Origin of the sequence: Ereboglobus sp. PH5-10 (assembly GCF_029504735.1) — a bacterium.
Classification (GTDB): domain Bacteria; phylum Verrucomicrobiota; class Verrucomicrobiia; order Opitutales; family Opitutaceae; genus Ereboglobus.
Window position 1 is genome coordinate 1 of record NZ_JAQFIP010000008.1, and the last position, 57,671, is coordinate 57,671.

Genomic DNA, 57,671 nt, shown 5'->3' on the forward strand with positions numbered 1-57,671 from the left:
CCGAAGAACGCTCCCGCCACGAGCATCGCTTTTTCGCGGCGCATGATCATGTCTCCGCCCGCGGTCAGTCCGTAGCTGTCCTGCTCAAAGCTGCTTCCCGCGAGGTCCGGCGCGGCGTTGAGCCGGTAGTTGTTCACTCGCGCCCACACGTTGCCGCTCGATGTCGGCAGGTTCACACGGATTTCCCCGAGGCGTTTGTGCACGTTGTCCAGCCCGTAGTGCCAGTCCGCACCCATCACTCCGGCGGTCAGCAGGATCGCGTCGGCCGCGCGGCTCAGCGCGTCTCCGCCGCTCAGGTAATACGAGTCGCCGTTGGGCATGACCAGCCCGCCGTCGCCTTTGTAGAGTTTGTAGGTGTGCATGCCCGATTCCACTCCGTCGGAGTCAAACTCCGCTGTGCTTCCGGCTCCGAGCTTGACGACTTCGAGCGCGTATTTGCGTTGCGGGTCGCTGAGCAGCGAGGGGTCGGTCGTCGGGTCGAAGTGGACGTAGTGCGTGCCGCTCGCAAGGCCGGCCACCGTGAGCGTGTCGCTCTTTTTGCCAACGAGGTCCACGTTCATGTAATGCGTTGTCGTGCCGTTGAGCTCGCCCGCCACCGTGAGGTTGGTGTAGGCCGTCGCCGTGCCGCTGTTCGTGCTGTAGCGGATCACGCCGTTGGCGGCGTGGAGGTTCTGGATGCGCTGGTTGTTGTTGTTCAGGTCGAGCGTGCCGCCGAAGAGAACCACCCCCTCGCTGCGTTCGATCGCGTTGGTGGTGTCCAGGCGCAGCGTGCTGCCTATTACGTAGGTTTCGCCTTCGTAGGTTTGCGCGTTTTTGATCGCGAGCGTGCCGCTGCCGATGGTCGCCACGGCGCCCGAGCCGCTGATCACGCCGTCGTAGGTGACTTCGTCCGAGCGGTTGAAGATGATCCCGGCGTTTTCGTCCACGCGGACGTTCGCCGCGATGGTCGAGGAATACCAGCCGGTTTCGTCGTCCTGGCCGATCATCAGCGCGCCGTTTTCAACGACGAGGCCGCCGTCGATTTTGTTCGCGCCGGTGAGGATGGTCGTGCCGGCGCCGCGCTGGATGAACACGCCCGCGCCGGTCACGGTGCCGCCGTAGACGAGGTCGTCGCGGCGGTTGATCGTGAGGGTGCCGGTGTTGGCCACCGCGCTGGCGTCGGCGATCATGCCCGTGGCGCCGCCGTTGCCGAGTTGCAGTTGCGCGCCGGAGCCGATCGTGGTCACGCCGGTGTAGGTGTTGGCGCCGAGGAGCGTCCACTCGCTGTCGTCGGCGAGGGTGACGTTGCCGGTGCCGTCGATCACGCCGGAGAGTTCAAGGCCGGTTTCGGTGTTCGCAACGGTGAGCGTTTTGTCGCCGAGGCGGATGTTGCCGAGGCCGTTGAGGTTTTGCAGGCGCTGGTCGTTGCCGCCGAGGTCGAAGCCGGTGTCAACGGTCGCGAGCGTGACTTTGGTGCTGCTGGCGATCACGTCCACGACGCCGCCGATGATCCAGGCCGACTCGTTGATGAGCGTCGTGCCGGTGTAGTCGTTGCCGCTGTGCGCGAGGGTGATCGCCTCGGAGCCGCGGAATTCGAAGCCCGCGCCGGAGCCGGTCAGCTTGGCGCTGAGGGTCTTGTCGAGCGAGCCGGTCGGGTCGAGGATGATCAGCTCGGTGGCGTGCACGGATTCAATCGAGATGAGGCCGTAGTTGAGCACGATGTCGCCGCCGCCGCTGCCATTGGTTTTGTGGATGGCGTTGTAACCGTAGCTGTTCACGCCGACCGGATAGAGGCCGTTTTGGCCGAAGCTGATCGTGCTGGTGCCCGAGGGCAGTATGTTGCCGTCGCTGTCGACCATGTCGAAGGTCGCGCCGTCGATGATGGTGCTGTTCGCGCCGTGCACGATGGTGCCGCTGAGCAGCGTGTCGGGCGGAATCACGTCCATATCGAACACGTTTTGGTTGAGGCCGTCGCCGGGGGGCAGCGGCGGGTTGATGCCGGAGAGTGTTTCGGTATCGACGCCGATCTTGCTTCCGCCCGCGGTGCTCATGAGGTTGTCCACGTCGAGCCGGTAGGGCGGCAGGCCCGCGGTGGTCGTGTCGGTCTTGACCAGGAATGTGCCGCCGGCCAGGTCGAGGCCGCCGATTTCGCGGTTGGCGTCGAGCGTGGTTTCGCTGTTGGCGTTGAGTTTGAGGGTCGCGTTTTCGAGCGCGGTCTCCGAGGTGGCGAGGTCGAAGACGGTCTTGTGCCCGTAGGCGCTGCCCACGCCGACCGTGCCGCTGAAGGCGGAGCCCATGCTGGAGGAGAGCGCGAAGGTGACGTTGGGCGCGTTGACCGTCGCCGTGCCGACGAGGTCGAGCAGGCCGTCGCCGGTGAGCGGGTTGACGAGCGTGGTCGTGGTGGCCGTGTTGGCGGTGCGCACTTCGAGGATCGCGCCGGCGGCGATGTTCACCGCGGCGTTATTGAGCGTGTGTTTCTCCCAGTCAACGATGAGCTTGCCGGCGTCCACCCTTGTGAGTTTCTGCCTCATTTGCGCGAGGGGGTTTGTGTTGAGGTTTTTGTCGATTGTCCAGGTGCCCGCGCCCTGCTTGATGAGTATGCCGGTGAAGTCCGTGTCGCCGGTCACCGCGTCCGAGTAGAGTTGCTCCGTGCCCGCGTCGCCGTTGAGGGTGAGCTGCGCGGAGACGCCCTCGATGCGCAGGCTGCCCGCGAGCGTGCTGCTGTTCCACAGGTTCACTATGCTCGACGCGTTGTCAGGCAGGTTGAGCGCATAGATGGTGCCGGTGATCACGCCGCCGATGGTGTTGGTGGCGACGACGGTATATTTTCCAAACACACCGCTGCCCGCCGTTCCCACGCCGGCGATTGTGCCGGAATTGACGAGGGTTCCGCCGGCACGAATCGTGATCCCGCTGTAACCCTGGACAAGGCCGGTGTTGATGATTTCAGCACCGCGGGTTTCCACCAATATTCCGGCATGCGGAGATGGGTTGGAAAGAGAACCCGCATTGATATTTGTCACGGAAATCGTGCCGGTGTTTTTCACCGTGCCGCCGCCGGCAAGGTGCACGCCGACCGTGCCGCCGGAGATCAGTCCGGTGGCGTTGTTGATGATCGTGGCGAGGCTGCCGGAGTAAATGCCCACGAGGTCCGTGCCTCGAATCGTGCCGGCGTTCGCAACAGTGCCTCCGCCGGCAAGATGCACGCCGATCGTGCCGCCGGAGATCAGTCCGGTGGCTTCATTGGTGACGAGTGTCGCGTTGGAACTAGAATAAATGCCCACGAGGTCCGTGCCGATGATCGTGCCGGCGTTCGTAACCGCGCCGCCGGCGGCAAGTTGCACGCCGTATTTGCCGCCCTCGACACGACCGCCGGTGTTGGCGAGCTCTGCGATATCCTTTGAATAGATGCCGGCACTGCCCGTGCCGATGATCGTGCCGCTGTTGGTGATCGTGCTCGATCCCGCTATGTGCACGCCAGTGGTCCCTCCCTTAATGTAACCGTCGATGTTTTCGACTTCCGCATTGGTGCCGGAATAAATGCCGTAGCTGGCGGTGCCGGTGATTGCGCCGGTGTTGCGCACCCTGCCGCCTTCGCCCAGCCACACGCCGTTCAGTCCGCCCTGGATTTGGCCGCCGGTGTTTTCCACCACGGTGACGCCGGTGTCGGCGTAGATGCCGGTGTCGGTATCGCCGAGGATCGTGCCGGAGTTCGTAACCGTGCCGCCGACGTTCAGACGCACGCCGGTCTCGCCGCCTTGGATGAGGCCGGTGACAGCGGTGTTTTCGATCTTGACCGCGGCGTCGGCCTGAATGCCGAAGCTGGTGTTGCCAAGGATCGTGCCGCTGTTTGTGACCGTGCCGGCAGCGTCGGTCTGAACACCGATGTTGGCGCCTTCGATCAATCCGCTGTTTGTGACCGTGCCGCCCGCTGCGAGATTCACGGCAACGTCACCGGTGATCACTCCGCCGGTGTTTTCGACCACGGCCGCGCCGCCGGCATCAATGCCGTAGCCGCCTTCGATTGTGCCGCTGTTGATGATGGTGCCGCCTTGCATGAGTCTCACGCCGGTGTTGAAACCGTGGATCCAGCCGCCGGGTTTGTTTTCCACGTAGGCTTCGAGCGTTTCGATGCGCACGCCGTCGTTGCCGTGGATTTCGCCGGCGTTGATGACCGTGCCACCCTGCACGAGGTTCACGCCGGTGTCGCCGCCGTTGATGTAACCGCCGAGTTTGTTTTCCACGAGGGCTTCTGGGCCGTTGATGATCACGCCGAAGATGCCGTGGATTTCCCCGGCGTTGTCCACAGTGCCGCTTTGCAGCGAGACGCCGGCGTTGTTGTAGCCTTGGATCCAGCCGCCGGCGGCGTTGGTCACGAGTGTCGAGATGTTGAAGCCCTCCGCCCGGATGCCGTATTCGCCTTCGATGAGGCCGCTGTTGGTGATTTCAGCCGTGTCTTGTGTAACATAGACGGCCTCGCCATTATCCACTCGGATGGTGCCGGAGTTGACAAGTTTGCTATCCCGCGCGTTGGTGCTTCCGTCGAGGTTCACGCCCTTGTCCATGCCTTGGATGAAGCCTTCGTTGTCGATGTCCGCCCGGCCTTGGGAATAAACGCCGTCGTTGTTCGTGCCGGTGATGACTCCATGGTTGACAAGGTTGAGATCGCTCGCGGCGTTGACGCCGTATTCCTGGCCGCTGATGAAGCCGCCAGGGTTGTTGGTAATCTTGATTTCGGGACCAGCGCCGGTGCGGATGCCGTCTCCAGCCAGGCCGTAAATCGTGCCGGAGTTGGTGATCGTCGCGCCGCCGTCGAGCTCCATGCCGTGGATGCCGCCCTCGATCAGGCCGACGTTGGTCACCATGCCTCCACCGGCAAGATATGCGCCGGCCGCCTCGCCCCGAATGAGGCCGCGGGTGTCGTTGGTGATGTCCACCGCGCCCCCGTCGGTGCGCACGCCGTAGCTGCCGGCGCCCGTGCCGATGATCGTGCCGGTGTTCGCCACCGTGCCGCCGCCGGTGAGCCACACGCCGGCGGAACCGCCGGTGATGATGCTTGCGTAGTAGTCGTTGGTGACGGTGGTTTCCCCGTTGGGGCCGCCGTAAACGCCGACGCCGCTGGCCGGGTCGCGGCCCTCGATGCGGCCGGTGTTGGTGATCGTGCCGCCGGCGTCCAGCGTCACGCCTGTCGTCCCGCCGGAGATCGTCGCGTATTGGTCGTTGCGGATTTCGACGGGGACGTTGGAGGCCATGATGCCGTGGCTGCCAGCCGCGGTGCCCCTGATGATGGCGTTGTTCGTGTTGTGCACCGAGCCGCCGGCCTCGAGTGTGATCCCCGCGACACCGCCCTCAATCAGGGCGTTGTTGGTGATGTCGGCGACGGCGCCGGCGACATTGATGCCGTGGCCGAACGTGCCGATGATCGTGCCGGAGTTGGTGACGGTGCCGCCCTGGGCGAGCTTGATGCCGGTGCCGGCGGTGATGTCGCCGCCAGCGTTGTTCGTGACGAGCGTGGCGTTGTTGTTGGAATAGACTCCATAATTGGTGCCGCCGGCGCCGCCGCGGATCGTGCCGGAGTTCTCAATCGTGCCGCCGGCATTCAGACTGACGCCGGTGTTGCCGAAGATGGAGCCGCCCGCGTTGTTCGTGACGAGTGTGGCGTTGTTGCCGGAAGAGACACCATAACTGCTGCCAACAATCGAGCCGGAGTTCTCAATCGTGCCGCCGGCACTCAGACCGACGCCGGTGGCGCCGGTGATGTAGCCGCCGGTGGTGTTCGTGACGAGCGTGGCGTTGCTGCCGGAAGAGACACCATAACTGATGCCAACAATCGAGCCGGAGTTCTCAACCGTGCCGCCCGCGTTCAGGCTGACACCGGCATTGACACCCTGAATCAGGCCGCCGGCGTTGTTGGTTACCTGCGTGGCGTTGCTGGAGGAGGACACACCAAGTTTACTACCACCAGTGATCGTGCCGAAATTCGTGATCGTGCCGCCCGCGTTCAGGCTGACACCGGCATTGACACCCTGAATCAGGCCGCCGGCGTTGTTGGTTACCTGCGTGGCGTTGCTGTTGGAATAGACCCCAAAATTGTTAGTGCTACGGATCGTGCCCGCGTTCGCGACCGTGCCGCCGGCATCCAGCCAGACGGCGGTGTTGCCGGAGATGGAGCCGCCGGTGGTGTTGCTCACGAGCGTGGCGTTGTCCTTGGATTGAACTCCAGACGAAGTGGAGCCGCGGATCGCGCCCGCGTTCGCGACCGTGCCGCCGGCATCCAGCCTGATGCCGGTGCGTGCTGTAATGACGCCGCCGGTGGTGTTGCTCACGAGCGTGGCGTTGTCCTTGGAATAGACGCCGAAATTGTTGATAGCGGTGATGGCGACAATCGAGCCGGAGTTAAAGACCGTGCCGCCGTGAACGAGGTTGATGCCGTAGGAGCCGCCGGTGATGACGCCGCTGGCGGCGTTGTTGACGGTGATCGCGGCGCCAAGCGCCTCGACGCCGGCATCGGCAACGCCGCGGATGGAGGTGGTGTTGCCGAGCGAGCCGGTGCTCGCAAAGGAGACTCCGACGTGGGTGGCGTCGATGGGGGTTGTGACCGTGTAATCGGCGTGGCTCAGGAAGGCCAAGCCCGTGCCGGTGACGGCGGTGATGGTGCCGGCGTTGATGAGCGTGGAGGACACGCCGATGACGATGCCCTGGGTGCCGGTGACGATGCCCCGGTTGTCAACGGAGCTGGTGCCGCCGGCGTAGATGCCGGCGTTGATGACACCGCCGGTGTTGTTGGTGATCGCGGCCTCGCCGCCGTTGACATAAACGCCGTAGCCGGCGTCGCCGCCGGTGATGGTGCCGGAGTTGGAGACGGTGCCGCCGGCGGTCAGATAGACGCCGTGGGTGCCGCCTTGGATGAGGCCGTTGGCGGCGTTGTTGACAAGAATGGCGCCGGTTCCGCCGACCACGCCGATGCCGTTTGTGCCGATGATCGTGCCGGTGTTGCCGAGCGAGCCGGTGGTTTCAAAATGCACGCCCTCGTCGCCGCCCCGGATGAGGGAGCCGTTGGTGTAATCCGCGTGGCCCTTAAAGATGAGAGCCGTGCCGGTGACATCGATGGTGCCGGTGTTGACGAGCGTGGAGCTCGCGCCGATCTGAACGCCGAGGGCGCCGGTGACGAGGCCGCGGTTGTCAACGGTGGTGGTGCCGCCCGCGTAGATGCCGTTGTCGATGACGCCGGTGGTGGCGTTGTTGACAACGGCGAGGCCGCCGTCCACGCGCACGGCGTGCTTGTTGGCGCTGGAGAGGGTGCCGGAGTTGTCAACCCGTCCGCCAGCCTGAAGCGTAACCGCATTTTGTTCCGTCGCGCGGATGAGCGCGCCCGCGTCATTTTCAACAACCGCGGCCGTGTTTTGGGCATAGACGCCATGCGCCCCTTGAATCGTGCCGGTGTTTTGCGCGGTGCCGCCTTGTAAAAAATTCACCGCGTCATTGCCCGTGCCTTCCACAAGGCCGCTGTTGACGACCAGGCCGGACGCGTTTTCAAACATTATCCCATCGACAGCGCCGCGGATGGCGCCGGAATTGAGCACCGTGCCGCCTTGTTCGAGATACACGCCCGTGTCGCCCGTGATCAGGCCGGTGTTGGTGTTGCTCACGAGGGTGTTGGCGCTGCCGGACCGGACGCCGACGCCGAGCGCGCCGATGCCGGAGATGGTGCCGGTGTTGGTGACCGTGCCGCCGCTCATAAGATACACGCCTGTGCCGCCCGGGCCGCCCGTGATCAGGCCGGTGCCGGAATTGCTCACGAGCGCGCTGGCGCTTGCGGACCAGACGCCGACGCCGAGCGCGCCGGTGCCGGAGATGGTGCCGGTGTTGGTGACCACGCCGCCTTTGACGAGGCGCACGCCGGAATCGGCGGCCTCGATGAGGCCGGTCGAGAGATTGTCGATCAATGTGTCGGCAACCGTGGACTCAACGCCGAAGCTGCCGGTGCTGATGATTTTGCCGGCATTCTTGACGGTGCCGCCGCCGGTGGCGAGATACACGGCCCTGTAGCCGCTTTGAATCACGCCGTTCTGCAAGTTGTCGACGAAGATGCCGGCATCTCCGTTGATGGCACTGTTGGTGGCGCCGCCGGTGTTGTTGCCAGTGATCGTGCCGGCGTTGCGCACCGTGCCGCCGTTGCGCAGCGAAACGCCGCCCGCGCCCGAAATCATGCCGTCGGCGATGTTGTCCACAAACGAGGAATTAGTGCTGGTGAAAACACCGTAGCCCGTGGAGCCTTCGATCGTGCCGGCATTGGTGACTGTGCCGCCGTTCATGAGATTCACGCCGTAGATGCCGCCGGTGATCTGCGCCGAGGTGGAATTGGTAATTGTGACCACGGCGGAAACGGCCTCCACGCCGGTAGAGTTCTCGCCCTCGATCTTGCCGGAGTTGACGATCTCGCCGCCTCGATTGAGGCGCACGCCAATGGTCGTGCCCGAGATGTGCCCGGTCGCGGCATTGTTGATCACGGTGTCGACGGTGTTGGACTCGAGGCCGACGCTGCCGGTGCTGGTGATCGAGCCGGAATTGAGCACCGTGCCGCCATACGAGAGATACACGGCCCTGTTGTTGCTTCGAATCACGCCGCCCTCCTTGTTGTCGATGAGCATGCTGACTCCGCCATAGACGCCGTTGTCATTGTTGAAGCCATCGTCATAGCCAATGATCGTGCCGGAATTGACCACCGTGCCGCCGGCACGCAACGAAACACCGCCGCTGCCCTCAATCACGCCCCCGGTGGTGTTGGATATGAACGCGGCGTTGGTGCCGGAGAGAACACCGTAGTTTGCGGAGAGATTGCCGCCGGAAATCGTGCCGGCGTTGTAAAGCGTGCCGCCGTTCATGAGGCGCACGCCAACGTGCGAGCCCGAGATGTGCCCGGTCGCGGCATTGTCGATCACGGTGTTGACGGCGTTGGACAGGATGCCGAAGGTGCCGGTGCTGGTGATCGCGCCGGCATTGAGCACCGTGCCGCCGGCATAGAGCCACACGCCCCTGTTGGCGCTTCGAATCACGCCGTCCGCCTTGTTGTCGATGAGTATGCTGTTGAAGCCATAGACGCCGCTGTCGCCATCGGCGCCATTGTCAAGGCCAATGATCGTGCCGGAATTGAGCACCGTGCCGCCGTTGCTCAACCAAACACCGCCTGCGCCCTGAATCACGCCACCAGTGGTGTTGGATATGAGCGCGACGCCGATAGCACGAATACCGTAGCTTGCAGCGTTGTCGCTGGAAATCGTGCCGGCGTTGTAAAGCGTGCTGCCAACCCCATACCCATTAAAAAACACACCGTGCGTGCCGCTGCTGTGCACAAGGGCGTTGGCTCCGATTTGAAGCTCCACGCCGGGAACACTGGTCAGTATGGCAGGCCCCGTGATGTCGGTGACCGTGCCGCTGGCAGCGAGGATATGCGTGCCGGTGGCGGAGGCCTGATAACCAGTCACACCTTGGGTAATATTATATGTCTGCGCGGACAGCGACCCGGCGAGGGTCGCGAGCGCGGCGGACAGGAAAAGCGCGAGAGAGCCGCGCGCGGAGGGAGGGCGAACAGGTGTGTTCATGTGATCGTTATGGTTTGTGTTTTGCATGAGATTGACGGGGCAAGCCGGCGAATGGCCGGCTCGGGTTGACGGGTGAGCGGATGGTTGAGCGATGATTGGCGGATGGTTAAACTTGGCAACTGAAGCCCGGGGCATCAGTTGTAAAGTGATTATAAAATCAGGGAAATTTTGTAATGGATGTGCGCAAAGATATTTTGTTCCCAATTGCGCGTCCATGTCTTGTGATGCGATTGCTTCGGTTTGTTAAGAATAATTTTGTTAAATCCCCCCAAAAAGCTATTGCAAACAAGGTGCACAAGAAAGAGGCAAAGCAAGAAGGGACTGGATGTTACAAAATCAGTGCAAGAATGATTTTAGCGCCCAAAAAGCACAAGAAAACTAGAGTCTCTCTGGCTAAAAAAACGGCCTGAGCGCGCCGTGCTTCCACTGGCTACTGGCCATGGATATCCCGGCACAATCGTGCCCAGACAATCGACGCAAGAGACACAGGGTTGGCGCCAAATTTCATATTTTTTTCAAACAAAAGCATTTCGGACGCCGGAACCGCCGGAAATACGCAAGGTCGGAAGCCGGCAATCTGTCCATGCCCGACACTCTCACATTAATTTCCCGCTTTGCACAGGCCGCGCCGGGAACCCGCGCGAACGGCCCCAAAACAGCGGCTTTCGCCGCGCCATGCCACCGGGGCGTAAACCGGCATACACGCGCGCTGCTTGATTCCGTGACACGTCCATCCCGAAAACAAATCACTCGAGGCAATAGGGGCGTCCGCCCGAGCCTCACCCGAGCCTGATCGACGGCCTGTTTCGCGAAAACAATGCCTGTGCGGGAAAATCGCATGGAGCCATGCGCCTGCGAGCGAGTTTGGAACGGCTGGGCTCATTCGATTTATTTGGCCGCACCTCATGGCGGGGCGAACCCTCCGGGTGAGCCGAAACACCCCTGGCACACCGGGACTGCTCGCCTGGCAAAAGGGCTTTCCCTTGCAACAATTCATACCGGAAAAACGCCAACGGGTGGGCGGCTCGCAAGGACACCAAGAATTACGGAAGGCGGCACATACAGCGCGCCGGCGAAACCGTCGCGCCGCGTCAATCGAAAGGACGCCCGGAGTTTTTGAAGCAAAGGGGAAACGTCATCAACGCAGCAACTCCGTCGCGCGCGAGCTGGTTTGCGGCCAGTGCGCGTCCGGGACCAGCGGGCCCATGTGGCGCACGGTTTCGGCGCCGAGCAGCGAGGCGATCTCGCCGCACACGGGGAGCGGTTTTTCGCGCAGCCAGCCGGACAAAAAGCCCGCGCCCCACGCGTCGCCCGCGCCGTTGCTGTCGACCGCGTCGGTCACGCGCACGGGGGCGATTCGGTGCGACTCGACGCCGCCTCCCTTGCCGCGCACGATCCACGCGCCGTCCTTGCCGAGCTTTACCGCGGCGACGCCGCCGAACTCCGCCAGGCGCGCGCCCAGCGCGCGATAATCCTCCACGGTGTTCGCGTCCGCCGCGTCGGGAAACAGCGCGCGGATTTCGTCCTCGTTGGAAAACACCACGTCGATCCCCTTGCGCAATTGTCCGAGCAGCCACTCGCGCGATTCGCGCACGACTTCGAACGACGCCAGGTCGAGGCTGAGCGTGCAGCCCGACGCGCGCGCGCCGTCGAGAATCGCGTCGGCGAGTTTTGAGTTGAACACGACGTAGCCCTCGATGTGCACATGCCGCGCGCCCTCGAAATCCGACGGCGAAACATCCTCCGGCGAAAACGTGCCGTGCGCGCCGAGGCAGGTGCGCATGGTGCGTTGCGCGTCGGGCGTGGTGAGCGCGAGGCAGCGGCCGTTTGGCATGGCGGCGTGCTTGAAGCGCGACGTGTCCACGCCGGCGGATGCGAAGCGCGCCTTGTAGGCGTCCGCCGCGTCGTCGTTGCCGAGCTTGCCGATGAACGCCGCGCGCAAGCCGAGCCGCGCGGTGTTGAAGGTCGTGTTGGCCGCGGAGCCGCCGGTGCTCATTGCGGGCTTGGTCGGGAGGAGCGCGAGCAGGCGCGCCATCTCGTCCGCGTCAACCATGACCATGCCGCCTTTTTCGCCGCCCGCGTGCGCGAGAAAATCGTCGGGCACGCTCACGACAATATCCATGATCGGCGCGCCGACGCCGATGAGATCGAGTGGTTTTGAAGGAGTCATAAAAATTCGTGGAAATTAAATTCGTAGGGGCGCACCTTGCGTGCGCCCTGACGTTTGCCCGCGTTGTGGATGATTTGCATACAGTTTTCCGCATACTAGGGCGCACGCCAGGTGCGCCCCTACGGACATCAATTAATTCGAAACGGTGATGCTCGTCGCGAGCAACGGCTCGTCGTCAACCTCGATCACGATCGAGTAGTCGCCCGCCTCGTCGAAGTTGAGGTTGTTGATTTCGTTGATGAGGTTGATGCGCTGGAGCGGGCCGGCGGATTCGAATTCGCGCTCGATGAGCGGGCGCATGTTCATCGGGTCGAGCCCGAGCGTGATGCGGATCATGTGCTTGCCCGCGGGCACGTCGCTGATTGTGAGAAACCAGATCATGCGCGGATGCGTGACGGGAAACTCGCGCGCGCGGATGTTGGAAAAAACGCCGAGTATGGTGTGCTTGCCCGAGCCGGGATCGATGTGCACGCCGTCGCACGTGAGCCATGCCAGGACCTGTGGCTTTGATTGCATAGATGACATGGCCGCATGGTGGCTGCGAACTTGCACAGGGCGCAAGCTTCGCGTAACGTCCCCCGCAATTTTACACACAACGATGACAGCCACGCCCAACCACGAGCCTTACATTGTCCGCCCGCGCAACGAGCCCGCGCCGCTTTCCCCGATTCAGGAGGAAATCCTCGCGCTCAAACGCGAGCGCAACGCCGTCATCCTCGCGCACAACTACCAGATCGAGTCGATCCAGCGCATCGCCGATTACGTGGGCGACTCGCTCGGGCTCGCCTACCAGGCGCAACAGGCCCAGGCCGACGTCATCCTTTTCTGCGGCGTGCACTTCATGGCCGAGACCGCGAAAATCGTGAACCCGGCGCGCACCGTGCTCCTGCCCGACCTCGACGCCGGTTGCTCGCTCTCCGACTCGTGCCCCGCCGAACAACTCGCCGCTTACAAGGCAGCGCATCCCGGCACCTACGTCGTCGCCTACATCAACTGCTCCGCCGCCGTGAAGGCGCTCAGCGACGTGATCTGCACGAGCGGCAACGCCGCCAAAATCGTCGCGCGCGTGCCCGCGAACAAAAAAATCCTCTTCGTGCCCGACCAGAATCTCGGCCAGTGGGTGCGCCAGAAAACGGGCCGCGACATGCGGCTCTGGCCCGGCAGTTGTTACGCGCACGTGCAGTTCACCGTCGCGGCGATTGAAAAAATCCGCGCGCAATTTCCCGGCGCGCCGGTCGTCGCGCATCCCGAGTGCGTGCAAGCCGTGCGCGACATCGCCGACGAGGTGTGCTCGACCGAGCTCATGATCGGCTTCGCCAAAAAAACGCCCGCGCGCGAAATCATTGTCGTGACGGAAAGCGGCATGCTCCACCGGCTCCAGCGCGAGGTGCCGGACAAAACCTTCATCGCCGGCCCGACCGACACCTGCGCGTGCAACGACTGCCGCTTCATGAAAATGAACACCATCGAGAAAGTGCGCGACGCGTTGAAAAACATGTCGCCCGCGATCGAGATGCCCGAGGACGTTCGCGCCGCCGCGTTCGCCCCGATCCAGCGCATGCTCGACTGGAGCAAGTGAGGGCGCGCCGGAGGGCGGCAGTATTCGTTTAGCGTCGAGAGGCATGCGGCCTTTGCACGCCAAAGGCGTGCCACCCCTTGGCCCGGGGTGGAGCTTGCGACACCCCGGGTGTTTGTTTTTTTGAAATTCGGCGCCCTGAAGGGGCGCAACAAATCAACGCACACCTGCATATTGTCGCGCCCCTTCAGGGCGCCGATCTTGTGTCACTGATAACCCCGGGTTGCGCGCGCTGCGCGCCCACCCCGGGCCAAGCTGTATGACGCCTTTGGCGTCGTGCTTGCCACCATTCTTCCGACATTAAACGGATACGGGCGGCACCGATCCTCAAATTTTCACTGCGCAGCCGGAGGCATCGGCGGTGGAGGTGTCGAAGTGGGCACAACCGGAGGCGGCGGCACGGACCTCGCCGGATTGCGTTTCACGATTGCCGCGACGACCAGCGAGAAAACCACGCCGAAAAACATCTGGCTCAGGAAGCCTATCGCGGCCAGCGCGCCCGGATGGAAAAACATGCGCGTGATTTTTTCCGCGGCCTCCATTTGCCGGTCGTTCATTCCGGCCTCGGCCCATTTCTGCTCGACGAGCGCCATCATGTGATCCGCGTAATCGGGATTGATAAATGTGAAATGGACAAACGTGTAAACCGCGCTGATGAGCGCCGCGACGAGCACGATCACCACGCCCGCGCCAAATCCTTGTCCGAACGTCAGGCACTGGTCGTTGTTTTCATCGCGCACGGCGCGCACGCCGAGCCAGATCACAAAAAAGCCCGCGATCGTGCCGATCCATTGAAACATCGAGGCCAGCGTCGAGCCGGCCTTTTCCGTTTGAAGTCCGAGCAGGTAGCCGAGCAGCGCCAGCGCGATGCCGACGGCGGCGAGAATAAGTCCGTAGGTAGTTTTGGTGCTCATAAGCAAAGTGAACAGCACGCTACGGAGATTTCCCCCGCGCGCAAGACACACCTCGCGCCCGGCGCGCGTCCGCCGTGGCCGGCCCGCGTGACAGTCAGCCTCATTTTTCGCTCGTAGTGCGCCGCGCCGCCGCATAAACACGACCGCTTTCCCAGTCACACCGCCAACAATAACAAACACGATGAAGCACTTCCTCAAAGAAACCGATTTCACACAGAACGAAGCGGCCGAAGTCCTCGCGCTGGCCCGCGACCTCAAGCAGGAACGCGGACGCAACACCCCCGCCGTGCTCAAGCACCAGACCTGGGCGATGATCTTTTCCAAGTCCTCCACCCGCACGCGCGTCTCGTTCGAGGTCGGCATCCACGAGCTCGGCGGCAATCCGCTTTTTCTCAACAAAAACGACATCCAGCTCGGACGCGGCGAAAGCATCGGCGACACCGCGCGCGTGCTCTCGCGCATGGTGCACGGCCTGATTGTGCGCACCTACGACCACGCCGAGGTCGAGCAACTCGCCGAGCTCGGCAACGTGCCCGTCATCAACGCGCTCACCGACTTCCTGCACCCGTGCCAGATCTACGCCGACGCCTTCACGCTCGCCGAGCGCTGGGCCCCGCCCGGCGGCGACTTGCTCGCCTCGCTCAAGGGCCGCAAAATCGCGTTCCTCGGCGACACCGCCTGCAACATGGCCAACTCGTGGATTCTCGGCGCGAACCTCTTCGGCATGGAAATCTCGCTCGCCGGCCCGAAAGGCTTCGAGCCCTCCGCCGAGTTCGACGCGCTCCTCGCCGCCGAAAGCAAACGCCTCGGACTTCCCGGCAAATACCAGTTCACGACCGATCCCTACGAAGCCGTGAAAAACGCCGACGTTGTTTACACCGACGTATGGGTGAGCATGGGCAAGGAGGACGAGGCCGCCGAGCGCATCAAAACCATGTCGCCCTACAGCGTGAACGCGCAACTCTTCGCCGCCGCCAAACCCGACGCCTGGTTCATGCACTGCCTCCCCGCGTATGTGGGCAAGGAAGTGACGCAGGACGTGCTCGACCACCCCCGCTCGATCATCTTCGACGAGGCCGAAAACCGCCTCCACGCCCAAAAAGCCATCATGGCCGTGCTCGCGCAACAACCGCGCGGCTAGGTTTGATCGCGGAAACGCGGAAGGGCGGAAACACGAAAAAACGCCCCTCAACCATGCGTTCCGCAATCAAAGGCCGCTGTTGTTCCAATCTTTCCGCGCTTCCGTTTTTTCGCGTTTTCGCGATTAAAATTGAAGTGCAAGAAAACGAAGTGCAGTATTTTAACTTTATTCTCCCATGAAAATCGTCCTCGCATATTCCGGCGGACTCGACACGTCCGTCATCGTCAAATGGCTCAAGGAAACCTATGACGCCGACATCATCACCTTCGCGGCCGACATCGGCCAGGAGGAAGAACTCAAGGGCTTGGACAAAAAAGCCAAAAAGACCGGCGCCTCGAAACACTACACGCTCGACCTCGTCGAGGAATTCGCGCGCGACTACATCTACCCGATGATCCGCGCCAACGCCGTTTACGAAAACCAGTATTATCTCGGCACCTCCATCGCGCGCCCCCTCATCGCCAAGGCGCAGGTCGCCATCGCCCGCAAGGAAAAAGCCGACACCGTCGCGCACGGCGCCACCGGCAAGGGCAACGACCAGTGCCGCTTCGAGCTCACCTACATGGCGCTCGCGCCCGACCTGCAAATCATCGCCCCGTGGAAAATGGACGAATACCGCGATCTCTTCCCCGGCCGCGCCGAGATGATCGCCTACTGCAAAAAGCACAACATCCCCGTCGAAGCCTCGCTCAAAAAACCGTATTCGATGGACCGCAACCTGCTCCACATTTCCTACGAGGCCGGCATCCTCGAAGACCCTTGGTTCGACCCCACGACCAAGGCCAACAAGGACATGTTCAAACTCTCCGTCTCGCCCGAGGACGCGCCCGACAAACCCGAATACGTCGAACTCGAATTCGTGAAAGGCGATTGCGTCGCCATCAACGGCAAAAAACTCACGCCCGGCAAAGTGCTCAAGGCACTCAACAAACTCGGCGGCAAGCACGGCATCGGACGCGTTGACCTCGTTGAAAACCGTTTCGTCGGCATGAAGAGCCGCGGCGTTTACGAAACCCCCGGCGGCACGATTCTCATGCACGCGCACAAGCAAATCGAAAGCCTCACCCTCGACCGCGAAGTCGAGCACCTGCGCGACAGCCTCATCCCGAAATACGCCGAGCTCGTTTACAACGGCTTCTGGTTCGCGCCCGAGCGCGAGGCGCTCCAGGCGCTCGTCGACCAAAGCCAGAAATTCGTGACCGGCACCGTGCGCCTGAAACTCTACAAAGGCAACATCATCACCTGCGGCCGCAAGTCGAAGTATTCGCTCTACGACGAAAACATCGCGTCGATGGAAGGCGTGCAAAGCTGGTATAACCAAAACGACGCCACCGGTTTCATCCGCCTGAACGGCCTGCGCCTCCGCGCCCGCAACCTCGCGCAAGGCGGCCCGAAAGTCTGAAACGTCATTTGACGAAGCATCCAAAAAGAAATGCGCGGCGCACAAAGCCGCGCATTTTTTTGGTGGGGCGAACCGTCCCGGTGAGCCGGATGGCAATTGCGGCGCGGCTCACCGTGACGGTTCGCCCTACCCTGCCTGACGCTCACGTCCGCTCCACGCGCCGTAAAAGTATCAATCCCGTGCCGATGAAAACCGCGTTCGGCAGCCAGATCAAAATCTCCGGATGCAAGTCGGGCCGCTTGTCGAGCCAGCCGACCGCGACCGACATCACGTAATACACCACAACGAGCAGCATCGCGATGCCGATGTTTGCCGACGACTCCTTGCGCTGCGTGCGGATGCCGAGCGGAATCGCAATGAGCGCGAACGAAAACACTCCGAGCGAAAACGTGAGCTTGTTGTGGATCGTGAGCGTGACTTTCAGCCGGTCTATGTCGGTGGCCTTCGGGTCGTGCGCGAGCTCGGTCCTCCGTTCCAGAAGTTCCGGCAGCGTGAGCCAGTTGAGCTTTTGCCTGAAACCGCGCTTGCCGAGAAAATCGCCGAGCGGAATCTCAACCGCCTGCTCCGTGCCGCCCATTTGCAGGATGTTGTTGTGGTCGGCGCGCTTCTCCGGATCGGCCGCCGCGCGCGCCTCGATGTTGCCCTCGAAAGGCAGCACGCGCAGGATTTCCCTGTCCAAATCGAACTCAATGACGGCGGACGCCGCGTGATAAATGTAGGTCGCGCGCTGCTGGTTGTCCAACAGCCACACCCAGAGATTCTGGTAAGTTTGGCCGTCCTTCTTGTCGAAAAAAATGACCGCTCCCGGAATCTCGCGCATGAAGGTGCGCGGCACAAAAAAGTTCGCCGCCGAATGCCGGAGCGCCTTCTCAAGCTCGACGTGGTAGGACACGCGCGACTTTGGCATGAGATAAAAATTGATGCCGAGCTCAGCGACGACGCCGAACAACGCAATCACAAGAATCGGGCGCGCGATTTGCAAAATGCTGCGCCCCGAAGTGCGCATGGCGGTGATCTCGTTGTCCGCCGACATGCGCCCGAGCACGAGCAGCACGCCGATGAGCATGCCGATGGGCACGGCGTAGGTGCCCACGTATTGGGCCATGTCCCAGCACAATTTCAGGAAGAGCCCGAAGGGAATGCGCCCGTCGAGCAGATACACGAGCACATCCTTGAGCAAATTGACCGCGCCAAAAATAAATCCTATGAAAACAATCGCCGCCGCCGCCGAGGAAAGGACGGAGCTGGCGATATAACGATGTAGGATTTTGAACATGTGCGTGATTCGAAAAATGCGCGACGCCGCGCGGACTGCCAAGTCTGCTTTCCGCCAATCGTGCGTTTTTCAAACCGGCAGGCGTGGCGGCCCGCGCCACTAAAACAACTCCCCTTGCGCGCCGGGTTTTTCGGCGGCGATTCGCTTGGCCTCGTCGCCCAGGAACGCGCCGTAGCGTTCGAGCCAGTCGTCGAGCTTGTCGTTGTAATAGACGGGATCATACGGCGCGAGCCCGGCGTCGTGGGCGCCGAGCGGGCGGGCGCGCTGCCAGTCCGCCGTTTTGCCCTTTTCCCTTGCGGTGATGTAGTAGCTGACGCGCTCGCCCATGCGCGGCCGGGGCGTCATCTGCAACGCCACCTCGGCGGTCGCGCGACGCGGCTTGCCGCCCTCGGCGATGAAGCGCTCGTAGGTCTCGGGGTTCTGCGAGAGGATTTCCGACTTCGCGAGCTCGGCCACCGGCATTTCGCTTTTGCCGATGCGGCTGCGGTAATCCTCGAGGAGCGCGAGCGGCGACTCGTCCGTCGCGCCGAGCAGGTAGCGGATGAGTGTGTCGCTGAGTTTTTTGAGATACGGCTCGATACCGCGCGAGCGAAGCGCGGAACCGCGAATGGTGATTTTGCCGCCGGGGCATTTGTCGATGAGCGCGTAGTTTTTCGACTTGTAGCAAAACATCGCCGCGTAGCTGCCGTCGTGCTCGAGTTCGATGCCCTCGGGAAGCACCGTTTGTGCGCTGGCGAGAAGCGCGGAGGGATCGGCAAAATATTTTTTTGACGAGAGGTAAATGCCGTCGGTGTCGGCCTCGAGGATGTCGCAACCCTCCGCGGCGAGCCTGTCGATGAGCGCCTGCAGGAGTTCGCGCCCGCGGCGAGTCACCTCGGCGGCGAGCGCGCCGTCGCCGAAGCGCGCGCCGGAAAATCCGAGGTAGCCGTAGAAGGAGTTGATCAGGATTTTGAAGCTCGCCTGGCGAGCCTGGTATTCGGCGCGAAGAAGCTCGTCGGCCGTGGTGCGCGCGAGTTGTTTGTATTTCAAGCGATACTCGCGCAGGCGGGCCAGCATCGGAATGAAAACGCCGAGCGTGTCGCCGGCGGGGTTTTGCCCGATGGAAAGAAGCAGGCTCGGGTAGAGCGAGGCGACGTCGAAGTGCAGCACGTTTTTGAACACGCCCTCCTTAAACGAGCGCGTGTAGCCGCCGGCGAAGGCGGACATCTCGACCGGCGCGGGGCACGACTGGCGCGCGTGATAATACTCCTCGAGGAAAAGCAGGTCGATCTTGGTCGTGGTGCCGCGCAGCGCGGCGTCCTGAAGCAGGATCGGAAACGTGCGCGTCTGCTCGAAATACGTGGGCAGGAGCAAATCAGCGAGCCCCTTGGTTTCGCGCAAGTCGTCGGCGAGATAGGCGAGAAACGCCTCGCGGTTTTCGCGATACGCGTTGCGAAGTTCAGAGCCCTTGATGTAAGTGCGCGCGCCGGTGGCGTCGGCGTCCTCGGCGGTGATGCCGAAAAAGACCGCGCTGTCCTTGAGACCGTAGCTTGTCATTTCGCGCGTGGTGATGTCGTGCAATTGCACGAGCATGTAGGTGTCGATCACGGCGCGGCCGGGAATGTCGCAGCGCGGAAAATCGAGCCAGCGCTCGGCGACTTTCAGGCGCGAGTTGCGAAACGCGGCCTTTTGCCCGAAACGTCCCCACGCGCAGGGAATTTTGTGACGCCGCGCGCGCTGGCGCAGGTAGTCGAGGTCGAATTTGAAAATATTGTGCCCCTCGATCGTGTCGGGATCCTCGGCGGCGAGAATCGCGTTGAATTGCTCGAGCAGTTTTTTCTCCGCCGCGGCGGTCGGTTCATCAAGGACAAGAAGCTGCCGTCTCGGCGCGGGCGAATCCGCCGATGTGAACTGGGGCCCGATGGCGAGAATATAGTCGGTCGGATTCGAGGGGTCGCTAAACGCGCCCCCACCGGCGGAATCGGTTTCGATGTCGAGCTGGCAGCGCCGAAGCTGGTGAAACCCAAGGTCGCCAAAAAGACGCTGCCGGGTTTGCAGGAGAAATTGATTTTCAAACGGACGAAGCACATCGGTGCCGACACGCGCGTCCGCCGGTGTTTTTTTGGCTGCGGAAATCAGCGCATCGTAGGCGTCGGGCGTGTCGGCGTGCGCAAGCTGCGTGAAAACGCCCCGTCCCTTGAGCGCCTCGATGCGCGCGCCCTCGGGCGAGTCAATCTCCGCCGAGGTGAGCCATGCGAAAGGATGAAACACGGCGGATTGCCCGGCGCGAGTGCCGTCGGCATTCGCAAGCGAAAGGTGCGCGACGCCGTCGCCGTCGATCCAAAGGCCGCAGATGCTCTGCGCTGAGTTTTGAGCGGAGGGAGTTTGCCCGGACATGGACAACTACATGCGTGAGAACCCCGCGCAGGTCAACGCCGCCGCAACCGTCTCATTGCGAAAAATTAAAAAAAGAACCCCCTCGCATTTTTTTGAAAAAACGCGAGGGGGTTAAAATTGGCGTCCCCACGGGGATTCGAACCCCGGTTCTCACCGTGAAAGGGTGGTGTCCTAACCGGGCTAGACGATGGGGACTAATCCGGAAGAACCGCGAACGCTACGAGTCGCCCCCTTTTGCGCAAGGTTTTTTTCGAGTTTCTTTTGTCTTTGTAATTTTAAGGGCGTCACACGGCACGCGTCAGGCTGTCGCCAAAGCTCGTTTCAAAACTGCATTACGGACTTCTCAACGCCTTAAAATTGCATTTGTCTGTTTTCTTTTCATGAAACGTCTCGCTCCTTTTGCATTGTTCGCAGCCTTGTTCTGTCTGTTTGTCGGCCCGTTACTCGGAGCCGTGCTGCCCGCCGCAACCACAACGACTTCATCCTCGGACAAGTCGCCCGCGGGCACACTCTCGTCCACCATCACCACGATCACCGGCATCGCCATTTCCCCGCTGCTCGGCACGGGCGCCTACGGCGCTTACAAATACATGCGCGCATCGGATGAGGACCGGGCGAAACTTGCATGGTTTGCGCAACCCGCGTTTTTCATTCCGGCGCTGCTGATCGCGCTGGCCTGCGCGTTCAAGGATACGCTGGGGGCGGTTTTGCCGGCGGGATGGAAAAAGCCGCTCGATATTTTGGAGACTGTCGAAAACAAGGCGTCCGGCCTCGTCGCCGCGGGCGCGGTGGTGCCGCTCACCGTGGACTCGCTGCGCGGGTTGATCGCCGAATACGCGGCGCCGGCGGCAAGCGCGACGGAGCCGACCGGGCTGGCAATGGTGAACCTGGCCGCGATCGATTTTTCGTGGCTGCTGAACATCCTCACGGTGCCGCTGGGCATCGCCGTTTTTGCCGTGGTGTGGATGGCGTCGCATGCAATCAACGTGCTCATTTTGCTGAGTCCGTGGGGCGCGATTGACGCGGCGCTGAAGAGCGCGCGCACCGCGTTGCTGGGTCTGATCACGGTCACCTCCACGCTTGATCCGAAGATCGCCGCGATCATGTCGGTGGCGGTGATCGTCATTTCGTATTTTGTGGCGGGATGGTCGTTCCGGTTGATGATTTTCGGAACGGCGTTCACCTGGGACTATTTCACATTCCGAAAATACCGCTTCAAGGTGAGCGCCTCGGCCAACAATGTTTTCAGCGGCGCGCATTTGGAAAAGGTGCCGCTTCGCACATTCGGGCGATTGCTCAACGAGCCGGAAACCGGCTGCCTGCGCTTTGCATTCAAACCGTGGCTCGTGCTGCCGGAGCGTTCGGTCGAGGTGAAATTGAAGGAGCCGTTTGTGGGCAAGGGGCTGTTCTTCTCAAGCGTGCGCGACGGCGAATACACCCTGTTCTTGCTGCCGCCGCGTTATCGCGGGCACGAGGAGGAAGTCGTGAAAACCTACAACCTTTCGGGCGGCGTGAAGGACGCGGGGCTCCTCAAGGCGTGGAGCTCGATGCGGGAGCTGTTCGGCGGAAGCGCGACTAAAACACAAGTTTCGTAAGACCCGCCCGCGGCGAGAAATTTCGAAAAATTCAAAAAAACGGGCACATATTCCTGCCTTTGGAATTTGAATATTGAATATTGGAATTTCCCGCCGCAGGCGGGTCTTACCAAACATCCAGCACGGCGTGCGTCACGCCGTTTGCCAGCGAGGAGGCCAGCAGCGGCATTGCGTTGTATTCGGCCTGCAGCTGGTCGCTTTGGCGCGCGTCAAAAGTGGGCGTGGTAAAAATCTGCCTCGTGGATGAAACCGGGCGTTTTTCAAAATACACCTTGCCGTCATTCGCGCCTTGAAGCGTGCACACGGCGAGAACCGTGAGGTCGAACTTGCGGGCGAGCCCCGAATCGTCGGCGCGCGACGTGGTCATGTTGCGCGTGTAGCGTTCGAGCGTGACTGTGAGCGTGACATCGGCGGCGGCGGCCGAGTTGACGACCGAGAGGCGTCCGTCGCGCACAAACCCATCCCTCAGTTGCGCGGAAAAAATCGCGGCACCCTGGGGGATGTTCGCCGCATTTTCGACGGGCGCGATGTAGATCGTGCGAAACGGCAGATTGCCGCCGGAGCCGAGCCGGTAGTGCGAGCAGGCGGAAAACACACCGACGCACAACAACAGCATCACCGCGAGGAAGCATTGACTTGAAAAACGCATGATGAAAACGAATGTCCGCGTTTCGCCCGATGACCATGCAAAAATTTGCGTGTCAGCGGACGGCTTTCCCTCTTTGATTTGCGTTTTTCCATTTCCACCAACCGTCATGCTTGATCCTAAACTACTTCGTGAATCGCCCGGCACCGTGCGCGCGGCGATTGCCAAAAAACACCTTCAAGTCGATCTCGACGCCGTCATCGCGCTCGACAACGCATGGCGCGCGCTCTTGCAGGAAACCGAAACGCTGCGCTCCAGGCAAAAGGCCGCGAACGGCGAAATGGCCAAACTGCCGAAGGGCTCGCCCGAGTTCATCGCGAAGGTCGCGGAGATGAAGGCGGTGTCCGCCCAAGTGAAGGAAAAGGAGGCCGCGCTCAAGGACGCCGAGGAAAAATGCCGCGCCGCCATGCTCTCGCTCCCGAACATCCCGCACGAAAGCGTGCCCGAGGGCGCGACGCCGGAGCAGAACGTCGTCTTCTCGACGCACGGCGACATTGCCGCGCTCGTCTCGCCGCACGCCAAGCCGCACTACGAAATCGACGGCTTCAACAAGCTCTTCGATTTCGACCGCGGCGCGAAGGTGACCGGCGCGGGGTTTCCGTTTTACGTCGGCGACGGCGCGAAGATCGTGCGCGCGCTGCTCCAGTTCTTCCTCGATGAGGACACGAAGGCCGGCTACACGGAGGTCAATCCGCCCATCTTCGTCAACGAGGCCAGCGCCACCGCCGTCGGCCAGCTCCCCGACAAGGAGGGCATGATGTATGAGACGATCCCCGACCGCTTTTACGCGATCCCCACGGCCGAGACTCCGCTCACCAATTTCTTCCGCGACGAAATCATCGACGAGGCCGCGCTGCCGGTCTGCCGTTGCGCCTACACGCCGTGCTTCCGCCGCGAGGCGGGCAGCTACGGCAAGGACGTGCGCGGCCTCAACCGCCTGCACCAGTTCGACAAGGTCGAGCTGCTCAAATGGGTGCACCCGTCGAAGAGCTACGAGGAGCACGACAAGCTCCGCGACGACGCCGAGCGCCTGTTGCAAAAACTCGGGCTCCCCTACCGCGTGCTCCTGATGTGCGGCGGCGACCTCGGGTTTTCGCAGGCAAAAAAATACGACCTCGAAGTCTGGTCGGGCGGGCAAAAACGCTGGCTCGAAGTTTCAAGCTGCTCGAACTTCGAGTCGTTCCAGGCGCGCCGCGCGCAAATCCGTTTCCGCGGCAAGGACGGCAAACCCGAGCTCGTCCACACGCTCAACGGCTCCGGCCTCGCGATCCCGCGCGTGCTCTCGGCGCTCCTGGAAAACAACCTGCAAGCCGACGGCCGCGTGAAAATCCCCGCCGCGCTCGCGCCGTATTTCGGCAAGGAATATTTGTCGTTCGCGTGATCGTTTCGCAAGGGCGCCGATTGCGGCCCCCTCCCCTACGGCATCAAATCTCCACGCGCTGTTTATCCCTGGCCTCCTGCCGGCGGAAAAATAGCGCCGTGCCGCCCACCGCGCCGACGCACACACAGCGACCCTCGTCGGCGATTCGTTCGCATAGTTCGGCGCGCACGTCGCGGTCTTTTTCGAGCAACCGCACCTTGATCAGCTCGTGCGCGTTGAGCGCGCGCTGCAGCTCCAGTAAAAATTCGCGGGTGATTCCGGATTTGCCGAGCTTGAGCACCGGCTCGAGCGTCTGCCCGATGCCGCGAAGCTTTTTTCTCTGCGCGCCCGTGAGTGGAAAGTCATACATGGTTTCGAGGAAATTTTCTGAAATAGAATCAGTCGAAAAAATTGATTGGCAATTCGCGAAATGCGCCCGGCTCAATGCCGTCCAAGTCGAGCGGGCCGAACTTTTCGCGATGCAGCGCGAGCACCTCGCTGCCCTGGCTCGCCAGCATCCGGCGCACCTGGTGGTAACGCCCCTCGGTAAGCGTCAGCTCCGCCGTATTCGGATTTAGGATACGCAACCGGGCGGGCAGGCATGGCTGCTTTTCGCCGTCAAGCACGAGCGCGCCCGATGCAAACAACCCGACGGCCTCCGGTGGAACCGGGCTCGCGACAGTCGCGCGATAAACTTTCGGCACCTTGTGCCTTGGCGACGTGAGCCGGTGCACGAGCGCGGTTTGGTCGGTCAGCAGAATCAAGCCGCTGGTGTCCTTGTCGAGCCGCCCGACACTCGTCACCTGCGGATTGCGCGCGCGCCAGCGCGAAGGCAGCAGCGAATAGACATTCGGCCCCTCGCGCGGATCGTGCGAGCACACAAGACCGGCGGGCTTGTTGAGCACGACAAGTATCCCCTCCGGATGATCCAGCGGTTCTCCATCAACGAGCACATTAGCCGGGTCAACTTTTTCAGAGGTGTCGCGCAACACCCCGTCCGAATCGCGCTGCGTCACCGCGTGCGTTTTCAGAAACAGGCGCGCCGCGCTGCGCGAGCAGTAACCGAGGCTGGCAAGGATTTGGTCGAGTCGACGGCGCATGGCGGGTGGTATTTTTTAAAAAGATGTAAACAAAACGCCGGGACTGACAACGATTGTTGCGCGCCGGGGCGTTGCAATTTGATGATTCATTTTTGATTTTAATGTGCCAGTCTCCACCAGATTTTCAAAGCCCAGACCCAAAACACGCCGACATTATGATTTCAATGCCGCCCGACCAATCATGAAAATCAGACTCCATATTTGGATTTTCCTGCTCCTCGCAATGACCAGCAACGCCGAACAACCCCAGCCGCCAATCAAAACCAACCCGCTCACACCCGAGGAGGCGCGGGTGATTCTCCACAAGGGCACGGAGCAGGCGTTCAGCGGCAAATATTACAAGTTCGGCGACAAGGGCGTTTACACCTGCAAACATTGCGACGCGATCCTGTTCCGCTCGTCCGACAAGTTTGACTCCGAATGCGGCTGGCCGAGTTTCGACAACGACATCCCCGGAGCCGTGAAAAAAACTCCCGACGCCGACGGCAGGCGCACGGAAATCGTCTGCAATCGTTGCGGCGGCCACCTCGGCCACGTTTTTCACGGCGAGCGTTTCACGGCAAAAAACACGCGCTACTGCGTCAACTCGATCTCGCTCAATTTTGTGCCGTCATCGAAAATGAAAGTTGAGAAGGCCTATTTTGCCGCCGGGTGTTTTTGGGGCGTTGAGTATTATCTGGAAAGGGCAAAGGGCGTGGTCGCGACAACCGTCGGCTACATGGGCGGAATGACCAAGAATCCAACCTACAGGCAAGTGAGTGCCGGCGGCACCGGTCACATCGAAACGGTCGAGGTTGTTTACGATCCGCTGCAAACCGATTTCGAGTCGCTCGCCCGCCTCTTCTTCGAGATCCACGATCCCACGCAAACAGACCGGCAGGGGCCCGACATCGGCGAGCAATATCGCGGCGCGATTTTTTATCTCAACGACGGGCAAAAAAACACCGCGGAAAAATTGATCCGCCTCCTGAGGAACAAGGGCCTGAACGTCGTGACCAAACTGGAGGCCGCGCCAACATTCTGGAAGGCGGAGGATTATCACCAGCAATACTACGACAACAACGGCAAGCAACCCTACTGCCACGCCTACACAAAACGCTTTTGAAAAACGGCCGCGCCACATTGCAAACAGGTCAAAAAGCGTTAACTTTTTTTATTTAATTTTCGCAAGCACGACATGGATCAGTCCCACACAACCTCCACCAACTCCCCCGACGCGGCGCCCCGCGCATGCGCGTCGGCCTTTGACCTTGATTTGGTGCGCAAGTATTCCCATGTCGCGGCCCCCCGTTACACATCCTATCCGCCCGCAACCAAATTTTCCGAGGACCTGGCCTTGCTGCGCGCCGGGGACGCGATCGCCGAGGACAACAATCCCGACGCGGACGCCGAAGGCGGACAGCCGCTCTCGCTGTATTTCCACCTGCCGTTTTGCGAATCGCGCTGCTGGTATTGCGGATGCACGGCGGTGATCACGCGCGACCAAGGCGCGGCGGACGCCTACCTGGACGACCTCGCGCGCGAACTGGAACTGGTCACGAGCAAAATCGACCGTCGGCGCAAGGTCGCGCAACTGCACCTCGGCGGCGGCTCGCCCACCTTTTTCACGCCCGACCAACTGCGGCGCCTGAACGGCCTCGTGCGCGCGCACTTCGCCTATGCGCCGGATGCCGAGGTGAGCGTTGAAATTGACCCGCGCAAGTTTTCGCAAGAGCATGTGCACGCGCTGCGCGAAATGGGCGCGACGCGCGCCTCGCTCGGCATACAGGACACCAACCGCCGCGTTCAGCTCGCGATCCACCGCTACCAGCCAAACACCCTGAACCGGCAGGCCGTCGCATGGCTGCGCGAGCAGGGTTTCACATCGATCAACTTCGACCTGATCTACGGGCTGCCATTGCAAACCGCCGCATCCTTCGAGCGCACGCTGGACGATGTGCTCGCGCTTTCGCCCGACCGATTCTCGATCTTCAGTTACGCGCACATCCCCTGGATAAAACCCGCGCAACGCATTTTCGAGGACCGCGGGCAGCTTCCCGGAGCCGAGGAAAAACTGGCCATGTTTGCGCTCGCGCACAAGCAGCTCACCGGCGCCGGTTTTGTGGACATCGGGCTGGATCATTTTGCAAAACCCGACGACGAACTCGCCGCGGCGCTGCGCAACGGCACGCTGCAACGCAATTTTCAAGGCTACAGCACGAAGGCCGGAACATCGCTCTATGCGTTCGGCATGTCGGCGATTTCGCAAACCCGCACCGCATACTGGCAAAACACAAAGGACCTCGCCGCCTACCGCTCGATTCTCGCCGGCGGACGACTGCCGGTGGCGCGCGCCCTGTGCCTCAGCGCCGAGGACCAGCGCCGGCGCACGATCATCATGCGCATCATGTGCGACCGCCAAATCGACTTCGCCGCGATATCGGCGGAGCTGGGCGTTGACTTTGCGCAAACCCACGCCCGCGAACTCGCCTCGATGTCGGATTTGGTGGCCGACGGAATCGTGCGACTGACCTCCGACAAATTGGAGATCACACCAGTGGGCGTTCCGCTGCTGCGCCTGGCCGCAATGCGTTTCGACACCACGCTCGCCAGGCCGTCCGGCCCGGACGGCTCCGCCCCGCCAATGCACGCGCGCGTGATTTGACACGGCATTTCACACGCGGGCTGGCGTTGCCGTATCCATTGTTTACGGTGGGACGCAAAAACGCCTGTTTGCATTCTCCCAAAAAACGCTTAAATTTGCCGTATCATGAACCTCAAGACCCTCATCGACGAAACGGCCAATCGTGCGGATGAAACGCTCGATGGTTGCACAAACCCATCGGAAGCCCGTTCGATCTTGCTCGAATTGCTAGCCACCGAACACCCGGAACTCCAGCAAACCGACCTCCGGAAAATCGTCGACCAAGTTACGGCGATTCTCACCAACGAGGGATTCTTCGAAAGCGGCCCCGGCGGCGGATGGGAAGGCGGCGGCGATGACGACGAAAGCGACGGCCTGGACGGGGACGAATAATATCGGCACCCGGTTCCCCACAAAAAAGTTTGCCGCAAACGCACGTTGATCCGCTTGCGGCGCACTGATTTTCGCGGCACCCCGCATTTCATCCTTTAACCCCGCGCCGGGACGCCCATTTTTGAGGGTTCAGAAATGAGCATTCGATTTTCCCAGCGCATCCTGTTCGCCGCACTCGCATCCCTCCTGTTCGCCGCATCGCAACCGGCGCTCCACGCCGCGCCAAAAAAAACGGCCAAGCGCGCCGCGGCACCCGCCGTCTACAAAGGCGCCATCACCATCAATGTGCAGGACGGCGCCGTGCTCTTCGAGGACAACGCGGACATTGTCAACCCGCCCGCCAGCATCACGAAACTTATGACCTTTCTCGTCGTGCATGACGCCATTAAGGCCGGCCAAATCTCGCTCGACACCCCCGCCACCGTCACCGCCGAGGACAGCCGGATCGGGGGCACTCAAGTCTGGCTCAAGGAAAAGGAAGTTTTTCCCGTCGAGGAACTGCTCTACGCCCTCATGATCCAATCCGCCAACGACTGCGCGAACGCCCTTGCGCGCACCACGGCCGGTTCGCGCGCCGCGTTTGTCGAACGCATGAACATCCGCGCCCGCCAGCTCGGCATGACAAACACCACCTTCGTCACGCCCCACGGCCTTCCGCCGCCCAGCCGCAAAATCAGCGACGGAGACCTCTCCACCCCGCGCGACATCGCCCTGCTCTCCCGCCACCTCATCGCCCACACCGACATTCTCAAATACACATCGGTGCGTTTGCGCAAATTCGGCGAAAACGTGCGCCCGCAAAAATCGCAAACCGACATGGTCAACCACAACAAACTCCTTGGCAAAGTCCCTGGCGTTGACGGGCTCAAAACCGGATTCACCAACAGCGCCGGGTTCTGCCTCTCCGCCACCGCCGAGCGCGACGGACGCCGCGTCATCGTCGTGAGCATGGGCACGCCAACCCGCATCGCACGTGATGCCAGGGTCGCCGAGCTCATCGAGTCCGCCTTCTCCAAGCTTTCCGAAATCCCCCTCTCGCCCGTGTCGGCTCCGCCGCCTGTTTCGCCCGTCAGCCCGCCACCGGAACCGCCACCCGCCGCGCCGGCAAACACCGCCGCGCCCGCGCCCGCCGAGCAACTCGGCGAGATCCCGCGCATCGTTTTTCCCGCGCCGGGCGGTTCCGGCGGCTCTCGCAAGAAATAACGCCTCAAAATCATTACAGGCTCGCCACATTCCGCATTCCGCATTCCACATTCCGCATTCAATTATGTTTATCGACGAATGTGTAATCAAAGCCCAGGCCGGTGACGGCGGACGCGGCTGCATCAGCTTCCGCCGCGAAAAATACGAACCCTGGGGCGGCCCCAACGGCGGCGACGGCGGCCGCGGCGGCGATGTCGTCCTCATCGGCGACGTGAACACCAACAATCTCATCGACTACAAATACAAGCCCCACTGGAAGGGCGAGCGCGGCGAGCACGGCATGGGCTCCGACTGCAACGGACGCGAAGGCCGCCCCGCCATTTTGAAAATGCCGCTCGGCACCGTCGTCATCAACGAGGAGACCGGCAAGGCCGTCGCCGAGGTCGTGCACGAGGGCGAGCGCATCGTGCTCTGCAAGGGCGGCAACGGCGGCTGGGGCAACACCCGCTTCAAAAGCTCCACCAACCGCGCCCCAAAACGAGCCAACCCCGGCGCGCCCGGCGAGGGCGGCACGTTCCGGCTTGTCCTCAAAAGCATCGCCGACATCGGCCTTGTCGGATTTCCCAACGCCGGCAAATCCTCGCTCACGAGCAAAATCACCAAGGCGCACCCCAAGACCGCCGCGTATCCTTTCACAACGCTGCACCCGCAGATCGGCGTCATCGAATACAACGACCTGAAAACGCAGGACCGCCTGCTCATCGCCGACGTGCCCGGCCTCATCGAGGGCGCGAGCGAAAACCGCGGCCTCGGTCATCGCTTCCTGCGCCACATCGAGCGCTGCACGCTGCTCATGTTCCTGATCGACATGGCGGGCACCGACGCCCGCGATCCGCGCGACGATTATGCCACGCTCCTCAAGGAGCTAAAGCTCTACGATCCGGCGCTTGCGAAAAAAGCGCGCATTGTCGTCGCAAACAAAATGGACATCCCCGAGGCCGAAAAGAACCTGAAGAAGTTCAAGACCCGGCACAAAGTGGACATCTTAAAAATCTCCTGCCTGACCGGCGACGGCTTGGACAAGTTGAAAAAGGAACTCCTCAAGCGCGTCCGCAAGGCCAAGCCAAGTGGCAAATGAACCGCAAGCCACGGCGGGATGTTGCGTAAGCGCCAACCTCACCAAACCTGATTTTCAAAAAGCACCCATTACGGCATAATGGGCGGGATTGATGCGGGAGGACCGGATATGGATTTCGCCCAAGCAAAACGGGCAAATCCCGCGGGCTTCTTGACCGTGCGAAGAAAAACGATTCCTTTGACGCGCATGTCACCCAAATTACCTCTGATTCAAACGACGCTTGGCGTGTGCGCTTTTGCGGCGAGTGCCGTGTCAATTCCCGCGGCATCCCAACCGAAAAATATCGTTTTGATGCTTGTTGACGACCTCGGCTGGGGCGACACCGGGCCTTATGGCGGGAGATTTGCGGAGACGCCAAATTTCGACCGTCTCGCCAAGGAAGGAATGCGATTCACCAACGCCTACGCGCCCGCGCCGATTTGCTCGGCAACCCGCGCCGCCATCATGACGGGAAAATCCCCGGCACGGTTGAATTTCGAATTTGTTATTCAGGCGCGCGGTTCCAAGCCGCCGCCCGGCACCATTTTGAGGCAACCCGATTTTCCGCGTTTTCTTGATCCGGCGGAAACCAGCATGGGCGATGTGATGGGGGCGGCCGGTTATGTCACCGGATATTTTGGAAAGTGGCATCTTTCGGAGCACGGAGTTCCCGGAAACGAACGCTATCTCGGCTACGGCAGCCAAGGGCCGGACAAACAGGGTTTTGTCCATGTAAACGAGGAGCGCGGCAGCCATCCCTACAGTTACCCGAAAGGAAAAAAGAACCGTCCGGGATACGGCGATTTTAGGGAGGGCGAGTTCGCGCCCGACCTTCTTACCGACAGGATGATCGATTTTTTGAAAGCGCACCGGGATGAAAAATTCTTTCTCTGCCTTTCGCATTATTATGTGCACGCCCCCATTCACACCCGCTGCGAATGGTTGATTAAAAAATACAAGGCCAAGGCCGCCCGCATGGGTTTGAAGATGGACAAGGAACACATCGAGTATGCCGCTTTTGTGGAGACGATGGATCATCTTGTCGGGCGCGTGCTGGACGAGATGGACTCGCTTGGCCTGGCGCAAAACACCCTGTTCGTCCTGATGTCCGACAATGGCGGCGATCCCCGTTTTGCCGACAATGGCGGATTGCGCGGCGGCAAGTGGACGCTCTACGAGGGCGGCACCCGAGTGCCGTTGATGGCTCGCTGGCCCGGAATAATCGGCGCAGGCTCCGTCAACGACACACCCGTGATCGGCACCGATTTGATGGCGACATTTTGCGAGGCCTTGGGCGTTAAAAAACCGGCGAGCGCGGTGGACAGCATGAGCTTCCTTCCCCTTCTCACCGGCAAGGCAACGGCCCTGCCGCGGGACACCCTGACATGGCATTTCCCCTTCTATCACCCGCGAGTCACCGGAACCAAGCCGATCTCCTCCATCAGAAAAGGAGACCTGAAACTCATTTATTTCTACGAGGATGATCGCCTTGAACTTTTTGACCTCAAAAACGATCCCCTCGAAAAGAATGATCTGTCGTCCCTCAAAACACAAATTGCCGCCAACATGAAAAAAACACTGCTCGACACGCTCAACGCGCAAGGCGCGCGGTTTCCGACGAAGCGCGAGTAGGCGAAGTTGAGCCGTCCTCGTCTCCGTTCGCGTTGCGGCAAGAGTATTTCCGGTTTATTTTTTTGCTCAAAATGCGACTGAAAAAACCAAAACGGCAGCCCTGAGCAGGGCTGCCGTTTTGGTTTTAATATGTATTTCGATCAAACTTTCGAACCACACTCAGTGTTTCAGGTTGGCGCAAAACGCGGCCAGGCGCTCAACGCCTTTCTTGATCATCTCGTCGCTCGTTGCGTAGCTGAGGCGCAGGTAACCCTCCGCTCCGAACGCGCTGCCAAACACCGCCGCGACCTTTTGCTGTTCGAGCAGTTTTTCGCAGAATTCAGCCGAGGAAAGGCCGAACTTGCTGATGTTCGGGAAAAGATAAAACGCTCCTTGCGCAAGCAGGCACGAAATGCCTGGAATTTTGTTGATCTCGGCGTGCAGGTATTTGCGACGGCGATCAAATGCCGCCATCATCGCCTCAACGGCCGCCTTCGTTTTTTCCTTTTCGGTGAGCGCCGCAAGCGCGCCGTATTGGGCGAAGGTCGTGGCGTTCGAGCTTGTCTGGCTTTGGATTTCCGCAACGGCCTTGGCGATCGGCGCGGGCGCGACAAGCGTGCCAAGGCGCCAGCCCGTCATTGAGTAGGTTTTTGAAAATCCGGACACCGTGATCGTGCGCGCAGCGGCTTCCGCCGAGAAGGTCGCGGGCGACACATGCTTGGCGCCGTCGTAGATGAGATGCTCGTAGATTTCGTCGGACATCACGTAGAGGTTGTGCTTGAGGGCGACGGCCATGATCGCCTCCATCTCGGCGCGCGTGTAAACGGCTCCGGTCGGATTCGAGGGGGAGTTGATGATGATGAGTTTTGTCCTCGGCGTGATGGCCGCCTCGACTTGCGCGGCGGTCAGGCGGAACCCGGTCGTGTCGTCGGCAAGCACGATCTTGGGCGTCGCGCCGGCGAGCTTGATCATTTCGGGATAGCTCACCCAATACGGCGCGGGGAGGATCACCTCATCGCCGGGCGAGCACACGGCCATGATCGCAAGGTAGCAGGAAAATTTGCCGCCGGGCGAAACAACAACCTGCGCGGGCGTGAAGTTGAGGCCGGCGCGCGCGGCGTAGTCCGCGGCAATGGCCTCGCGAAGCGGCAGGATGCCGGGCGTGGGCGCGTATTTGGTTTTGCCGGACTTGAGCGCGGCGATGCACGCCTCCTTGATGTGCTCGGGCGTGTCAAAGTCGGGTTCGCCCGCGGCGAAACCGCAAACATCTTCGCCCGCGGCAATCATCGCCTTGGCTTTTGCGTCAACGGCGAGCGTCGGGGACGGCGCTATGTTCTGGGCCCATGTTGAGAGAGGACGTGTCGGTGTGCTCATGTGAAGTTGGTTTTGCTTGTGGAAAACGACAATCGGGGCGGACTTAAAGAGCCCGCCGCCAAAAGAGCAAGCGCGCTGTTGACCAATGACCATCGTCGGAGACGCAAAAGTGCTTTCGAACGATCATCTCCGAATAAACGCGGCCCTGGCGCCGGCATGTCTTCAAAACGTGGTTAAACCCGCGTCCGCACCATCACGGCATTGCACCCGTTTCGCCGACATGCCAGACTCGCCGGACAATTTTTATTATCACATAATGTCCGATCACGCACACTCCATCCATTCCGGTCGCGCGCTGCTGGTGATTTGCACCGCGGCGTTCTTGGCACCGTTCATGGGGTCGGCGCTCAACCTCGCGCTGCCGGAGATCAGCGCGTCGCTTTCGCTCGATGCCGTCGAGCTTACCTGGCTCACAATCGCCTACCTGATTCCCACCGCGATTTTTCAGGTTCCCGCGGCGCGCATGGGCGACTTGCTCGGGCGCAAGCGCGTGTTCGTTTGGGGTGTGCTCGGGTTTTCGCTGTTCACTTTCGCATCGGGGTTTGCCCCGTCGGGAACGGTGTTGATCGCGCTCCGGTTTCTCGCCGGGATGTGCTGCGCGATGATGTTCGGCAACAACATCGCCATCCTCACCTCGGTGTTTCCGCCGCATGAGCGCGGCAAGGTGCTCGGCATCAACACGGCCATGGTCTATTCGTCGCTCGCGGCGGGTCCGTTTGTCGGCGGGCTGCTCACGCATTATTTCGGGTGGCAAAGCATTTTCTTTGTCAGCGGGGCGGTCAGTTTCGCGGTGCATATATTTGCGCGCGTCTATTTGAAGGGGGAATGGACGGTGGCAAAGGGCGAGCGGTTCGATTACGCGGGCAGCGTGCTGTATGGAATCGGCATCATGGGGTTGATTTGCGGCTTCACGCGGCTGTCGTCCATCGACGGTTTTGTGTGGCTGTCAATCGGCGGCGCGGCGCTATTTGCGTTTGTATATTATGAGCGGCGCTGCGACGCGCCGTTGATCAACTTAAAACTGTTCAGCGAGAACCGCGTCTTCGCGTTTTCCTCGCTCGCCACGCTCATCAATTACGCGGCCACGTCGGCAATCGCGTTCATGCTGAGTTTATATTTGCAATATATAAAGGGAATGGACGCGCGGCACGCCGGCTTGATATTGATATCGCAAGCGTGCGTGATGGCCGTGTTCGCGCTTGTCTCGGGGCGATTGTCCGACCGTTTTTCGGCCTCGCGCCTTGCCACGTTTGGCATGGCGGTAATCGTCGCCGGCCTTGTGATCATGCTGTTTTTGTCGCCGACAACACCCATCGGGGTCATCATCGGCAGTCTGTTTTTGCTCGGCCTTGGATTCGGCCTGTTTTCCTCGCCAAACACAAACGTTATCATGGGCTCGGTGGACAAGAAACACTACGGCCAAGCCTCCGCCACAACCGGCACGATGCGCCTGACCGGCCAGGCCTTCAGCATGGGCATCGCGGGAATGGTGATCGCGCTAAAAATCGGCAACAGGCAAATCACGCCGGAGATTTTCCCCCAGTTCATGCAAAGCCTGCGCATCACATTCATAATATTCGTGGTGCTGTGCGTGATCGGCATCTACGCCTCGTCGGTGAGGACGAAAAAATAGGAGAATCATCGTCGATCAAGTTTCATCCGTGCGAAGGCCTCGTATGAATTTCCCCAGTGATATTGCGGTCGTTTTGGCGTCCAGCGGATAGGTTTCCCCGCCTGAATAAATGACCCATTGCCGTGTGGCCTTTATGTCTGCGCAACCTATGTGGAATCCTTTGCTCACGGTTGGCGCGAGGCCTTTTTTGATCTCCACTGCCCAGCGGCAGCGCTTGGGCAACTCCATAACAAGGTCAATTTCCGCGCCCGCCGAGGTTCGGTAAAAATAACAATGCGCGCCCTCGGGCATGGCCGCGATTATGTTTTCGATCACATGCCCCTCCCAAGAGGCTCCGGCGACTGGATGTCCGAGCAAGTCGTCCTCGGTGTCAATACCAAGCAGACAATGAAGCAGGCCGGTGTCGCGAAAATAGATTTTCGGTGATTTCACCAGGCGTTTGCCGACGTTTTGATGCCACGGTTCGAGACGGCGGACGAGCAGGAGATCGACGAACAAATCCAGATACGAGGCGACCGTCTTGCCATCAACCCCGAGCGACTGGGCGATGGTGGCGGCGTTGTGCAGTCCGCCATGCCGGTGCGCGAGCATCGTCCAAAAGCGGCGCAATGTTTCCGCGGGAATGCGCGGGCCAAGCTGAGGGATGTCTCGTTCGAGGTAAGTGCGAATAAAGTCCCGCCGCCACGACATGCTGGCTGCGTCGGTTTTGGCCGTGAAACTTTCGGGGAAACCTCCGCGCACCCAGAGCGCGGAGGCATGTTTTTGGCCGACCTCCTCAAGCGTGAGCGGGCTAAGTTCAATGTAACTGATGCGCCCGGCGAGGGATTCGCTGGATTGTCGCAGAAGGTCGAGCGACGCGGAACCGAGCAGCAGAAATCGTCCGTTCTTTTTCTGACGCCGAATGCGGTCAATACTGCCACGCAGGGTTTGAAAGAGCCCGGGTTTGCGCTGGATTTCATCGAGAATCACGCAGTCGTCCTCGTGCTTCGAGAGATAGAGTTCCGGGTCGCTGAGTTTCGCCAAGTCGCTTTCGGATTCGAGGTCGAGATAAACCGAGGAAGGCATGGAGTCGGCCACGGTGATCGCGAGGGTCGTCTTGCCGACTTGCCGAGGTCCAAGCAATGCGACTGCCGAACGTTCGGACAGGCGTGCTTTCAACAATGGAAGGATATGGCGGGCAATCATACCACCTCGCATTTATGGAGTCGCATTCCAGAAATGCAAGGATGATTACATGGCAATAAAGAGCGCCAAATTGACCAATCCCGCACCAATCTAGCAATTAATTCGCATCAACCGACGGTATCCACGCCTCGTCAGTGAGGACGAAGAAATAGCCGATCACCCTTTCCTTTTTCCGCGCATCTCCGCCTGAATCGTCGCGCGCATTTCGCGCCAGCGGGCGAGCCGCTCGGCGATTCGCGCCTCCGAGCCCGCCGTCTTCGGCGTGAACAAAGACACCGGTTTTTCCAGGTAGGCCTGTCCCGAAATATTCTCCGGGTAATCGTGCGCATACATGTAGTCCCTGCCCTGCCCCATGCGTTTGTTCGCCTGGCCGCTGCTTGAACGGCAGGACTCCGGCACTCGCTGCACCACGCCGCTCGCGATCTGCGCCTTCGCCGCGTGCAGGCCGAGCGTGATCGAGTTGCTCTTGCACGCGCACGCGATGTAAACTGTCGCGTGCGCCAGCGCGTATTCGCACTCCGGAAGGCCGACAAAATCGCACGCATGATGCGCCGCCACCGCCAGCGGCAACGCCAGCGGATCGGCCAGTCCCACGTCCTCCGACGCCAGAATCACCAAGCGGCGCGCGATAAATCGCGGGTCTTCGCCGCCCGCCAGCATTTTGGCCAGCCAGTAAAGCGCCGCGTCCGGATCGCTGCCGCGGCAGCTTTTGATAAAAACCGAAATTGTGTCGTAATGCTCGTCCTCGTCGGCGTCATAGCGCACGCGCCGCTCGCGCGCGAACGCCTCCAGTTCCTCCGGCGTGATCTCGCGTTTCGCACCGCCCTCAGCCGGCGGCATGCTCAGCACGATCACCTCGAGCGAATTGAGCGCGCGCCGCAAATCGCCGTCGCACAGCACCGCCAAGTCCGACAGCACCGCATCGCTCGCGGTCACGCCATGCGAGCCAAGGCCGCGCTCGGAATCGGCCAGCGCGCGCTTCAGCACACCCGCCACCGACGAGGCCGAGAGCGGCTCCAGCCGGAACAAATGACTGCGGCTCAGCAGCGGCGGATTCACATAAAATCCCGGATTGTGCGTCGTCGCGCCGATGAGCCGGATGTAGCCTTCCTCGACATCCGGCAGCAGCAAATCCTGCTGCGATTTGTTGAAACGGTGCAGCTCGTCAATGAACAACAGCGTCGGCGAGTCCGGCTGCGATCGCGCCTCCGCCAAAATCTCGCGCAGCTCCGCCACGTTGGACATCACCGCGTTGATGCGCACGAACCGGCTATTCGTCTCGCGCGCGATCACCTCCGCGAAACTCGTTTTCCCGCAACCCGGCGGTCCGTAAAAAATCAGGCTGCCAAAACGGTTGCTCGCGATCAAACGCGGCAGCAGCGCGCCCTTCGCCGTCAAATGCTCCTGTCCGACGATTTCGTCCAGAGCGCGCGGCCGCATTCGCGCCGCCAGCGGTTGCGCCGCCGAGGGTTTTTGCGGCATCGCGCTCAAAGCGCGCGCGCCGCGCGCCTTGCCCTTCGGTGCGAAACTCCCGCCAAAAAGATCAGCCTGTTCATCAAGTGCCATGTTGCCGCGACCAAACCAAATCCCCGAGCCCTCGGCAAGCACGGGAACGGCCCGTCGCCCGCCCGGCTTTTGCCCGGCGGGCTTAAAAAATCCATAAACTGAATTAAAAAACACCCTAAAATGAAATTTCACCTCGCCCTGCACCCCATCATTTGAGAGCGCTTTTGTGTGCGCAGAAGCACACAAACCCACAACCCGGCAAAACCCTTCGCAAACATGAAAACAAAAAACACATTTCTGTTGCTCATCGCTGCTCCTTTGCTCGCCGTCGCCCTTCTCATTTCCGGCTGCGGCAAGAAAGAAGCCGACCTCACCGTGCTCCGCGTGGGTTACTTTCCCAATATTACCCACGCCCAGGGCGTCATCGGCCGCGCCTCGACCGACGACGGCAAAGGCTGGTTCGAGCAACGCCTCGGCCCCGGCGTCAAGGTCCACTGGTATGCCTACAACGCCGGGCCCACCGCGATGGAGGCCATGATCGCCGGCTCCATCGACATGACCTACGTCGGCCCCAACCCCGCCCTCAACGCCTACATGCGTTCGCGCGGCGATGAAATCCGCGTCATCGCGGGCGCGGCCTACGGCGGTGCCGCGCTCCTCGTGCGCCCCGCCGCAAACATCAAGACGCCAGCCGACTTTCGCGGCAAAAAAATCGCCACGCCCCAGTTCGCCAACACGCAGGACATCGCCGCGCGCGTCTGGCTCAAATCGCACGGCTTCAACGTCACGCAAACCGGCGGCGACGTCTCCATCCTCCCCGCCGCCAATCCCGACCAGCTTCTGCTCTTTCAGCAAGGCAAGATCGACGCCGTCTGGACCATCGAACCCTGGGTCTCGCGCATCGAACGCGAGGCAGGCGGCAAACCCTTCATCGAACAAACCGACGCCATCACCACCATCCTCGTCGCCAGCAGCGGCGCGTTGAGGGACAAGCGCGCGCTCGTGGAAAAATTCCTCCAGGGACACCGCGAACTCACCGCGTGGATCAACGAGCACTCCGCCGAGGCGCAAGCCCTCGTCCAGCGCGGCATCACCAACACCGTGAAGCGCGAAATCCCGCTCGACCTCGTGCAAGCCTCCTGGAAACGCCTCCATTTCACAACCGATGTGAAACTCGCCCCATTCGAGGAACTCGTCACCCAAACCCGCGAGCTCGGCTTCATCAAGGACGACACCAAACTCGACCGCTTCATCGACACAAGCATCTCCAAATAATTTTGGATTGCGCGCCGCCGCGCGCCGCCGAGATTGAAGCCGGAGCGGCAGCTCCCCATCAAAAAACCCTATCCAAAATCCAAAATTTCAATGGGCATTCAACAGGAACTCGAAAACGAGGCGCCATCGAAACTTTCAGTGCGCAACATTTCGAAAATTTTTCATTCGAAACACCAAATCGTGCGCGCGCTCGACGGCGTCTCGCTCGAAATCAACGAGGGCGAGTTCGTGTGCCTCGTCGGCCCCAGCGGCTGCGGCAAAAGCACGCTCCTGAACATCATCGCCGGCCTCGACCAGGCCGACGAGGGCTCCGTGCTCTCGGACGGCCAGCGCATCTCCGGCCCGGGGCGCGACCGCATGGTCATGTTTCAAGAGCACGCGCTCTTTCCCTGGCTCGACGTGCTCGACAACGTCATGTTCGGCCTCCGCCTCAAGCCCAACCTCAAGACCAACGAACGCCGCGAAGTCGCCAAGTATTACCTGCACCTAGTCGGTCTCGACAACTTTCTGCACGCCAACATCCACGAACTCTCCGGCGGCATGAAGCAGCGCGTCGCCCTCGCCCGCGCCCTCGCGCCCAACCCCAAGGTCCTTCTCATGGACGAACCCTTCGGCGCTCTCGACGCCCTCACACGCGAACAACTCTACCGTGACATCCAGCGCATCTGGGCGCAGCGAAAAAAGACCATCGTCTTCGTCACACACAACGTCCGCGAAGCCGTCTGCCTCGGCGACCGCGTCGTGCTCTTCTCCCCGCACCCCGGGCGCATCCGGCATGAGTATCCCATCACCCTCCCCCGTCCGCGAGACATCAACAGCGTTTCACTCGCCGAAAAATCCGGCGAGATTCTCCAAGCCCTGAAAGGCTACCTCAACGACGGCGTGGTCACCGCCGCCAACAGCCGCACACCCTTCAACACAGACGGAGCCGCCGAATGAAAACCCGCATTATCTCCGCCATCGCATTTTTCCTTCTCCTGCTCGTCGCATGGGAGGCCGCCTCGCTCCTCGGATGGGTCAACCGCATCCTCATCCCCGCGCCCAGCGATGTGCTCCGCTATCTCTACGGCGCGGTCCTCGATGGCTCGCTCGCCTCCGCCGCGCTCGTCACCGTCAAGCGACTCCTTCTCGGCTACCTTTGCGGCATCGTCATCGGGCTGCCCCTCGGCCTTGTCACCGCCCGCTTCAAACTTTTTCAGGACACCATCGGCCTGCTTGCCCTCGGCCTGCAAACCCTGCCAAGCGTTTGTTGGGTGCCGCTCGCGATCATCTGGTTCGGGCAAACCGAGTCCGCCATGTTTTTTGTCGTGGTCATGGGCACGCTCTGGTCGGTGATCATAGCGACCGAGACGGGCGTGCGCACCATCCCGCCCATCTACGCCCGCGCCGCGCGCACCATGGGCTCGCGCGGCATCCACACATGGGTGCATGTCATGCTCCCCGCCTCGCTGCCCTTCATCGTGAGCGGCATGAAACAAGGCTGGGCCTTCGCGTGGCGCTCGCTCATGGCCGCCGAAATCTACGTGACAATCCTCACCGGGTTCGGCCTCGGCCACCTGCTGCACTACGGTCGCGAACTCAACGCGATGGAGCAAGTCATCGGTGTCATGTTTGTGATTGTTGTGATCGGCCTGCTCGCCGACAAGGTCCTCTTCTCGCCGTGGGAGCGCTTCCTCCACCGCCGCTGGGGCACGCAAGGCAGCCGCTGATGCGGCGCGCGCGGCGAGGTTTACGGTTTACAGCTTGCGGTTTACAGTTACCCAAACAGTAACATCCGCAATCCGGCGCGGAAGCGCCCAACCGTAAACCGCAAACCCACCCGCACCCTTCCAATCGTGCCCGCCTCAACTGACGCATCCACGCCCGTTTCCCTCATCATCACGATGTCCGCCATCTGCATCGCGGGATTGTTTCTGCTGTGGCATTGGGAACTGGGCCCCACCGCGCGCAAGACCGTGCAATACTCGCGCGTCCGGCACATCGCCGCCTCGTGGCCCTATTTCGCGGCAATGTGCATCCTCGTGGTTTTCGCCGCCTTTTTCGCGCAAAGCCTCTTCGTGCAATGCTGCAAGTGGATTCATTCCGACTTTTCCCTTAACAACGGCTTCAACCAGATGCTCTCGCAAGGGGCGTTCGACATTGGCGCAATCGCCGCGGTGCTCTACGCCCGGCGCTTTCTTCTGGTCATGGAACGCCTGCCCCGCCTCGCAATCCTCGCGCACGCGCAACCCAAGCCAGCCAAGCCAATCCCGCTGCTCCAGGCCATTCTCGTTGGCATCGGGGTTTTCTGCATCGCGCGCACGGTTTTCATTCCGGTTGCGTTCGCCTGGGACTGGTTGCTCGACCGCGCCGGTGCCGAGGCCGCAAGCCAGGATCTCGTCCAAATTTTCATCAACGAAACTTCGCCCGCCCGCATTGCCGCGCTTGCTTTCATAGCCGTGGTCATCGCGCCTGTCACCGAGGAGGCGATTTTTCGCGGGGGGCTTTTTGGCTACATCCGCACCCGCACCCAGCGCCTGATCGCGCTCATCATCCCCTCGTTTGTTTTCGCGCTGGTGCATTTTAACCTGCGCGTGTTTCCGCTCCTCTTCATTTTCGGCGTCATCCTTTCGGTTTCCTACGAGCGCACCGGACGCCTCACGGTTCCAATCATCGCGCACGCACTGCTAAACCTCAGCACAATCCTCACCATTCTCCTCGGCCTTGCAAACTAGCCTCCAATCCCCGCGCCCTCCGACGCCCGCGCCAGCCAACACACATGCACCCGTTTAGCAGCAAACCCGGCGAAACCGTTTCCGCGCTCGGCGAGGAAAAACTCATCGCATCCATCCGCCGCTGGCTCGGCCCCGTCTCGCCGCCCGCGCCGCTCGGCATCGGCGACGATTGCGCCGTTCTCGCGCCCTCGAAACGCGCCCAAGCCGTCACCGTCGACCCCGTCATTTACGGGCGCCATTTCGACGACGCCGTGCCGCCGCGCGCGGTCGGGGCAAAGCTCCTCAAGCGCAACCTCAGCGACCTCGCCGCAATGGGCGCCGCGCCCGTCGCCGCCGTGCTCGCAATCACGCTCGATCCGGGCGTGCGCATCGCATGGCTCGAACAATTCTACCGCGGACTCGCCTCCTGCGCGCGCGCATACCGGCTTCGCGTCATCGGCGGCGACATCGCGCAAAACACCGGGGCGCTCGCCGCCAGCCTCACGCTCATCGGACGCGCCACGACGTCCCGCATGCTCCTGCGCACCGGGGCGCGCTCGGGCGACCACATCTGCGCAACCGGCGCGCTCGGCGGCAGCCTGCTGGGAAAACATTATCGCTTCACGCCGCGCCTCGCCGAGGGCGCGTGGCTCGCCGCGCAACCCGAGGTTCGCTCGATGATGGACATCAGCGACGGCATCGCAAAAGACCTTCACTCGCTCACGCCCGCCGGGGCGCGGGCGGAGATCGACGCCACGGCCATTCCGATCAGCGCCGCCGCGAAAAAAATGGCGCGCGGCGACAACCGCCCTCCCCTCGCCCACGCGCTTTGCGACGGCGAGGACTACGAGCTCCTCTTCACCGTCGCCTCAAAAACAAACGTCCCCGCCTTCGAGAAAAAATGGCGCGCGCGTTTTCCGAAAACCCCGCTCGCTCGCATCGGCAGATTTGTCCCGTTGCACGCGCCGCGCGCCCCCGGTGCCATCGACCTAGCCGCCCATCACGGCTATGAACACCTCGCAATCGCCCGCTGATGTTTGTGAGGTTCACGATTTACAGTTCACCGTTTACAGTTATCCAAGCCACCAAAGTTCCAACCGGCGCGCCCGCGCCCAACTGAAAACCGCAAACCGTAATCCGCTAACTCCGCCTCCGGCTTCTCCCGTGTCCGATTTTCTCCAACAACTCCGCGCCGGCCTCACCACGCATTCCGCAGAGGAAACACGCTCGCTCGCCGAACGCCTCGCGCACGTGCTTCCGCGCAACGCCACGCTCGCGCTGCATGGCGATCTCGGCGCGGGCAAAACAACCTTCGTTCAGGGTCTTGCGCACGGTCTCGGCATCCAAAGCTCAATCACAAGCCCCACGTTCACCATCTTCACAATCCACCGCGGCCCGATTGCCAGCCTCGTTCACCTCGACGCCTACCGCCTCGAAAACGACCGCCAAATCGACTCGCTCATGCTGGAGGATTTTCTGATCACGCCCTACATCCTCGCCGTTGAGTGGCCTGAAAAAATCGCCTCATGGCTTCCCGAAACCGCCTGGCATTTCAGCCTCGGAATCACCCCCGAACAAAATCACTTCGTGCGTCTGGACAAATCCGCGGCGTAGCCACAGGCAAAAACGAAGAAGCCATTTCGCTGACGGGCAAATGTCCGCCTCCACACTGCGCGCGGCCACATTTTCAAACGATTGACCTCAATCATATTTTAAAAACAATCGCGCCTCACAAATTTGAATCCTCATGCGCGTCCCCCTGCATATTGTTGAAGCCCGTCGCGAGCGGCTTCGCACCCTTATCCGGCACGACGGCTTTCTGCCCATCGCCGACATTTGCGCGCGGCTGAGCATTTCCGAGGCCACCGCACGCCGCGACCTCGCTGCAATCGAGGCGGAGGGACACATCACGCGCACTTACGGCGGCGCGCTGGCCGATTACAACATCTCCTTCGCGTCGATCGGCGAACGCGCCAAGCGCGCCCGTTCGGCCAAGGCGCTCATTGCGCGCGCCGCAATCAAACGCGCGCCACTCCACGGCACGATCTTCCTCGACGCGGGCACGACGGTGCTTGCGCTTGCGCGGCTGCTCGCGCGGCGTCCGGGGCAGCAGCTCACCGTCGTCACCAACAGCCTCGCCATCGCCTCGGTGATCGGCGGCGCGCCCGGCATCACGCTGCATTTGCTCGGAGGCGTTTTCCTGCACCGCCAGGCGTCGCTTTTCAACAAGCACGCGCCGGACGCGCTGGCGGATTGGAAATTCGACGCCGCCTTTCTGGGCGGCGAGGCGATGAACCCGAAGGGGGTTTTTAATTCGCATCCCGAGCTCGTGCAGTTGCAGCGCGCGGTGCTCGACCATGCGGCGAAAAATGTTTTTTGCATCGACGCCACCAAGCTCGCCCGCGACACGCCGCACCACGTCATCGCGTGGGACAAAGTCGGCTGCCTCGTCACGAACACAACGCCGGCGCAACTCGCCGAGGCCGGAATCGAGCTGGACAAAAGCCGGATCGTTCCCGCGTAAACCGCGCGAAGTGATTTCGCAGCGACGGAACCCTCCTGCGGTTTTTTAGTCAATCAAGCGCCAGCAACGTTTTCACGCGACGGCCAATCGCCTCGGAGGGCTCGATCACACGCGCACGCCCGGCGGCAAGCTCGGTGATCAGTTCCTTGATCCAGTGATAATGCGTGCAACCAAGCACGATCACGTCGGCGCCCTGCTCGCACACACCCTCGATCGTTTTCTGAATGTGCGAGCGGTTCATCAGATTGTTTTCGATCAGGCACGCCCACTCACCGCAATCCGGCTCGATGATGCGCAACCCTGCCCCGTAATCGCGCACGAGCCGTTTGTAACGCGCGCTGGTCAGCGTCGCCGACGTTGCGCAAACCGCGACGATTTTGCCGCGCGTCAACGCGGCCGCAGTTTTCACCATTGGCTCAATGCCGATGAATTTTTGCGCGGGATATTTTTCGCGAAGCGCGTCGATTGCGAGCGCGGTGGCGGTGTTGCACGCAAGAATGATCACATCGCATTTGCTCGCGAGCAGCGACTGGATCGCCGCGTCTGTCAGGCATAGCACGGCTTCGGGTGATTTGCCGCCGTAGGGCACATTGGCGCGGTCGTTGACAACGAGAACCTCCGCCCCGGGAAAAGTTTTTCGCAATGCGTCGGCCACTGCTTCGCCGCCGATGCCGCTGTCAAATACGCCTAGTTTCATGCTCGAAGACAGGATGGACAGGATCGGCAGGATTCAATCCGAAAAAACAGGCGCGCCCCGGCATGCGTCCCGAAAAACGCGCGGGCATTAATATTTGTCGCACAGCGTCGTTTACCTCATGGATTATTCCACTCCCCGCCATGAAAACATCATAAGGCGCCACCCTCCCTCACCCTTTCCCCTGCCGTCTGTAGTGCTCGCGATATTCGCGCGGGGATTTGCCGGTGCGGGCGGCGAACATGCGCATGAATGACGACAGCGACGAGTAACCGCTGCCTCGCGACACGGCTTCCAGCGGCATCTCCGTTTGCCGCAGCAACCGCCTCGCGTTTTGCAGGCGCAACTCGACAAAAAAATCGTGCACGGTTTGCCCAAGGTCGGCGTTGAACGCGCGCTCGAGCGTGCGTCGCGACATGCCCACCGCCTCCGCAACCTCGTCGGTGCCGATCAATCTGTGGCTTTCCGCGCGTATGAAATCGACCGCCTTCAACACCGCGGGGCGCGCGGGCGGGAGGCGGTCCGTCGAGGCGCGGCTGACAACTTCCAGCGGCGCGACGCGCTGCCAGCGTTGTGCTGGGGATTCGCCGGACAGCAGGCGTTCGAGCGTTTCCGCCGCGGCGCGTCCGATTCGGCGCGTCGGCAGGGCCACGCTGGTGAGGCGCGGCAGGGTCAGTTCGCAAATCAATTCGTCGTCGCCGATTCCGATCACGCCAACTTCGTCTGGCACGCGGATTCCCGCCCAGCGGCACGCGGCGAGCACGCGCTCGCCCATCTTGTCGTCAAAGGCGAGCACGCCCACGGGTTTTGGCAGCGAGCGCAGCCAGCGCATCAGTTTTTCAATGTCCATCTGTCCATCGCGCCGCTGGTCCTCAAATGTGTGCCCGGCCGGGCCCGAGAGTTCCATGAGGTGTTTCGCGCGCGCCGACGACGGGCTGCTGCCCGCGAGTCCGCAGTATCCGAAAAACTCGAATCCCACCGCGCGGAGATGCTCGACCGCCACGCGCACGAGCGCCTCGTCGTCCACGAACACGGCCGCGTCGTCCAGCGGCAGGTGGCGCGCGCTTGTCTCCACGCAAACCACGTCCTTGTTTTTCACCGCCTCCTGCAACTCGCGCGAGCGGTCGTAAAAGATCGCGCCGTCCAGCGAAATGCCCGCGAGTTTCGCGATCTCGTCCGCGTTGTCCTGCCGGATCAGGTAGAGACGCCAGTTTCGCTCGAGCGCGTATTGGTAGCAACCGAGCAGGCGCTCGCGCCCCGGGCCGTCGCGGGTGTCGATGCACACGGCGACATGCAGCGGATCGCCGGGCTTGCGGCGTGCGCGGGGCTTGTTGCGGTTGCGAGGCATGCGTCGAGAAGAAGCGTTCCGCCAGTGCCGGTCAATAGACCTCTTCGTGAAATCATCGGCTTGGGGAGCGCGCGCGTCCCGCGTGCTGGTTTGGGCGTCCCGCCCGAACCCTCGCCCATGCGCGGCGGGACGCCGCACAAGACACGCGGGACGCGTGTGCTCCCCGGAAAGAATTCGTCTCCGTCCGTGTTTCTCATTTCCCGGGTCAATGTCGCAAAATAGAAACGGGTTGCCGCAAATGGCTGTTTGCCTTCGCGGGTCGCGAATTCAGCCTTTGCGGACATGTATTCCCCCATGCGTTTTCTCGCCGCCTGCGTCGGCGCCATCGGCTTGGTCACCCCTCTTTTTGCGCAAGACGAATCACCCTCGCGCACCGTGGCCGGCTGGGAACGCTGGCCCGCCGCCGGAGTGAAAACGCTTTCGTCCGAGGCCGCGCCCAACGAATCCGGCTGGCTCGAACTGACCGCACCACGCGACGCAAAACGCGCCGGCATTTCCGTGAGACCGGAGGCGGGCGCGGGCTCGTGGGATTTGGAGGCGTTTGCCGAAATCGCCGTGCCGTTCCGCAACCTCGGGACGGAGCCGGTTGATGTTGAGCTTGCGGTGTTCGACGCCGCCTCGGCCACCGGGCCGGTCAAAATTCATCACAGGCACTATCGCGCCCCCGCGACGCTGCCCGTGGGCGGTCAGGTCGTGTGGGTAACGGTGCCGATCACCGGCAAAAACAAATCGCCGCTCGACGGCAAACTGATCTCGCTCGTCGGCAAGCCGCGGGAGTTCGCCCGCCACGGGGTCATGGACGGCGCAAGCATCGCGCGCATCGAAATCCATGCAAAAAACGCGCGCGCCGGACAACGTTTCGCCATCGGCAAAGTCGTCGCGCGCGGCGTGCCCGAACCGTGGCGCGACTGGCCGGAGAGCCGCGTGTTTCCGCTCGTGGACGAGTTTGGTCAATACGCGCACCGCGCGTGGCCGGGCAAAATAAAATCGGAGCGCGATTTCGCCGCGCGCCTGAAAGCCGAGGACGCCGACATCGCCGCGCATCCACGCCCCGCAAAATGGAACCGCTACGGCGGCTGGGCGTCTGGGCCGCAACAACGCGCGACCGGATTTTTCCGCGTCGAAAAAATCGACGGCCAGTGGTGGCTCGTCGATCCGGAGGGGCGGCTCTTTTGGTCGCACGGCGTGGTGCGCGTCGCCACGCTTCAGCGCGTCGGCGGCGTTTATCGCGGCACGCCGCTTCCCGACCGCGAGCATTTCTTCACGCTGCCGCCAAAGGATTCCGCGTCGCCGCTCGCGCGGTTTTACGGCGACGAGTCGCCCTCGACGCGCGGCTATTATTTGGGAAAAGGCAGGCATGCCGTTTATGATTTTCTTGAGGCCAATCTTTTCCGCAAACACGGCGCGGACTGGGAGGCGGCGCACAAGGCGCGCGCGCTGCGGCGCCTCGAAAGCTGGGGATTGAACACCATCGCCAACTCCTCCGATCCCGACATTTACCTGCGCCGCAAATTTCCCTACACGGCGATTCTCTACTCCGCGCCGATGGGCGCGTCGGAGTTTCGCATCGAGGCCTCCGGCGGAAGCTGGGGCAAGCTGCCCGATCCGTTCGACCCCGCGTGGGAGCGGCACATGGAGCGCACCATGCGCACCGAGTTGAGGGAGTCGCTCAACGACCCGTGGTGCCTCGGTTTCTTCGCGGACAACGAGCTGCGCTGGGGCAACTCGTGGCATGCCGCCGAGGTCACGCTCGCCTCACCGGCCTCGCAACCCGCCAAGCGCGCTCTCGTTTCCGTGCTGCGAAAAAAATACCGCGACATTGCCGCGCTGAACACCGCGTGGGCGACCGCGCACGAAAGTTGGGACGCGCTACTCGCCGCAACCGCGCCGCCCGACAAAACACACCCCGCCGCCAAGGCCGACCTCGAAATGTTGAGCGAACACATCGTCGAAAAATATTTCGCCGGCTGCCGCGCGGCGGTCAAGGCCGCGTCGCCGAATCACCTGTATCTCGGGGCGCGTTTCGCGGGCAGCGGCAGCGCGTTTGTAACGCGCGTGGCCGCGCGCCACTGCGACGTGATCAGCATCAACATCTACGCGTCGAGCCTCGCCACGCTTCCCGCCATCCTCGATACCGCGAAGGGCATGCCCGTGCTGATCGGCGAGTTTCACTTTGGCGCGCTTGATCGCGGGCCGTTTTGCGCCGCCCTCGTGCGCGTGGCCGACCAGGACGCCCGCGCGCTCGCCTACCGCGAATACGTGCGCAGCGGCCTGCGCAACCCGGCGATCATCGGCACGCATTGGTTTCAATATTACGACCAGCCGACGACCGGACGTTTCGACGGCGAGAATTACCAAACCGGCCTGCTCGACATTTGCGACACGCCCTACGCCGAAACCATCGAGGCCGTGCGCGACGTCGCCGCCACGCTCTACGAAACGCGGTTTGGGGTGCGCAAGTAAACCGGACGAAATTTCCGAAACACGACCGGCATGAAAATTCAAACCAAACGCTCGCCCATCCCCACGCATCCGTTTGCCGTTGTAACGCAGACTGCCAAGTCTGCCCTTGAAAAAATCACGCAATTAATGGAAGGCAGACTTGGCAGTCTGCGCTACGTTGGCCGCAATGTTGGCCGCACTGTAACCACGCCAAAGGCGTGTCACAACTTAGCCCAGGGTGGAGTCTGCGACACCCTGGGTATGCTATTTTTTGAATACAGCGCCCTGAAGGGGCGCAACAAATCAGCGCGCACCGTAACATGTTGTCGCGCCCCTTCAGGGCGCCGGTCTTGTGGTATCGGTAACCCGGGGTTGCGCGCTACGCGCTCACCCCGGGCTAAGTTGTGTGACGCCGTTGGCGTCGTGTATGCCGTCGTTCCACCAATGTTAAGCGATTTCCAATTCCATTCACCATGAAAGTCACCGCAATCGAAACACACATCTGCAACGCGTGGCGCACGAACTGGGTTTTTGTGCGCGTGCTCACCGACGACGGCATCCACGGCGTCGGCGAGGCCACGCTCGAATACCGCGAGCAAACCGTCGCGCAAGCGTGCAAGGAGCTTGAGCGCTACCTCGTCGGTCGCGATCCGTTCGACATCGAGGCGTTCTGGCACGACACCTACCGCGACGTTTACTGGCGCGGCGGCCCGGTGCTGATGAGCGCGCTCTCCGCCGTCGAAATGGCGCTCTGGGACATCAAGGGCAAGGCGCTCGGCGTGCCCGTGTGGCAGTTGCTCGGCGGACGCGTGCGCGACCGTGTGCCGTGCTACGCGAACGGCTGGTTCGCGCCGGCGGTGCGCCCGGACGAGTTTGCGGAAAAAGCGCGCGTCGCCGTCGCGCAGGGTTTCCGCGGACTGAAATGGGACCCGTTCGGCTCGGCCTACATGAACATCGGCAAGCGCGAACTCAACGACGCGATGGCGTGCGTGCAGGCCGTTGTCGAGGCGGTCGGCCCCGACGTGGATATTTTGATCGAGGGCCACGGACGTTTCAACGTGCCCACGGCGATCCGCATCGCGCAACGGCTGGAGGAGTTTGACATCACCTGGTTCGAGGAGCCGGTGCCGCCGGACAACCTCGACGCGCTCGCCGAGGTGAAGCAGCGCGTGCGCGTGCCCATCGCCGCCGGCGAACGCCTTTACAGCCGCTGGGATTTTCGCGCGCTCCTGCAACGCGGCGCCGCCGACTACGTGCAGCCCGACGTGAGCCATGCGGGCGGAATCGGCGAGCTGCGCAAAATCGCCGCGATGGCCGAGACGCATCACATCGCGATCTGCCCGCACAACCCGTCCGGCCCGGTCGCCAACGCCGCCACGCTGCAACTCGCCGCGTGCACGACCAACTTTTTCCTGCTCGAAACCATGTCGAACGACGTGCCGCACCGCCGCGAAATCAGCACCGAGCAGGCGCGTTTCGAGGCGGGCGCGCTGCTCATCCCCGACGGGCCCGGCCTCGGCATCGACCTGCGCATTGATGAAATTGCGAAGCATCCCTACGAGCCGCGCAACCTGCGGCACTACACCGGCGCGCTCACGCAAATCCGCCCGCCTGACGCCGTCTCCTACTTCAATCCCGAAACTTCAAACACTCCGAAAAAACAACAATGAACTTCCAAGGAAAACACGTGCTCGTCACGGGCGCGGCAGCCAACTCCGGCTTCGCCATCGCGCGCCGCTTCGCCGCCGCGGGCGCGCAAGTCGCGATCAACGACATCGACCCCGACGCCACCGCGCGCGCCGCCGCCGAAATCAGCGAAGCCACCGGAGCGGACGTGCTCGCGCTGCCCGCCGACCTCACGAAACGCGAGGGCATCGCGGGCATGTTCCGGCAAGTGCGCGACAAGTGGGGCCGGCTCGACATCCTCGTGAACAACGCCGTGCAGCACGCCATCGGCCACTCGTTCGCGGACATGCCGTTCGAAGTGATGGAAAACGTCGTCCGCGTGAACCTCATGGGCACGTTTTTGTGCGGCCAGGAAGCCGCGCGGCTCATGATCGCGCAAGGCGGCGGGGCGATTGTGAACCTCGGCTCCAACACCGCGCAGCGCGCCATCCGCAACCGCAGCATTTATTGCGCGACAAAGGGCGCGATCGAGGCGCTCACCCGCGCGATGGCGCTCGAGCTCGGCGGGCACAACATCCGCGTCAACACCGTCGTGCCCGGTTACATTCGCACCAACCGCTGGGATCACATCACGCCCGAAACCGCCGCGCAGCGACGCGCCATCGTGCCCATCGGCTGGGAATCGACGGGCGACGACATCGCCGACTCGGTGCTCTTTCTCGCCTCGGAACAGGCGCGCCGCATCACCGGCTCCCGGCTGGTGATTGACGGCGGCTGCTCGGTCCAACTCGTCCCGCAAGCACTCGAAACATGAAACCAGCCGCCGCAAATCCCGTAGGGGCGCACCTTGCGTGCGCCCTCGTGCTAGCCCGCTTTGGGTGTGCGCACGCGCACAGTCCTTCGCATACGAGGGCGCACGCAAGGTGCGCCCCTACAAGACCAAACCAAATCGAAGCACGCATTAGACCCCAAAAACCAAAACATCTGGCATGAAACCTCAAAAACCACTCCGTCCGGGCTACAAATGGGAGCTGCTCGCGCTGCTCTGCCTGGCGTTTTTCTTCCACCAGGGCGACCGCGCGATCTTCGGCGTGGTGCTGCCGCAAATCCGCGCCGAGCTGCTGCTCACCGGTTCGCAGGAGGGCCTGGTCGGCTCGGTGCTCTTCTTCACGCTCGCCATCCTGATGCCCTTCGCGGGTTTTGTCGGCGATCGTTTTTCCAAGACGCGCGTCATCACCGGCTGCTTGATATTCTGGAGCACCGCCACGCTCTTCACCGGCTTCGCCGGCGGCGTGGTCGCGCTCGTGGCGTTGCGCAGCGTGGCGACCGCGGGCGGCGAGGCCTTTTACGCGCCCTCGGCGTATTCTCTGCTCGCCAAGTTTCACCGCTCGACGCGCAGCATCGCCATGTCCGTCCACCAAACCGCGCTCTACATCGGCGTGATGACCAGCGGCTTCCTCGGAGGCTGGATCGCCGATTGCTGGGGCTGGCGCTCCGCGTTCTACGTGTTCGGCGGCTGCGGCATTTTGCTCGGCTTTGTGTTCATCTTCCGCCTGCGCGACACAAACGACGACAAGTCGCTCGAACCCCCGCCCGCGGACGCGCCGCCCGCCGCCGCCCCCGTAGCGGAGCCGACGCTCTTCCAGTCGTTCGCCATGATCTTTCGCACGCCGACGGCGCTGCTGCTCACGGTCGCGTTCACCGCCATCGTTTGCGTGAACAACGCCTACGTCGTCTGGGCCCCCTCGTTTCTCCAGGACAAGTTCAACCTCTCGCTCACGCTGGCGGGCGGCTACGCGATGTTCTTCCACCACTTCGGCGCCATGGCCGGCGTGCTCGCCGGCGGCGCGTTTTCGGACTACCGCGCGCGCACCCGCCCGACCGCGCGCCTGGAGTTGCAAACCGTCGCGATGGCGCTCGGCGCGCCGGCGATTTTCTGGATGGCCATGGCGCCGGGCCTCGTCTCCGTGTGCGTTGCCATGACCGCCTTCGGCCTCTTCCGCGGCCTCTACGAATGCAACACCCACGCCTCGCTCTTCGACGTGATTCCGCCGCGCTTCCGCGCCACCGCCGTGTCGATGATGACCATGATGGCGTTTCTCGTCGGCTCGCTCTCGCCGCTGCTGCTCGGACGCATGAAGGACATTTACACCGACGGCTCCGGGCTCACGCGCGGGTTCGCCGTGCTCGCCTCGCTTTACCTCGTCGGCGCCATCGCCGTGGGTTTCGCCCGCGCGCGCACATTCCGCCGCGACCGCGTCGGTCTGGTTTGATTTTTCCCAAAACCGGACAATAATTCCGCCCATGAAATTCCCCCGCGCCGCCGCACGCCTCCTTGTCATTCCGGCCCTGCTATGCGTCCTCGCGACGTCCGCGTTTTCCGCGCTGCCGAAAACCGGGCGGGCCGGACCCGTCACGTGGAGCAATCCGCTTCTCGAAAAGACGTTCCCGCTGCTCGCCGTCCTCGAAAGCGATCCCGCCGTCGGCGCCGCGCTCGCCGCGCATCCCGAACTCGCCGCGCTTGCGCAAGCCAAGTTCCGCGCGATCCCGGCCTCCGCCGCGGCGAGCAAGGACGCGACAACCCTCGACGCCCTCACCGCGCAAATCGACCCGCTCCTCTGGTCCGACGCCGAGATTCAGCAAGTCGCCGAAATCCTCCGCGGCCTCCTCGCCGACAGTCCCGCGCTCCGCGCCGCCGTCCGCGACAACCTTCGCCCGAGCGGTCTCTTCGCGCTCCACGAAAAGCTTCCCGACGCCGATTTCCTCGCGCGCGCCTGGGGTGATGCCGCCGGCATGGTCAACCTCGTCATCAAAACCTACGCGCTCGGAGTTCCGCCCCGCTACGCAAAAATCGACGCGCTCGCCTACGATCCCGCCTCCGCCTACCACGTCAAAACGACCCGCGAACTTCTCGTGCTCGTGCGCGACGACCCCGAGGCCGCGCGGCTCTTCATCCAGCCCTCGCTCCGTTTCGCGGTCATGCTCCTGCAAGCGCACCAGCGCGATTATGCCGGACGTTTTGAGCCGTTGCACGCGGGTGAAAACCAGGCCGCATTTGCCCGCGCCGCGAAGATTGATTGGACGCGTTACAAGCACACCGCCCTGCTCGTGCTCGGCCACGGCGCGCACATCTCCGGCGTGCCCCTCAGTCCGACGGGCCGCGCCTCGCTCGACGCCGCCATCCGCCGCTTCCGCGAGGGCGACTCCGCGTTTCTGGTGCTGACCGGCGGCTACGTCTGGCCCTCCGGCACCAATTATTGCGAGGCGGTTGAAATGAAGCGCGTCGTTGTCCGCGACTTCGGCGTGCCGGAGGAGTGCGTCATCATCGACCCGCACGCCCGCCACACCACCACCAATTACCGCAACACCGCGCGCTTGTTCATCCGCCTCGGCGCGCCCCTGGACAAAACCATCCGCGTGCTCACCACCGACACGCACGTGAACTACATCGTCAGCCCGCGCTTCCAAAGAAACGCCAAAAAGGAGCTCGGCTATTCGCCGTTCACGCTCGTCTCCCAAGCCGGCCCGCTCGAACTCATAGGCAGGCTCTCCCCGCTCTCCACCCAAGTCGGCGCCGACCCGCTCGACCCATGACGGTGTTTTGGAAAATTGAAAATGCGCGCCCACCCATCCCCGACGGGGATGCGTCTTTTAGCCCGGGGTTGGTGCGAGGAACGAGCGCCTACCCCGGGTGGGATAAAAAAGAAAACACAACCCTGAAAGGGTTGCGTTCGTTGAAAACGCACGGTGCGCAAACAGGCCACAACCCCGTCGGGGTTGGTTGTAATGCTTATCATTCCCGGGGTAGCTCGCCGCGCTCGCAACCCCGGGCTAAAAGACAGAAGCCCGTTGGGCTTCATGCAATGTCAGTTTTTTAAACCCAATAACATGAAACCAAAATCCCTCACCTCACTCCTCCGCATTGTCGCGCCCGCCCTCCTCGCCACGGCCCTGTGCCTCCCCGCGACGGCACAAACCGTCCATCCGAAGGCGGCGCCCGTGCAGCTCAAACGGATTGGCAAAGTCACCCCGCGCGCATCGGTCGAAGGCGTCAGCCCGCGCATCGGCATCGGCTTCGAAAAACTCGACCGCAATGTCTTCGATCCGGAAAAAGCCTACGACAAAGTCGGCGCGCTCGGCGTCAAGTGGGTGCGCATCCAGTCCGGCTGGCAGCGCACCGAAAAAGTTCGCGGCCAGTATGATTTCGCGTGGCTCGACAGCGTGGTGGACAACCTCATCAAGCGCGGCATGACGCCGTGGATCAACCTCTGCTACGGCAACGAACTCTACACGCCCGAGGCGAAAAAATATTTCGGCGCCGTCGGCGTGCCGCCCGTGAAAACCGGGGAGGAAAGACGCGCGTGGGCCGCCTACGTCACGGCCGTCGTCAAGCATTTCAAGGGACGCGTCCAACTCTACGAAATCTGGAACGAACCCAACGCGCTCAACTGTTGGAAAACCGGCGTGAATCCGGCGGAATACGGCGAGTTTGTGATCGCCACATCGAAGGCGATCCGCGCCGTCGATCCCTCCGCGCAAATCGCGGGCGGTGTCACCTCCGGCTCGCTCAAGCACCTCGGCTACATGGCCGCCGCGCTCGAAACCGGCATGGCCGCGCACCTCGACATTTTCTCGTATCACTATTACGCGATCACGGAGCTCGGATACAAAAACCGCTACGACGCCATGCGCGCGCTCGTGCGCGCCCACAACCCCGACATCAAAATGGTGCAGGGCGAGTCCGGCACGCAATCGCGCCCCGACGGACGCGGCGCGTTGCGCTACCGCGCGTGGACGCCGCAAAACCAGGCCAAGCTGTTGCTGCGACACCTCGTCACCGACATTTCGTTCGATGTCGATTTCACCTCGTATTTCACGACCGTTGACATGATCGAGGCACTCGACGGCAAAGTCGGCGAAAAAGCCTCGTATCTGGATTATGGATATTTCGGCGTGCTCGGCGCGGACTTCGACGAGGACGGCCGCTCCACCGGCGAATACACGCCCAAGCCCTCCTACTACGCGCTGCAAAACCTCTGCTCCGTTTTCACCGACGACGTCACCACGGGAAACATTGCGCTGCAAATCGTCCCCGGCGAAGGCGCATACGGAAAGGAAGTCGGTTTCGACGATCATCCCCTGCAATATCTCGCATTGGAAAAGTCCAACGGCGCGCGCGGCTTCCTCTACTGGAACGCGACCGACCTGCTCACGACGAGCTTCGAAAGCGCGACCACGATGATATTCACCGGCCTTCCGAAACCCGTGCGCCTAGTGGACCTGATCACCGGCGACGTCTATGAAGTGCCCGACGAAATGATGGTCCAATCGCGCTACAAGGGCAATTCCTGGACCCTGAAAAACATCCGCATAACCGACTACCCGCTGCTGCTGACGTTTGGTGATTTTGTGAAGTTCGAGCCGAGTAAAAAATAACCGAAATCGAGCCGTAAGGGCGTCGCAAGCGGCGCCCCTACGCATGAAATTTTCGAGGTTAAGATTTCCGACGTTGTTTGCGCCTGATGCGGCGTCTTTCGGCTTCCTCAGCGACGTTTTTTTCGTGTTTCGCTTTTTCAATTTTGTATCGGCGGATAGCCGCTACAAAAAGACAGAGCCCCATGACAAGCACAGCGGCGCCCATAATTTGCGCGCTGGCGCCTGTCATCAATCCTGCACCTCTTTTTCCAGTGAAAGTTTTTGTTCTGATGTCATTGGCGCCACCAGCAATCAAAAGTGTAGCTACAAAAAATAGCCCCCAGTATGAAGTTCTGACAGATTTTGGATAAAACCGGCTCAGTAGAAAACCAATCAAGAGAGGCCCGCCTAAAAACACCAAAAAACGCTGTATCGTGCCCCAGTCCATTGGAAAACGGTGTCCTCAAAACCTCGGCATTCCACCACCGCCCTTGGCCTGCATGGCTTGCATCTGGCGCATCATTTTGCGGCCTCCGCCGCCCTTCAGCATCTTCATCATTTTTTGCATTTGCTGAAATTGTTTCATGAGCTGGTTGACCTCTATGATTTTCACGCCCGCGCCGTTCGCGATGCGCAGGCGGCGGCTGCCGTTCAGGAGCTCGGGCTTGCGGCGCTCCTGCGGCGTCATCGAGAGAATGATCGCCTCGGTGCGCGCCATTTGTTTCTCGGCGTCGCCGTCTAGTTTGACGCCGTTCATGCCCGGAAGCATGCCCATGATGCTTTCCATCGAGCCCATTTTTTTGATCTGGCGCATCTGCCCGAGAAAATCCTCCAGGTTGAAGTCGGCCTTGCGGAGTTTCTCCGCCATCTTTTCCGCCTCCTTCTGGTCGATGTTTTCCTGCGCGCGCTCGACGAGCGAAACCACGTCGCCCATGCCAAGGATGCGCGAGGCAAGGCGGTCGGGATAAAATATCTCGAAGTTTTCCGTCTTCTCACCGGTGCCGACAAACTTGATCGGCACGCCCGTGATCGACTTGATCGAGAGCGCCGCGCCGCCGCGCGCGTCGCCGTCGAGCTTGGTGAGGATGAGGCCGGTGAGTTGCAGCGCGTCGTTGAACGCCTTTGCCACGTTGACCGCCTCCTGGCCAAGCGCGCCGTCGGCGACGAGAAACACCTCGTCGGGTTGCACGCGGGCGCGAAGTTTTTTCACCTCGTCGATCAGCGTCTCGTCAATTTGCAGGCGTCCGGCGGTGTCAAAAATAATCGCGTCGCACGTCGCCTCGCGAGCCGCCTCAAGCGCGGCCGCGCCAATGGCGGGAACGTCCTTCGAGTTGCGATCCGCGTAAAACGCGACCTCCTCCGCCTTCGCCAGAATCTCCAGTTGGTCGATGGCCGCCGGGCGGTAAATATCGCACGCCACAACCATCGGACGGTAGCCGCGTTTTTTGAGCAGTTTCGCGAGTTTGGCGCTTGATGTCGTTTTGCCCGAGCCGTGCAAGCCGACCATGAGCACCCTCAGCGGACGCGCCGCGGAAAGCTCGGTCGCGCCCTCTCCGAGCAAGCGCACCAATTCGTCGTTGATAATCTTGACGATTTGCTGGCCTGGCGAGACGCCCTTGAGCACTTCCCGCCCGACGCATTGCTGCTGCACGCGCTCCACGAATTCGCGCGCGACCTTGAAGTGCACGTCGGCGCCGAGCAGGGCCGCGCGCACTTCCTTGAGCGCCTCGGCCATGTTTTCCTCGGATAGTTTGCCAACCCCGCGGAGATTGCGGAGCGCCTGCGAAAGTTTGTCTGTGAGCGATTCGAACATGTGAAAAGCGCACAAATGAACTCACGCGCAAACAAATGGCCAGATTTGTTTGCGGCAAATTGCGAGCCTCGCCGGGCTCAACGGAATGCCGCGCTTTCAAACACGGCGATCCCTGTAGT

Annotated in this window: 42 protein-coding genes and 1 tRNA gene; 26 read left to right on the plus strand and 17 right to left on the minus strand. The window is 61.9% G+C overall.

Annotation, left to right across the window (positions count from 1 at the left end):
• On the minus strand, window positions 1-9,581 hold a 9,581-nt coding region (locus M2447_RS07915), incomplete at its 3' end, for a hypothetical protein (RefSeq protein ID WP_277558121.1).
• Between the two features lie 173 nt (window positions 9,582-9,754).
• Between M2447_RS07915 and M2447_RS07920 the strand changes: the two genes are divergently transcribed.
• Window positions 9,755-9,991, plus strand: coding sequence for a hypothetical protein (locus M2447_RS07920; protein WP_277558122.1), 237 nt, complete (start codon window positions 9,755-9,757; stop codon window positions 9,989-9,991).
• 728 nt (window positions 9,992-10,719) lie between these two features.
• On the opposite strand, the gene M2447_RS07925 is transcribed toward M2447_RS07920, so the two are convergent.
• A complete protein-coding gene (locus M2447_RS07925) occupies window positions 10,720-11,751 on the minus strand; it encodes an adenosine kinase (protein ID WP_277558123.1) in 1,032 nt (343 codons plus the stop codon).
• 132 nt (window positions 11,752-11,883) lie between these two features.
• On the minus strand, window positions 11,884-12,267 hold the full coding sequence (locus tag M2447_RS07930; protein ID WP_277509513.1) for a hypothetical protein: 384 nt from the start codon (window positions 12,265-12,267) through the stop codon (window positions 11,884-11,886).
• Between the two features lie 82 nt (window positions 12,268-12,349).
• Between M2447_RS07930 and nadA the strand changes: the two genes are divergently transcribed.
• Complete coding sequence (gene nadA, locus M2447_RS07935) at window positions 12,350-13,330, plus strand: quinolinate synthase NadA (RefSeq protein ID WP_277558124.1); 981 nt, start codon at window positions 12,350-12,352, stop codon at window positions 13,328-13,330.
• A 332-nt stretch (window positions 13,331-13,662) separates the two neighbouring features.
• Here nadA and M2447_RS07940 read toward each other — a convergent pair whose 3' ends face one another.
• Window positions 13,663-14,241, minus strand: coding sequence for a DUF4199 domain-containing protein (locus tag M2447_RS07940; RefSeq protein WP_277558126.1), 579 nt, complete (start codon window positions 14,239-14,241; stop codon window positions 13,663-13,665).
• A 181-nt stretch (window positions 14,242-14,422) separates the two neighbouring features.
• Between M2447_RS07940 and argF the strand changes: the two genes are divergently transcribed.
• Together argF and M2447_RS07950 are read left to right on the plus strand one after the other, a co-directional pair.
• The gene (argF, locus tag M2447_RS07945) at window positions 14,423-15,382 is read left to right on the plus strand and encodes an ornithine carbamoyltransferase (protein WP_277509517.1); all 960 of its coding nucleotides are present in this window, start codon (window positions 14,423-14,425) and stop codon (window positions 15,380-15,382) included.
• A 175-nt stretch (window positions 15,383-15,557) separates the two neighbouring features.
• Window positions 15,558-16,784 (plus strand): argininosuccinate synthase, encoded by a 1,227-nt coding sequence (locus M2447_RS07950; RefSeq protein WP_108826189.1) that lies wholly within the window; start codon window positions 15,558-15,560, stop codon window positions 16,782-16,784.
• A gap of 142 nt (window positions 16,785-16,926) precedes the next feature.
• Here the strand turns inward: M2447_RS07950 and M2447_RS07955 are convergent, their stop codons facing one another.
• From M2447_RS07955 to M2447_RS07965, 3 genes are all read right to left on the minus strand, one after another.
• A complete protein-coding gene (locus M2447_RS07955; protein WP_277558127.1) occupies window positions 16,927-18,060 on the minus strand; it encodes an LptF/LptG family permease in 1,134 nt (377 codons plus the stop codon).
• Between the two features lie 99 nt (window positions 18,061-18,159).
• A complete protein-coding gene (locus M2447_RS07960; protein WP_277558129.1) occupies window positions 18,160-20,436 on the minus strand; it encodes a DNA polymerase domain-containing protein in 2,277 nt (758 codons plus the stop codon).
• A gap of 118 nt (window positions 20,437-20,554) precedes the next feature.
• Window positions 20,555-20,631 (minus strand) — tRNA-Glu (locus M2447_RS07965).
• A 185-nt stretch (window positions 20,632-20,816) separates the two neighbouring features.
• Between M2447_RS07965 and M2447_RS07970 the strand changes: the two genes are divergently transcribed.
• Window positions 20,817-22,031 carry a hypothetical protein gene (locus M2447_RS07970; protein WP_277558130.1) on the plus strand — a complete coding sequence of 405 codons (1,215 nt, stop codon included), beginning with the start codon at window positions 20,817-20,819 and terminating at the stop codon, window positions 22,029-22,031.
• A 106-nt stretch (window positions 22,032-22,137) separates the two neighbouring features.
• Here the strand turns inward: M2447_RS07970 and lptE are convergent, their stop codons facing one another.
• On the minus strand, window positions 22,138-22,680 hold the full coding sequence (gene lptE / locus M2447_RS07975; RefSeq protein ID WP_277558131.1) for an LPS assembly lipoprotein LptE: 543 nt from the start codon (window positions 22,678-22,680) through the stop codon (window positions 22,138-22,140).
• Between the two features lie 106 nt (window positions 22,681-22,786).
• Between lptE and serS the strand changes: the two genes are divergently transcribed.
• Window positions 22,787-24,058, plus strand: a complete 1,272-nt coding sequence (serS, locus tag M2447_RS07980) for a serine--tRNA ligase (RefSeq protein WP_277509525.1) — start codon at window positions 22,787-22,789, stop codon at window positions 24,056-24,058.
• Between the two features lie 43 nt (window positions 24,059-24,101).
• Here the strand turns inward: serS and M2447_RS07985 are convergent, their stop codons facing one another.
• Both M2447_RS07985 and M2447_RS07990 read right to left on the minus strand, forming a co-directional pair.
• Entirely contained in the window at window positions 24,102-24,407 is a 306-nt protein-coding gene (locus tag M2447_RS07985) for a YhbY family RNA-binding protein (RefSeq protein ID WP_277558133.1), read from the minus strand.
• A gap of 28 nt (window positions 24,408-24,435) precedes the next feature.
• The gene (locus tag M2447_RS07990) at window positions 24,436-25,137 is read right to left on the minus strand and encodes a pseudouridine synthase (protein WP_277509527.1); all 702 of its coding nucleotides are present in this window, start codon (window positions 25,135-25,137) and stop codon (window positions 24,436-24,438) included.
• 223 nt (window positions 25,138-25,360) lie between these two features.
• Here M2447_RS07990 and M2447_RS07995 point away from each other — a divergent pair, with 223 nt between their 5' ends.
• The 6 genes from M2447_RS07995 to M2447_RS08020 all read left to right on the plus strand — a co-directional run bounded on the left by M2447_RS07995 (window position 25,361) and on the right by M2447_RS08020 (window position 32,045).
• Window positions 25,361-26,242 (plus strand): bifunctional methionine sulfoxide reductase B/A protein, encoded by an 882-nt coding sequence (locus tag M2447_RS07995; protein WP_343215386.1) that lies wholly within the window; start codon window positions 25,361-25,363, stop codon window positions 26,240-26,242.
• 72 nt (window positions 26,243-26,314) lie between these two features.
• Window positions 26,315-27,781: an oxygen-independent coproporphyrinogen III oxidase gene (gene hemN, locus M2447_RS08000; RefSeq protein WP_277558136.1), complete on the plus strand. Its 1,467-nt coding sequence runs from the start codon at window positions 26,315-26,317 to the stop codon at window positions 27,779-27,781.
• A gap of 105 nt (window positions 27,782-27,886) precedes the next feature.
• The gene (locus M2447_RS08005; RefSeq protein ID WP_277558137.1) at window positions 27,887-28,153 is read left to right on the plus strand and encodes a hypothetical protein; all 267 of its coding nucleotides are present in this window, start codon (window positions 27,887-27,889) and stop codon (window positions 28,151-28,153) included.
• A 135-nt stretch (window positions 28,154-28,288) separates the two neighbouring features.
• Complete coding sequence (locus tag M2447_RS08010; RefSeq protein ID WP_277558139.1) at window positions 28,289-29,356, plus strand: D-alanyl-D-alanine carboxypeptidase family protein; 1,068 nt, start codon at window positions 28,289-28,291, stop codon at window positions 29,354-29,356.
• Window positions 29,357-29,420: 64 nt separating this feature from the next.
• Entirely contained in the window at window positions 29,421-30,434 is a 1,014-nt protein-coding gene (gene obgE / locus M2447_RS08015) for a GTPase ObgE (protein WP_277558140.1), read from the plus strand.
• A 249-nt stretch (window positions 30,435-30,683) separates the two neighbouring features.
• On the plus strand, window positions 30,684-32,045 hold the full coding sequence (locus M2447_RS08020; RefSeq protein WP_343215382.1) for a sulfatase: 1,362 nt from the start codon (window positions 30,684-30,686) through the stop codon (window positions 32,043-32,045).
• A gap of 159 nt (window positions 32,046-32,204) precedes the next feature.
• Here M2447_RS08020 and M2447_RS08025 read toward each other — a convergent pair whose 3' ends face one another.
• Window positions 32,205-33,398 (minus strand): pyridoxal phosphate-dependent aminotransferase, encoded by a 1,194-nt coding sequence (locus M2447_RS08025; RefSeq protein ID WP_277509539.1) that lies wholly within the window; start codon window positions 33,396-33,398, stop codon window positions 32,205-32,207.
• Window positions 33,399-33,654: 256 nt separating this feature from the next.
• On the opposite strand from M2447_RS08025, the gene M2447_RS08030 reads away from it, so the two are divergent.
• Complete coding sequence (locus M2447_RS08030) at window positions 33,655-35,031, plus strand: MFS transporter (protein ID WP_277558142.1); 1,377 nt, start codon at window positions 33,655-33,657, stop codon at window positions 35,029-35,031.
• A 15-nt stretch (window positions 35,032-35,046) separates the two neighbouring features.
• On the opposite strand, the gene M2447_RS08035 is transcribed toward M2447_RS08030, so the two are convergent.
• Window positions 35,047-36,216, minus strand: coding sequence for an ATP-binding protein (locus M2447_RS08035; RefSeq protein WP_343215383.1), 1,170 nt, complete (start codon window positions 36,214-36,216; stop codon window positions 35,047-35,049).
• Window positions 36,217-36,372: 156 nt separating this feature from the next.
• Window positions 36,373-37,824, minus strand: coding sequence for a replication-associated recombination protein A (locus M2447_RS08040; RefSeq protein ID WP_277558144.1), 1,452 nt, complete (start codon window positions 37,822-37,824; stop codon window positions 36,373-36,375).
• Window positions 37,825-37,998: 174 nt separating this feature from the next.
• Between M2447_RS08040 and M2447_RS08045 the strand changes: the two genes are divergently transcribed.
• The 7 genes from M2447_RS08045 (at window position 37,999) to M2447_RS08075 (ending at window position 44,214) form a co-directional block, all read left to right on the plus strand.
• Complete coding sequence (locus M2447_RS08045) at window positions 37,999-38,997, plus strand: ABC transporter substrate-binding protein (RefSeq protein WP_277558145.1); 999 nt, start codon at window positions 37,999-38,001, stop codon at window positions 38,995-38,997.
• Window positions 38,998-39,087: 90 nt separating this feature from the next.
• Complete coding sequence (locus tag M2447_RS08050; protein ID WP_277558147.1) at window positions 39,088-39,936, plus strand: ABC transporter ATP-binding protein; 849 nt, start codon at window positions 39,088-39,090, stop codon at window positions 39,934-39,936.
• Window positions 39,933-40,706 carry an ABC transporter permease gene (locus tag M2447_RS08055; RefSeq protein WP_108826257.1) on the plus strand — a complete coding sequence of 258 codons (774 nt, stop codon included), beginning with the start codon at window positions 39,933-39,935 and terminating at the stop codon, window positions 40,704-40,706. The genes M2447_RS08050 and M2447_RS08055 overlap by 4 nt, the downstream gene beginning before the upstream one ends.
• 126 nt (window positions 40,707-40,832) lie before the next feature.
• Window positions 40,833-41,711 carry a type II CAAX endopeptidase family protein gene (locus M2447_RS08060; RefSeq protein ID WP_277558149.1) on the plus strand — a complete coding sequence of 293 codons (879 nt, stop codon included), beginning with the start codon at window positions 40,833-40,835 and terminating at the stop codon, window positions 41,709-41,711.
• Between the two features lie 44 nt (window positions 41,712-41,755).
• Window positions 41,756-42,724 (plus strand): thiamine-phosphate kinase, encoded by a 969-nt coding sequence (gene thiL / locus M2447_RS08065; RefSeq protein WP_277558151.1) that lies wholly within the window; start codon window positions 41,756-41,758, stop codon window positions 42,722-42,724.
• Between the two features lie 130 nt (window positions 42,725-42,854).
• Window positions 42,855-43,304: a tRNA (adenosine(37)-N6)-threonylcarbamoyltransferase complex ATPase subunit type 1 TsaE gene (gene tsaE, locus M2447_RS08070; protein WP_277558153.1), complete on the plus strand. Its 450-nt coding sequence runs from the start codon at window positions 42,855-42,857 to the stop codon at window positions 43,302-43,304.
• A gap of 133 nt (window positions 43,305-43,437) precedes the next feature.
• Complete coding sequence (locus M2447_RS08075; RefSeq protein WP_108826264.1) at window positions 43,438-44,214, plus strand: DeoR/GlpR family DNA-binding transcription regulator; 777 nt, start codon at window positions 43,438-43,440, stop codon at window positions 44,212-44,214.
• 49 nt (window positions 44,215-44,263) lie between these two features.
• On the opposite strand, the gene M2447_RS08080 is transcribed toward M2447_RS08075, so the two are convergent.
• On the minus strand, window positions 44,264-44,911 hold the full coding sequence (locus M2447_RS08080) for an aspartate/glutamate racemase family protein (RefSeq protein WP_277558154.1): 648 nt from the start codon (window positions 44,909-44,911) through the stop codon (window positions 44,264-44,266).
• Between the two features lie 169 nt (window positions 44,912-45,080).
• On the minus strand, window positions 45,081-46,256 hold the full coding sequence (locus M2447_RS08085; protein WP_277558155.1) for a xylose operon transcription regulator XylR: 1,176 nt from the start codon (window positions 46,254-46,256) through the stop codon (window positions 45,081-45,083).
• Window positions 46,257-46,538: 282 nt separating this feature from the next.
• Between M2447_RS08085 and M2447_RS08090 the strand changes: the two genes are divergently transcribed.
• The 6 genes from M2447_RS08090 to M2447_RS08115 all read left to right on the plus strand — a co-directional run bounded on the left by M2447_RS08090 (window position 46,539) and on the right by M2447_RS08115 (window position 55,760).
• Window positions 46,539-48,719, plus strand: coding sequence for a hypothetical protein (locus M2447_RS08090; protein WP_277558156.1), 2,181 nt, complete (start codon window positions 46,539-46,541; stop codon window positions 48,717-48,719).
• A 452-nt stretch (window positions 48,720-49,171) separates the two neighbouring features.
• A complete protein-coding gene (dgoD, locus tag M2447_RS08095) occupies window positions 49,172-50,368 on the plus strand; it encodes a galactonate dehydratase (RefSeq protein WP_277558157.1) in 1,197 nt (398 codons plus the stop codon).
• Window positions 50,365-51,138, plus strand: coding sequence for an SDR family oxidoreductase (locus tag M2447_RS08100; protein ID WP_277509555.1), 774 nt, complete (start codon window positions 50,365-50,367; stop codon window positions 51,136-51,138). The genes dgoD and M2447_RS08100 overlap by 4 nt, the downstream gene beginning before the upstream one ends.
• A gap of 175 nt (window positions 51,139-51,313) precedes the next feature.
• On the plus strand, window positions 51,314-52,597 hold the full coding sequence (locus M2447_RS08105; protein ID WP_277558158.1) for an MFS transporter: 1,284 nt from the start codon (window positions 51,314-51,316) through the stop codon (window positions 52,595-52,597).
• 31 nt (window positions 52,598-52,628) lie between these two features.
• Window positions 52,629-53,918 (plus strand): YdcF family protein, encoded by a 1,290-nt coding sequence (locus M2447_RS08110; RefSeq protein ID WP_277558160.1) that lies wholly within the window; start codon window positions 52,629-52,631, stop codon window positions 53,916-53,918.
• A gap of 294 nt (window positions 53,919-54,212) precedes the next feature.
• Window positions 54,213-55,760 (plus strand): cellulase family glycosylhydrolase, encoded by a 1,548-nt coding sequence (locus tag M2447_RS08115; protein ID WP_277558161.1) that lies wholly within the window; start codon window positions 54,213-54,215, stop codon window positions 55,758-55,760.
• A 58-nt stretch (window positions 55,761-55,818) separates the two neighbouring features.
• On the opposite strand, the gene M2447_RS08120 is transcribed toward M2447_RS08115, so the two are convergent.
• Window positions 55,819-56,187 (minus strand): hypothetical protein, encoded by a 369-nt coding sequence (locus M2447_RS08120; protein ID WP_277509559.1) that lies wholly within the window; start codon window positions 56,185-56,187, stop codon window positions 55,819-55,821.
• Between the two features lie 15 nt (window positions 56,188-56,202).
• Window positions 56,203-57,552 carry a signal recognition particle protein gene (gene ffh / locus M2447_RS08125; protein ID WP_277509560.1) on the minus strand — a complete coding sequence of 450 codons (1,350 nt, stop codon included), beginning with the start codon at window positions 57,550-57,552 and terminating at the stop codon, window positions 56,203-56,205.
• Between the last annotated feature and the right edge of the window lie 119 nt (window positions 57,553-57,671).

Excerpts from the sequence above, each read along its gene's own strand:
- M2447_RS07920 (WP_277558122.1), top strand. The coding sequence starts at position 9,755 with ATGGATGTGCGCAAAGATATTTTGTTCCCAATTGCGCGTCCATGTCTT.
- M2447_RS07925 (WP_277558123.1), bottom strand. The coding sequence starts at position 11,751 with ATGACTCCTTCAAAACCACTCGATCTCATCGGCGTCGGCGCGCCGATC.
- M2447_RS07930 (WP_277509513.1), bottom strand. The coding sequence starts at position 12,267 with ATGCAATCAAAGCCACAGGTCCTGGCATGGCTCACGTGCGACGGCGTG.
- nadA (WP_277558124.1), top strand. The coding sequence starts at position 12,350 with ATGACAGCCACGCCCAACCACGAGCCTTACATTGTCCGCCCGCGCAAC.
- M2447_RS07940 (WP_277558126.1), bottom strand. The coding sequence starts at position 14,241 with ATGAGCACCAAAACTACCTACGGACTTATTCTCGCCGCCGTCGGCATC.
- argF (WP_277509517.1), top strand. The coding sequence starts at position 14,423 with ATGAAGCACTTCCTCAAAGAAACCGATTTCACACAGAACGAAGCGGCC.
- M2447_RS07950 (WP_108826189.1), top strand. The coding sequence starts at position 15,558 with ATGAAAATCGTCCTCGCATATTCCGGCGGACTCGACACGTCCGTCATC.
- M2447_RS07955 (WP_277558127.1), bottom strand. The coding sequence starts at position 18,060 with ATGTTCAAAATCCTACATCGTTATATCGCCAGCTCCGTCCTTTCCTCG.
- M2447_RS07960 (WP_277558129.1), bottom strand. The coding sequence starts at position 20,436 with ATGTCCGGGCAAACTCCCTCCGCTCAAAACTCAGCGCAGAGCATCTGC.
- M2447_RS07970 (WP_277558130.1), top strand. The coding sequence starts at position 20,817 with ATGAAACGTCTCGCTCCTTTTGCATTGTTCGCAGCCTTGTTCTGTCTG.
- lptE (WP_277558131.1), bottom strand. The coding sequence starts at position 22,680 with ATGCGTTTTTCAAGTCAATGCTTCCTCGCGGTGATGCTGTTGTTGTGC.
- serS (WP_277509525.1), top strand. The coding sequence starts at position 22,787 with ATGCTTGATCCTAAACTACTTCGTGAATCGCCCGGCACCGTGCGCGCG.
- M2447_RS07985 (WP_277558133.1), bottom strand. The coding sequence starts at position 24,407 with ATGTATGACTTTCCACTCACGGGCGCGCAGAGAAAAAAGCTTCGCGGC.
- M2447_RS07990 (WP_277509527.1), bottom strand. The coding sequence starts at position 25,137 with ATGCGCCGTCGACTCGACCAAATCCTTGCCAGCCTCGGTTACTGCTCG.
- M2447_RS07995 (WP_343215386.1), top strand. The coding sequence starts at position 25,361 with ATGACCAGCAACGCCGAACAACCCCAGCCGCCAATCAAAACCAACCCG.
- hemN (WP_277558136.1), top strand. The coding sequence starts at position 26,315 with ATGGATCAGTCCCACACAACCTCCACCAACTCCCCCGACGCGGCGCCC.
- M2447_RS08005 (WP_277558137.1), top strand. The coding sequence starts at position 27,887 with ATGAACCTCAAGACCCTCATCGACGAAACGGCCAATCGTGCGGATGAA.
- M2447_RS08010 (WP_277558139.1), top strand. The coding sequence starts at position 28,289 with ATGAGCATTCGATTTTCCCAGCGCATCCTGTTCGCCGCACTCGCATCC.
- obgE (WP_277558140.1), top strand. The coding sequence starts at position 29,421 with ATGTTTATCGACGAATGTGTAATCAAAGCCCAGGCCGGTGACGGCGGA.
- M2447_RS08025 (WP_277509539.1), bottom strand. The coding sequence starts at position 33,398 with ATGAGCACACCGACACGTCCTCTCTCAACATGGGCCCAGAACATAGCG.
- M2447_RS08030 (WP_277558142.1), top strand. The coding sequence starts at position 33,655 with ATGTCCGATCACGCACACTCCATCCATTCCGGTCGCGCGCTGCTGGTG.
- M2447_RS08035 (WP_343215383.1), bottom strand. The coding sequence starts at position 36,216 with ATGATTGCCCGCCATATCCTTCCATTGTTGAAAGCACGCCTGTCCGAA.
- M2447_RS08045 (WP_277558145.1), top strand. The coding sequence starts at position 37,999 with ATGAAAACAAAAAACACATTTCTGTTGCTCATCGCTGCTCCTTTGCTC.
- M2447_RS08050 (WP_277558147.1), top strand. The coding sequence starts at position 39,088 with ATGGGCATTCAACAGGAACTCGAAAACGAGGCGCCATCGAAACTTTCA.
- M2447_RS08055 (WP_108826257.1), top strand. The coding sequence starts at position 39,933 with ATGAAAACCCGCATTATCTCCGCCATCGCATTTTTCCTTCTCCTGCTC.
- thiL (WP_277558151.1), top strand. The coding sequence starts at position 41,756 with ATGCACCCGTTTAGCAGCAAACCCGGCGAAACCGTTTCCGCGCTCGGC.
- M2447_RS08075 (WP_108826264.1), top strand. The coding sequence starts at position 43,438 with ATGCGCGTCCCCCTGCATATTGTTGAAGCCCGTCGCGAGCGGCTTCGC.
- M2447_RS08080 (WP_277558154.1), bottom strand. The coding sequence starts at position 44,911 with ATGAAACTAGGCGTATTTGACAGCGGCATCGGCGGCGAAGCAGTGGCC.
- M2447_RS08085 (WP_277558155.1), bottom strand. The coding sequence starts at position 46,256 with ATGCCTCGCAACCGCAACAAGCCCCGCGCACGCCGCAAGCCCGGCGAT.
- M2447_RS08090 (WP_277558156.1), top strand. The coding sequence starts at position 46,539 with ATGTATTCCCCCATGCGTTTTCTCGCCGCCTGCGTCGGCGCCATCGGC.
- dgoD (WP_277558157.1), top strand. The coding sequence starts at position 49,172 with ATGAAAGTCACCGCAATCGAAACACACATCTGCAACGCGTGGCGCACG.
- M2447_RS08100 (WP_277509555.1), top strand. The coding sequence starts at position 50,365 with ATGAACTTCCAAGGAAAACACGTGCTCGTCACGGGCGCGGCAGCCAAC.
- M2447_RS08105 (WP_277558158.1), top strand. The coding sequence starts at position 51,314 with ATGAAACCTCAAAAACCACTCCGTCCGGGCTACAAATGGGAGCTGCTC.
- M2447_RS08110 (WP_277558160.1), top strand. The coding sequence starts at position 52,629 with ATGAAATTCCCCCGCGCCGCCGCACGCCTCCTTGTCATTCCGGCCCTG.
- M2447_RS08115 (WP_277558161.1), top strand. The coding sequence starts at position 54,213 with ATGAAACCAAAATCCCTCACCTCACTCCTCCGCATTGTCGCGCCCGCC.
- M2447_RS08120 (WP_277509559.1), bottom strand. The coding sequence starts at position 56,187 with ATGGACTGGGGCACGATACAGCGTTTTTTGGTGTTTTTAGGCGGGCCT.
- ffh (WP_277509560.1), bottom strand. The coding sequence starts at position 57,552 with ATGTTCGAATCGCTCACAGACAAACTTTCGCAGGCGCTCCGCAATCTC.